This is a genomic window from Pseudomonadota bacterium (genome assembly GCA_023229365.1).
Lineage (GTDB): Bacteria > Myxococcota_A > Polyangia > JAAYKL01 > JAAYKL01 > JALNZK01.
In genome coordinates this window covers 54730-109102 of sequence record JALNZK010000003.1, presented here as the reverse complement: position 1 = coordinate 109102, position 54373 = coordinate 54730, and the positions used below count along the sequence as shown (strand labels likewise).

Annotated in this window: 82 protein-coding genes (2 of these 82 running past the window's edge); 63 read left to right on the top strand and 19 right to left on the bottom strand. The window is 36.1% G+C overall.

Annotation, left to right across the window (positions count from 1 at the left end; translation table 11 throughout):
• The 7 genes from M0R80_04245 to M0R80_04215 all read right to left on the bottom strand — a co-directional run.
• Positions 1 to 479, bottom strand: the 5' portion of a protein-coding gene (locus M0R80_04245) for a hypothetical protein (protein MCK9458827.1). The gene continues 124 nt to the left of window position 1, outside the view; the window shows 479 of its 603 coding nt (coding positions 1-479); it begins with the start codon at positions 477 to 479; its stop codon lies beyond the left edge, outside the window.
• 73 nt (positions 480 to 552) lie between these two features.
• A complete protein-coding gene (locus tag M0R80_04240; GenBank protein ID MCK9458826.1) occupies positions 553 to 993 on the bottom strand; it encodes a hypothetical protein in 441 nt (146 codons plus the stop codon).
• A 270-nt stretch (positions 994 to 1263) separates the two neighbouring features.
• Positions 1264 to 1869: a hypothetical protein gene (locus M0R80_04235; GenBank protein MCK9458825.1), complete on the bottom strand. Its 606-nt coding sequence runs from the start codon at positions 1867 to 1869 to the stop codon at positions 1264 to 1266.
• Positions 1866 to 2663 carry a glycosyltransferase gene (locus tag M0R80_04230; protein MCK9458824.1) on the bottom strand — a complete coding sequence of 266 codons (798 nt, stop codon included), beginning with the start codon at positions 2661 to 2663 and terminating at the stop codon, positions 1866 to 1868. Before M0R80_04230 ends, M0R80_04235 begins: the two co-directional genes overlap by 4 nt.
• Positions 2664 to 3461 carry a hypothetical protein gene (locus M0R80_04225; GenBank protein MCK9458823.1) on the bottom strand — a complete coding sequence of 266 codons (798 nt, stop codon included), beginning with the start codon at positions 3459 to 3461 and terminating at the stop codon, positions 2664 to 2666.
• A gap of 10 nt (positions 3462 to 3471) precedes the next feature.
• On the bottom strand, positions 3472 to 4713 hold the full coding sequence (locus M0R80_04220; GenBank protein ID MCK9458822.1) for a radical SAM protein: 1242 nt from the start codon (positions 4711 to 4713) through the stop codon (positions 3472 to 3474).
• 1086 nt (positions 4714 to 5799) lie between these two features.
• Positions 5800 to 6462 carry a TnsA endonuclease N-terminal domain-containing protein gene (locus tag M0R80_04215; GenBank protein ID MCK9458821.1) on the bottom strand — a complete coding sequence of 221 codons (663 nt, stop codon included), beginning with the start codon at positions 6460 to 6462 and terminating at the stop codon, positions 5800 to 5802.
• 4044 nt (positions 6463 to 10506) lie between these two features.
• Here M0R80_04215 and M0R80_04210 point away from each other — a divergent pair.
• The 21 genes from M0R80_04210 (at position 10507) to M0R80_04110 (ending at position 19175) form a co-directional block, all read left to right on the top strand.
• The gene (locus M0R80_04210) at positions 10507 to 10650 is read left to right on the top strand and encodes a hypothetical protein (GenBank protein MCK9458820.1); all 144 of its coding nucleotides are present in this window, start codon (positions 10507 to 10509) and stop codon (positions 10648 to 10650) included.
• A gap of 115 nt (positions 10651 to 10765) precedes the next feature.
• Complete coding sequence (locus M0R80_04205; protein MCK9458819.1) at positions 10766 to 10909, top strand: hypothetical protein; 144 nt, start codon at positions 10766 to 10768, stop codon at positions 10907 to 10909.
• Between the two features lie 790 nt (positions 10910 to 11699).
• Entirely contained in the window at positions 11700 to 11948 is a 249-nt protein-coding gene (locus M0R80_04200) for a hypothetical protein (protein MCK9458818.1), read from the top strand.
• A gap of 17 nt (positions 11949 to 11965) precedes the next feature.
• Positions 11966 to 12247 (top strand): hypothetical protein, encoded by a 282-nt coding sequence (locus tag M0R80_04195; protein ID MCK9458817.1) that lies wholly within the window; start codon positions 11966 to 11968, stop codon positions 12245 to 12247.
• A 96-nt stretch (positions 12248 to 12343) separates the two neighbouring features.
• Positions 12344 to 12988, top strand: coding sequence for a hypothetical protein (locus tag M0R80_04190; protein MCK9458816.1), 645 nt, complete (start codon positions 12344 to 12346; stop codon positions 12986 to 12988).
• Between the two features lie 670 nt (positions 12989 to 13658).
• Complete coding sequence (locus tag M0R80_04185; protein ID MCK9458815.1) at positions 13659 to 13925, top strand: hypothetical protein; 267 nt, start codon at positions 13659 to 13661, stop codon at positions 13923 to 13925.
• A gap of 25 nt (positions 13926 to 13950) precedes the next feature.
• The gene (locus tag M0R80_04180) at positions 13951 to 14205 is read left to right on the top strand and encodes a hypothetical protein (protein MCK9458814.1); all 255 of its coding nucleotides are present in this window, start codon (positions 13951 to 13953) and stop codon (positions 14203 to 14205) included.
• 11 nt (positions 14206 to 14216) lie between these two features.
• Positions 14217 to 14450, top strand: coding sequence for a hypothetical protein (locus M0R80_04175; protein ID MCK9458813.1), 234 nt, complete (start codon positions 14217 to 14219; stop codon positions 14448 to 14450).
• Positions 14443 to 14670, top strand: coding sequence for a hypothetical protein (locus M0R80_04170; protein ID MCK9458812.1), 228 nt, complete (start codon positions 14443 to 14445; stop codon positions 14668 to 14670). Before M0R80_04175 ends, M0R80_04170 begins: the two co-directional genes overlap by 8 nt.
• Positions 14671 to 14735: 65 nt before the next feature.
• Complete coding sequence (locus M0R80_04165; protein MCK9458811.1) at positions 14736 to 15086, top strand: hypothetical protein; 351 nt, start codon at positions 14736 to 14738, stop codon at positions 15084 to 15086.
• 2 nt (positions 15087 to 15088) lie between these two features.
• Positions 15089 to 15385, top strand: a complete 297-nt coding sequence (locus M0R80_04160) for a hypothetical protein (GenBank protein MCK9458810.1) — start codon at positions 15089 to 15091, stop codon at positions 15383 to 15385.
• On the top strand, positions 15382 to 15786 hold the full coding sequence (locus M0R80_04155) for a hypothetical protein (GenBank protein MCK9458809.1): 405 nt from the start codon (positions 15382 to 15384) through the stop codon (positions 15784 to 15786). The genes M0R80_04160 and M0R80_04155 overlap by 4 nt, the downstream gene beginning before the upstream one ends.
• Before the next feature lie 255 nt (positions 15787 to 16041).
• On the top strand, positions 16042 to 16284 hold the full coding sequence (locus tag M0R80_04150) for a hypothetical protein (protein ID MCK9458808.1): 243 nt from the start codon (positions 16042 to 16044) through the stop codon (positions 16282 to 16284).
• Between the two features lie 4 nt (positions 16285 to 16288).
• Complete coding sequence (locus tag M0R80_04145) at positions 16289 to 16630, top strand: hypothetical protein (GenBank protein ID MCK9458807.1); 342 nt, start codon at positions 16289 to 16291, stop codon at positions 16628 to 16630.
• Positions 16631 to 16664: 34 nt separating this feature from the next.
• Positions 16665 to 16901 carry a hypothetical protein gene (locus M0R80_04140; protein ID MCK9458806.1) on the top strand — a complete coding sequence of 79 codons (237 nt, stop codon included), beginning with the start codon at positions 16665 to 16667 and terminating at the stop codon, positions 16899 to 16901.
• Between the two features lie 70 nt (positions 16902 to 16971).
• On the top strand, positions 16972 to 17208 hold the full coding sequence (locus M0R80_04135; GenBank protein ID MCK9458805.1) for a hypothetical protein: 237 nt from the start codon (positions 16972 to 16974) through the stop codon (positions 17206 to 17208).
• Positions 17205 to 17462 (top strand): hypothetical protein, encoded by a 258-nt coding sequence (locus M0R80_04130; GenBank protein MCK9458804.1) that lies wholly within the window; start codon positions 17205 to 17207, stop codon positions 17460 to 17462. Before M0R80_04135 ends, M0R80_04130 begins: the two co-directional genes overlap by 4 nt.
• 3 nt (positions 17463 to 17465) lie before the next feature.
• Positions 17466 to 17711, top strand: coding sequence for a hypothetical protein (locus M0R80_04125; GenBank protein MCK9458803.1), 246 nt, complete (start codon positions 17466 to 17468; stop codon positions 17709 to 17711).
• Positions 17712 to 17715: 4 nt separating this feature from the next.
• Positions 17716 to 18465 (top strand): hypothetical protein, encoded by a 750-nt coding sequence (locus M0R80_04120; GenBank protein MCK9458802.1) that lies wholly within the window; start codon positions 17716 to 17718, stop codon positions 18463 to 18465.
• Positions 18466 to 18471: 6 nt separating this feature from the next.
• Positions 18472 to 18699 carry a hypothetical protein gene (locus M0R80_04115; protein ID MCK9458801.1) on the top strand — a complete coding sequence of 76 codons (228 nt, stop codon included), beginning with the start codon at positions 18472 to 18474 and terminating at the stop codon, positions 18697 to 18699.
• A 218-nt stretch (positions 18700 to 18917) separates the two neighbouring features.
• Positions 18918 to 19175: a hypothetical protein gene (locus M0R80_04110; protein ID MCK9458800.1), complete on the top strand. Its 258-nt coding sequence runs from the start codon at positions 18918 to 18920 to the stop codon at positions 19173 to 19175.
• A 1111-nt stretch (positions 19176 to 20286) separates the two neighbouring features.
• On the opposite strand, the gene M0R80_04105 is transcribed toward M0R80_04110, so the two are convergent.
• Positions 20287 to 20826 (bottom strand): 3'-5' exoribonuclease, encoded by a 540-nt coding sequence (locus M0R80_04105; protein ID MCK9458799.1) that lies wholly within the window; start codon positions 20824 to 20826, stop codon positions 20287 to 20289.
• 670 nt (positions 20827 to 21496) lie between these two features.
• Between M0R80_04105 and M0R80_04100 the strand changes: the two genes are divergently transcribed.
• The 3 genes from M0R80_04100 to M0R80_04090 are packed head-to-tail and all read left to right on the top strand — an operon-like array spanning position 21497 to position 23289.
• Positions 21497 to 21994, top strand: coding sequence for a hypothetical protein (locus tag M0R80_04100; protein MCK9458798.1), 498 nt, complete (start codon positions 21497 to 21499; stop codon positions 21992 to 21994).
• A 2-nt stretch (positions 21995 to 21996) separates the two neighbouring features.
• Positions 21997 to 22647, top strand: coding sequence for a hypothetical protein (locus tag M0R80_04095; GenBank protein ID MCK9458797.1), 651 nt, complete (start codon positions 21997 to 21999; stop codon positions 22645 to 22647).
• Entirely contained in the window at positions 22648 to 23289 is a 642-nt protein-coding gene (locus M0R80_04090) for a hypothetical protein (GenBank protein MCK9458796.1), read from the top strand.
• Positions 23290 to 24267: 978 nt separating this feature from the next.
• Here M0R80_04090 and M0R80_04085 read toward each other — a convergent pair.
• From M0R80_04085 to M0R80_04065, 5 genes are all read right to left on the bottom strand, one after another.
• Positions 24268 to 24819 (bottom strand): hypothetical protein, encoded by a 552-nt coding sequence (locus tag M0R80_04085; GenBank protein MCK9458795.1) that lies wholly within the window; start codon positions 24817 to 24819, stop codon positions 24268 to 24270.
• Between the two features lie 2 nt (positions 24820 to 24821).
• A complete protein-coding gene (locus M0R80_04080; GenBank protein ID MCK9458794.1) occupies positions 24822 to 25217 on the bottom strand; it encodes a hypothetical protein in 396 nt (131 codons plus the stop codon).
• Between the two features lie 226 nt (positions 25218 to 25443).
• Positions 25444 to 25941, bottom strand: coding sequence for a hypothetical protein (locus M0R80_04075; protein MCK9458793.1), 498 nt, complete (start codon positions 25939 to 25941; stop codon positions 25444 to 25446).
• Entirely contained in the window at positions 25942 to 26121 is a 180-nt protein-coding gene (locus M0R80_04070) for a hypothetical protein (GenBank protein ID MCK9458792.1), read from the bottom strand.
• Positions 26122 to 26124: 3 nt separating this feature from the next.
• Positions 26125 to 26379, bottom strand: a complete 255-nt coding sequence (locus tag M0R80_04065; GenBank protein MCK9458791.1) for a hypothetical protein — start codon at positions 26377 to 26379, stop codon at positions 26125 to 26127.
• A gap of 231 nt (positions 26380 to 26610) precedes the next feature.
• On the opposite strand from M0R80_04065, the gene M0R80_04060 reads away from it, so the two are divergent.
• The 17 genes from M0R80_04060 (at position 26611) to M0R80_03980 (ending at position 35672) form a co-directional block, all read left to right on the top strand.
• On the top strand, positions 26611 to 28671 hold the full coding sequence (locus M0R80_04060; protein ID MCK9458790.1) for a hypothetical protein: 2061 nt from the start codon (positions 26611 to 26613) through the stop codon (positions 28669 to 28671).
• Between the two features lie 2 nt (positions 28672 to 28673).
• Positions 28674 to 29057, top strand: a complete 384-nt coding sequence (locus tag M0R80_04055) for a hypothetical protein (GenBank protein ID MCK9458789.1) — start codon at positions 28674 to 28676, stop codon at positions 29055 to 29057.
• 83 nt (positions 29058 to 29140) lie between these two features.
• Complete coding sequence (locus tag M0R80_04050; GenBank protein MCK9458788.1) at positions 29141 to 29572, top strand: hypothetical protein; 432 nt, start codon at positions 29141 to 29143, stop codon at positions 29570 to 29572.
• A gap of 665 nt (positions 29573 to 30237) precedes the next feature.
• Positions 30238 to 30561, top strand: a complete 324-nt coding sequence (locus M0R80_04045) for a hypothetical protein (GenBank protein ID MCK9458787.1) — start codon at positions 30238 to 30240, stop codon at positions 30559 to 30561.
• Positions 30562 to 30606: 45 nt separating this feature from the next.
• Positions 30607 to 31893 (top strand): hypothetical protein, encoded by a 1287-nt coding sequence (locus M0R80_04040; GenBank protein ID MCK9458786.1) that lies wholly within the window; start codon positions 30607 to 30609, stop codon positions 31891 to 31893.
• A gap of 1 nt (position 31894) precedes the next feature.
• Complete coding sequence (locus M0R80_04035) at positions 31895 to 32122, top strand: hypothetical protein (protein ID MCK9458785.1); 228 nt, start codon at positions 31895 to 31897, stop codon at positions 32120 to 32122.
• Positions 32123 to 32587, top strand: coding sequence for a hypothetical protein (locus M0R80_04030; GenBank protein MCK9458784.1), 465 nt, complete (start codon positions 32123 to 32125; stop codon positions 32585 to 32587).
• Entirely contained in the window at positions 32584 to 33033 is a 450-nt protein-coding gene (locus tag M0R80_04025; protein ID MCK9458783.1) for a hypothetical protein, read from the top strand. Before M0R80_04030 ends, M0R80_04025 begins: the two co-directional genes overlap by 4 nt.
• Positions 33034 to 33111: 78 nt before the next feature.
• Positions 33112 to 33369: a hypothetical protein gene (locus M0R80_04020; GenBank protein MCK9458782.1), complete on the top strand. Its 258-nt coding sequence runs from the start codon at positions 33112 to 33114 to the stop codon at positions 33367 to 33369.
• A 177-nt stretch (positions 33370 to 33546) separates the two neighbouring features.
• Complete coding sequence (locus tag M0R80_04015) at positions 33547 to 33813, top strand: hypothetical protein (protein ID MCK9458781.1); 267 nt, start codon at positions 33547 to 33549, stop codon at positions 33811 to 33813.
• Positions 33810 to 34103, top strand: coding sequence for a hypothetical protein (locus tag M0R80_04010; GenBank protein ID MCK9458780.1), 294 nt, complete (start codon positions 33810 to 33812; stop codon positions 34101 to 34103). Before M0R80_04015 ends, M0R80_04010 begins: the two co-directional genes overlap by 4 nt.
• Before the next feature lie 2 nt (positions 34104 to 34105).
• On the top strand, positions 34106 to 34309 hold the full coding sequence (locus tag M0R80_04005) for a hypothetical protein (GenBank protein ID MCK9458779.1): 204 nt from the start codon (positions 34106 to 34108) through the stop codon (positions 34307 to 34309).
• Positions 34306 to 34608, top strand: coding sequence for a hypothetical protein (locus M0R80_04000; protein MCK9458778.1), 303 nt, complete (start codon positions 34306 to 34308; stop codon positions 34606 to 34608). Before M0R80_04005 ends, M0R80_04000 begins: the two co-directional genes overlap by 4 nt.
• Positions 34598 to 34867, top strand: a complete 270-nt coding sequence (locus tag M0R80_03995; protein ID MCK9458777.1) for a hypothetical protein — start codon at positions 34598 to 34600, stop codon at positions 34865 to 34867. Before M0R80_04000 ends, M0R80_03995 begins: the two co-directional genes overlap by 11 nt.
• Positions 34860 to 35066, top strand: a complete 207-nt coding sequence (locus tag M0R80_03990; protein ID MCK9458776.1) for a hypothetical protein — start codon at positions 34860 to 34862, stop codon at positions 35064 to 35066. Before M0R80_03995 ends, M0R80_03990 begins: the two co-directional genes overlap by 8 nt.
• Positions 35067 to 35070: 4 nt before the next feature.
• A complete protein-coding gene (locus tag M0R80_03985; GenBank protein MCK9458775.1) occupies positions 35071 to 35373 on the top strand; it encodes a hypothetical protein in 303 nt (100 codons plus the stop codon).
• Positions 35373 to 35672, top strand: a complete 300-nt coding sequence (locus M0R80_03980; GenBank protein ID MCK9458774.1) for a hypothetical protein — start codon at positions 35373 to 35375, stop codon at positions 35670 to 35672. The genes M0R80_03985 and M0R80_03980 overlap by 1 nt, the downstream gene beginning before the upstream one ends.
• Positions 35673 to 35792: 120 nt before the next feature.
• Here the strand turns inward: M0R80_03980 and M0R80_03975 are convergent, their stop codons facing one another.
• From M0R80_03975 to M0R80_03955, 5 genes are all read right to left on the bottom strand, one after another.
• Positions 35793 to 36245 (bottom strand): hypothetical protein, encoded by a 453-nt coding sequence (locus M0R80_03975; GenBank protein MCK9458773.1) that lies wholly within the window; start codon positions 36243 to 36245, stop codon positions 35793 to 35795.
• A gap of 370 nt (positions 36246 to 36615) precedes the next feature.
• Positions 36616 to 37773, bottom strand: a complete 1158-nt coding sequence (locus M0R80_03970) for a transposase (GenBank protein ID MCK9458772.1) — start codon at positions 37771 to 37773, stop codon at positions 36616 to 36618.
• Positions 37774 to 37930: 157 nt separating this feature from the next.
• Positions 37931 to 38176, bottom strand: coding sequence for a hypothetical protein (locus tag M0R80_03965; GenBank protein ID MCK9458771.1), 246 nt, complete (start codon positions 38174 to 38176; stop codon positions 37931 to 37933).
• A 160-nt stretch (positions 38177 to 38336) separates the two neighbouring features.
• Complete coding sequence (locus M0R80_03960) at positions 38337 to 38540, bottom strand: hypothetical protein (protein MCK9458770.1); 204 nt, start codon at positions 38538 to 38540, stop codon at positions 38337 to 38339.
• 406 nt (positions 38541 to 38946) lie between these two features.
• Positions 38947 to 41355, bottom strand: coding sequence for a bifunctional DNA primase/polymerase (locus tag M0R80_03955; protein ID MCK9458769.1), 2409 nt, complete (start codon positions 41353 to 41355; stop codon positions 38947 to 38949).
• A 124-nt stretch (positions 41356 to 41479) separates the two neighbouring features.
• On the opposite strand from M0R80_03955, the gene M0R80_03950 reads away from it, so the two are divergent.
• The 4 genes from M0R80_03950 to M0R80_03935 all read left to right on the top strand — a co-directional run bounded on the left by M0R80_03950 (position 41480) and on the right by M0R80_03935 (position 43728).
• Positions 41480 to 42040, top strand: a complete 561-nt coding sequence (locus tag M0R80_03950) for a hypothetical protein (GenBank protein ID MCK9458768.1) — start codon at positions 41480 to 41482, stop codon at positions 42038 to 42040.
• 172 nt (positions 42041 to 42212) lie between these two features.
• Positions 42213 to 42734, top strand: a complete 522-nt coding sequence (locus tag M0R80_03945) for a hypothetical protein (protein MCK9458767.1) — start codon at positions 42213 to 42215, stop codon at positions 42732 to 42734.
• Positions 42731 to 43018: a hypothetical protein gene (locus M0R80_03940; GenBank protein ID MCK9458766.1), complete on the top strand. Its 288-nt coding sequence runs from the start codon at positions 42731 to 42733 to the stop codon at positions 43016 to 43018. The genes M0R80_03945 and M0R80_03940 overlap by 4 nt, the downstream gene beginning before the upstream one ends.
• A 398-nt stretch (positions 43019 to 43416) precedes the next feature.
• Entirely contained in the window at positions 43417 to 43728 is a 312-nt protein-coding gene (locus tag M0R80_03935; protein ID MCK9458765.1) for a hypothetical protein, read from the top strand.
• On the opposite strand, the gene M0R80_03930 is transcribed toward M0R80_03935, so the two are convergent.
• A complete protein-coding gene (locus M0R80_03930; protein ID MCK9458764.1) occupies positions 43721 to 44329 on the bottom strand; it encodes a hypothetical protein in 609 nt (202 codons plus the stop codon). The two genes, M0R80_03935 and M0R80_03930, sit on opposite strands and share 8 nt — an antisense overlap.
• A gap of 45 nt (positions 44330 to 44374) precedes the next feature.
• Here M0R80_03930 and M0R80_03925 point away from each other — a divergent pair, with 45 nt between their 5' ends.
• From M0R80_03925 to M0R80_03840, 18 genes are all read left to right on the top strand, one after another.
• Entirely contained in the window at positions 44375 to 44635 is a 261-nt protein-coding gene (locus tag M0R80_03925; GenBank protein ID MCK9458763.1) for a hypothetical protein, read from the top strand.
• A 175-nt stretch (positions 44636 to 44810) separates the two neighbouring features.
• On the top strand, positions 44811 to 45020 hold the full coding sequence (locus M0R80_03920) for a hypothetical protein (protein MCK9458762.1): 210 nt from the start codon (positions 44811 to 44813) through the stop codon (positions 45018 to 45020).
• 945 nt (positions 45021 to 45965) lie between these two features.
• Positions 45966 to 46136 carry a hypothetical protein gene (locus tag M0R80_03915; GenBank protein ID MCK9458761.1) on the top strand — a complete coding sequence of 57 codons (171 nt, stop codon included), beginning with the start codon at positions 45966 to 45968 and terminating at the stop codon, positions 46134 to 46136.
• 1 nt (position 46137) lies between these two features.
• A complete protein-coding gene (locus M0R80_03910) occupies positions 46138 to 46707 on the top strand; it encodes a hypothetical protein (protein MCK9458760.1) in 570 nt (189 codons plus the stop codon).
• Between the two features lie 21 nt (positions 46708 to 46728).
• On the top strand, positions 46729 to 47376 hold the full coding sequence (locus M0R80_03905; protein ID MCK9458759.1) for a hypothetical protein: 648 nt from the start codon (positions 46729 to 46731) through the stop codon (positions 47374 to 47376).
• A complete protein-coding gene (locus M0R80_03900; GenBank protein MCK9458758.1) occupies positions 47373 to 48059 on the top strand; it encodes a hypothetical protein in 687 nt (228 codons plus the stop codon). Before M0R80_03905 ends, M0R80_03900 begins: the two co-directional genes overlap by 4 nt.
• A 164-nt stretch (positions 48060 to 48223) precedes the next feature.
• On the top strand, positions 48224 to 48586 hold the full coding sequence (locus M0R80_03895) for a hypothetical protein (protein MCK9458757.1): 363 nt from the start codon (positions 48224 to 48226) through the stop codon (positions 48584 to 48586).
• 269 nt (positions 48587 to 48855) lie between these two features.
• Positions 48856 to 49299 carry a hypothetical protein gene (locus M0R80_03890; protein MCK9458756.1) on the top strand — a complete coding sequence of 148 codons (444 nt, stop codon included), beginning with the start codon at positions 48856 to 48858 and terminating at the stop codon, positions 49297 to 49299.
• A complete protein-coding gene (locus M0R80_03885) occupies positions 49296 to 49643 on the top strand; it encodes a hypothetical protein (GenBank protein ID MCK9458755.1) in 348 nt (115 codons plus the stop codon). Before M0R80_03890 ends, M0R80_03885 begins: the two co-directional genes overlap by 4 nt.
• Positions 49631 to 50551 carry a hypothetical protein gene (locus M0R80_03880; protein MCK9458754.1) on the top strand — a complete coding sequence of 307 codons (921 nt, stop codon included), beginning with the start codon at positions 49631 to 49633 and terminating at the stop codon, positions 50549 to 50551. Before M0R80_03885 ends, M0R80_03880 begins: the two co-directional genes overlap by 13 nt.
• Positions 50542 to 50904 carry a hypothetical protein gene (locus M0R80_03875; GenBank protein ID MCK9458753.1) on the top strand — a complete coding sequence of 121 codons (363 nt, stop codon included), beginning with the start codon at positions 50542 to 50544 and terminating at the stop codon, positions 50902 to 50904. The genes M0R80_03880 and M0R80_03875 overlap by 10 nt, the downstream gene beginning before the upstream one ends.
• 2 nt (positions 50905 to 50906) lie before the next feature.
• Positions 50907 to 51362: a hypothetical protein gene (locus M0R80_03870; GenBank protein MCK9458752.1), complete on the top strand. Its 456-nt coding sequence runs from the start codon at positions 50907 to 50909 to the stop codon at positions 51360 to 51362.
• On the top strand, positions 51356 to 51550 hold the full coding sequence (locus tag M0R80_03865; GenBank protein MCK9458751.1) for a hypothetical protein: 195 nt from the start codon (positions 51356 to 51358) through the stop codon (positions 51548 to 51550). Before M0R80_03870 ends, M0R80_03865 begins: the two co-directional genes overlap by 7 nt.
• A 2-nt stretch (positions 51551 to 51552) precedes the next feature.
• The gene (locus M0R80_03860; protein ID MCK9458750.1) at positions 51553 to 51912 is read left to right on the top strand and encodes a RyR domain-containing protein; all 360 of its coding nucleotides are present in this window, start codon (positions 51553 to 51555) and stop codon (positions 51910 to 51912) included.
• On the top strand, positions 51909 to 52571 hold the full coding sequence (locus M0R80_03855; GenBank protein ID MCK9458749.1) for a hypothetical protein: 663 nt from the start codon (positions 51909 to 51911) through the stop codon (positions 52569 to 52571). Before M0R80_03860 ends, M0R80_03855 begins: the two co-directional genes overlap by 4 nt.
• Before the next feature lie 44 nt (positions 52572 to 52615).
• Entirely contained in the window at positions 52616 to 53539 is a 924-nt protein-coding gene (locus M0R80_03850) for an SPFH/Band 7/PHB domain protein (GenBank protein MCK9458748.1), read from the top strand.
• A 214-nt stretch (positions 53540 to 53753) separates the two neighbouring features.
• Positions 53754 to 54137 (top strand): hypothetical protein, encoded by a 384-nt coding sequence (locus M0R80_03845; GenBank protein ID MCK9458747.1) that lies wholly within the window; start codon positions 53754 to 53756, stop codon positions 54135 to 54137.
• A gap of 49 nt (positions 54138 to 54186) precedes the next feature.
• Positions 54187 to 54373: the 5' portion of a hypothetical protein gene (locus M0R80_03840; protein MCK9458746.1), read on the top strand. 779 nt of this gene lie beyond the right edge of the window; 187 of the gene's 966 nt are visible here — the first part of the coding sequence; the start codon lies at positions 54187 to 54189; the stop codon falls past the right edge of the window.

The window sequence follows — 54373 nt, the reverse complement described above, 5'->3', positions numbered from 1 at the left end:
ATCTCGTCGAGAATTTTTGCGCCACGACCAATAATATTGCTTGGGACAACCGATTGAGCGGGGACATACACAACGCTTATACCATCTTTCCTTGTGTGTAATTTTAAATCCCCTGAAGTTGTATTACTCCAAAGGTCGCCAGTATTATGCTTTTCCTCTCCTCCCCACTTCTCCTTCCTCAGCCAATACAATTGAAGTTGACAGTAGGAAATAATGTCATAAAATTGGTCGGTAATTTCTTTTTCTTTACTGACTATTTCTGAGTCAAAATAACTCTCCGACATAATTTTCAATCTATCAAATTTTCTATAAAGATCTCCAATCATACCCCTCATGCCAAATTCATTATAATATCGATAATAGGAATCCCGGTATTCAGGATATTTCTGTTTGCGGAGCGCGTATAGTTCATTATTAATCGTAGAAATTTCTTTCTCTTGGTTTGTGAAGAGAGACCAATCAAGTTTGGTGGTATCCATATTTTTCGCCATCCTTCTTCTTAAAATAGATTAATTTAGAATTGGATGGGATTGGATATAAAGGTTGCGGTATCTATCTTATTGAATTAATAACTATACCAAAAGTAAAAGACGCATTATCTGCCCCCGCGTCAGTTACGGTATACTTGACCCTAAGAGTATCAGGGAACGGCCCTTGGCCTACGGTGGAAGCGCTCATTGCCGCGTCGGTTGGAGTTATTAACTCACTTTCGGCGGCATATTCTCTATTGAGTACCATGACATATCTCTTAGAGTTCCCATTCCCAAGAATATCTGCGAACCTTCCTATATCATAAAAGTTCGTGCCATCTACGGTTCCTTGGAGCCATACGGCAAGAATATCTCCTACCTCTGTAGCTGCCGCGGTCACGTCTAGTTGGACAATAAGAGATTTTACGTGATCCAAAAGCGCAAATTCTTCAGATACTCCAGAAGATGTCACCGCAGCAGAGCTAATTATAGTTTTAACGCCGCCTTTAATTGGAATTGTCATAAATAATGATTTTTAATTTATTACATATTCTTTGTTTTAAAAAAGTGAATTAAATAAATTGTAATAACATTTATATATCTTAAAAACTAAACTATGTTTCTATGACATCTTGTAAATTTAGGTTCTTTGTGTGTAACAAAGAAAATACCTTTCCTAAAAGTGTAATATTCGCCTCGGATTGCCCTAACAAAATAAAGGAATTTTTAGAAAAAAACAAAGATAAAGACCTGGCGGTTTTTACTACTACTTGGGTCCCATTAAATGTATTTGTCACTCAATGAACTCTTCCCAATTTTTATCAAGCTTTCTTAACATATCGCACAAAATACTGGGTTCTATTTTACCTTCTTCAAATTTATCTATAACTTCCAAAATTTCATTATGTAAAATTTCTTTAGCAACAACTTTTGGATCGCTCAACTCATTTATCATATAATCATCCTTCTCTGTTTTTATAGTTTTTGATGAATTAAATTTTAATACCAATTTTTTAGTTCCATAAGAGGTTGTTCCTTGCCATTCTCCGTTTAATATATTATGTAAATATTCTATTGGTTTAACAATTTCAAATGTAATAGGCTTTACTGGATCATAACTTATGAATCGCCAGGAATCTAACTGGACAAAATCGTCTGGGTTTAATATATAAAGATATCCATATTTATTAAACTCTACAAACCCGTCAACGTTAAATGTTACGGCATGAGACGCGGCAACTTCTTTATACTGAGTGGCATACACTCCGAACAAATTACTTTTTATTTGCCCATTCCTGTCGCGTCCTTGGCGTGGATATACCAATTGTTCAGTATACTCCGTTCTACCGCAATATAAGCAATTTATTTCCGCTTCATAATCCCCTAATTCAATTATCATTTCAACAATTCTTCCCTTACATTGTAATATTGCGAGCCGCATAATCCTTGCATTAACAAAGGAAATTGACTTATATTTTTTGATTGTGTTTTATGAATATGAGAATTTTTTCTTGAATCATAAGCGCTTATTCTTTCTGGAGCAGTACACGCAAGATGTTCGGCATGTCTTTTCGCTTTAATTTTTGAATTTCCAGGGAATATATCACAAAAATGATATAAGTTTAAGTTTAGGGCGTCATATTCGGGTGGAACATTATGAAGAGTAAACCCTTTTCTTGGAAAAGGGTTATGATTTATAGTAAAATGATCGCCTCCCCAGTCAGAGGTAAGACCATCAATATTTCTTACTAATCTCATGGTTCCCATTTTATATGTAGGTTTATTTACATCTGTATCCCACGAAGTTAAATCTACACGAGAGCTACGAATTCCATTACATTTTGTATTGTTTATTATATTTTTTATTAAATTTACATCTTTTTCGTGAAACATTTCGTCGCCCTGGAGTTCAAATATCCAATCAGTATCAACCTTTTTAATTAATACATTCAAAACATCATCTATAGCTTGCCAGCGAACTTTCCCTACGTCTAGAATTTTATATATTTTAATTTGTGGATATAATTCTTTCAACTTAAAAAGGTATTGAAGGGTTCCATCATTTGAGCCTCCGTCGTTTACAAGAATAGAATCACAAAAAGAAAGTGCGGATAAAATAGACTCTACGAACGGATATCCAGCATCAACCGCGTTTCTTATTGTAAAAATTCCGGCAATGTTTGTTTTGGTCATTTATTCACCAGAAATTGTTATTCTCCTGGGCTCAATATAATAATCCTCTAGCGCATCGCACATTCCAATGAATAAATCAGATTTCCATAACATTTGACCGTTTACTAAACTAAATTCGCCTGGAGTTGATAGAATTTCCAGTAATTTTTCGGTAACGTCATGGTCTAATTCATACATTAAATCTATCCACTGTTTAGAATATTTCAAACTTTCTCCGCAGTAATATGAACATGGAACCCAAGGTATAACCCTAAAACCAAAATATCTGAGATGGATAGCATTTTCTCTTACAAGATTGTTTATTTTATAGCAAAAGTTCTTTGATGCTGGGTCCGAATTAGATGCCATCTTAAAAATAGGGTCTTTGTCATCTTTAAAATTCTCATCAAAAAAAGACGAACAACAAGAAGGATACCCCAAAAGATCTCCAATTTTTCTATGATCTGGACTAATTACGGAATCCTTGGTTTTATATAAATCTCTAAACTCTTTTGCGCACTCTAAATTGGTTGAAATCACCCCATAAACAACTGTATCTTTATATATTTTGTCTTCAATTTCTAAATTATGACTGAATCCTTCTACTCTTTTAGATCTAAAAATTGGAACAAAACATAATCCCCTGTTGGTTAATTGTTCCAGTTGCGTATCAAAGTTGGTCGGATCTAGATGAAGCGTTCCAACCTTTCTCTTCCCCGATGCAGTCATCTCAAATTCTGTTCTTGAAAAAAGAATTTGAGCCTTTTTAGAAAACTCGTATAACCAAGAATTCCATTTGGATGGTAAAATAGTTGACATATTATTCTCCCTACCTATTAATATGATTCATATGGTCCCCGTGAGGAGAATTCGCGTGTCCTTTATCATGGCATTCCCCAGACTGTTCACAAAGATGATGCTTGTCGGAGTCTTGAGGGCGTGGACTACTTCCACGAGTTCCACGTTGCATATTTCTTGACCAATTAAAGGGTTCATTTTTTTTATAATTTGGATCGTCTATTGAGAGTACTATATTTGGAAGTATACCCCGCAACTGTTTTTCTAAATACTCAAACACTCCATAAACAGCTTCACAATAGTAAGTTTTTCTTCTAAAATCCCCACCTATACCTTCAGAAGGACACCCTCCTCCACAAACATTAAAATATTTACACCCAGAACACTCGGTTTTTTCTAACATATCGCTTCTAGATGTACTTTTCTTTTCTTTAGATCTTAAATAAACTCCATCTTGTAAACATCGATCACATCTACTAATTTCCCCGTTTCCAAGAACTGTAACACATACCGTAGTAGCGTAGTCACACTTAGAAGACGTAGAACAAGATGCAGTACTGTATCCAAGCAGAGACTCAATATAATCTCTTGTGGGATCAATACTTGGAAGGTTTTCTTCTATTGAGACCCTAGATATTTCAATCCAAGCATTTTTTAATTCATCACAAGATAACATCCATTTTGACAAACGTAAATCAAAAGTAGGCACAAACATGGCATTAAATCTTGCTTCTATTTTATTTTCTCTTATCCAGTTCAATAAAACAGGAAGATTTTCTTTAGACGCATTAGCTTTCGAAAGAACACAAATTGTTCCCCATCTTAATCCTTCGTCTTTTAGTATTTTTAGGTTTTCAATTAATTCGTTTTGGTATTCTCGATTCCGCCCTTCGTTTCTTGGACCCCTCAAAATATTCAACTCTTTTGGGCCGTCTACCGAAACTCCAATCCTCACTTTATATTTTTTAAAAAGTCTCACGTGATCCCTTGTCATTCCCATTAATGATGTTTGAAGTCCACAGATTATGCCGATATCTTCTAGTTCTTTCAAAAAATATTCTAAATCAATTAAAGGAAGAAAACAAATTTCTCCTCCGTGCAAAACAACGGTTGGATCGTGGCCATTATTAGATATCCGATCTTTCCTGATTTCCTCTTTAATTACTACCATCATTTTTTCTTTATCATAATTTTGCTTTTCGTTCGGTTTAGAAAAACAATATTCGCATCCAACTTCGCAAGTTGTTTTTGGATAAATTAAAATTGTAGACATATATGTACATCCTCTCTAAATATAAGTATCTGTGTGATTACAAAAATCAGAAAATGGACTGTTCCCATAATTATTCCAATTATACCAAGGGTCATTATAAAATGGGGTATTCCCGAAAACACCATTATTAAATGGAGTATTTTGATAGTTACTCCAATTATACCAAGGATCGTCTCCGTGAGGATTGTTTGTATGAGGCCTCAAATCTGTATGGGGCGTTGAGTTGATATGAACGTAAGAATTTCCCGAGTTGTTGCTGTGGTTGGAGTGATTATACCAGTTTGTAGTAAAAACATAATTACTCCAACTTGGGGTATCTCCGTGAGGAGAGTTTGTGTAATTACTCCAATTAGAAAACGGAACATTGCCAAATATACCATTATTGAAATTTATATTGTCATGAGGTATATTTGCGTAATTAGAATAGTTGTGATGACTTATATTTTTATAACATCCAGAATTGTCAACAAAATATGATTCCCCACACTCATTAGTATTACTCCAAACATAACAAGTTGTGTTCTGATACGAAAACGGCGGGCGGTAATCTACATAATATCCGGAAACATCACAATGATCAGAATACCCTCCGCAAGCCATAGAAATATGTATTGTGTTTATTGTATATAAAGTTATCGTCAACAACTATTTAATCTAACTGTATTGTAGTTTAAAAATAAAAAATTTTTATCACCTATAAATATTACACTTCTCACAAAGAGAGCCTCGTCTCGTTCCTCCCGCGATTCCTTTGTTAAAAATGTTCCCACAAATATTCTCCCCGGCGAGGTCTCCGCAGCACGTAGTTATGTCTCCGTTCCACAATATTGCTAAATAATGGTTTAGTTCGTGGCAACATTTAGGTGGAGGAGAATAACTGGGCCTCACTAGATTCTCATCGTGGGCATCCGTTATAGTTAATTTATGAAAATTTATAAATGGAATATAACTTACGAAGAAAATATAAACTTGTGAAGAGGTATATGCGCCATATTAGATGGCGCTACGCGAACTCCATAGAGTGAGCGCAAAGCTACTATTTAATCTACTCGTATTGGGTTTAAATTTTGTAGTAAAAAATAGTGCTCATCCACAACCCTTATTTTTAAGGTCTAAATCTTTTTCAGTCCAGACTTCAAATTCAAGGTTGTTCTGTCCGCAATATTCTCTGGCGGCTGCGAACTTGGCGAGGTTTTTTGGATCTAATACTTGATATTCCGATTTTATTTCTATAATCTTTTTCTCGCCAGTCTCATATTCAGCAGAAATATCTGGAAAATAATTATGAACTTTATTCTTTTCGGGATCTGTGTAATTTATAAAAAATTTACAGTTACTATATGTTTTGATGTTTGTATCTGTATCCAAAATTTCCATAGCTCTTTTTTCGTAAGAAGAGGCATAAAATAATGAAGTATTCGTCTTTAAAGAATGATAGACCCCAACTCTTCCTCGCGAAGATCTCCTTTGAAAGTCTTCTACTATTTGATATTTATATTCCAAATAGTCACCCTCAAATTGCTTCTCCCATTGTTTATATTCATCTTTCCTTTGTTCTGCTATTGGACCCTTGCAATAGTGATTTTTAATATATTTAGGAATTCCATTTTGATTATGGCATTTGTTATATATTAGATGTCCTCCACAACCACATTGACATATTAACTCTTGATACATCCAAGATTTTGAACTTGGATTATACTTCAAGTCATATAAAACATTATTAATTTTAATTTTCTTTTCAAACATAAAAATTAACTCCTGTTTTTCTCCTGCTCAACCAAATACTCAAACGCATGACTCACTGAACTAAACTTTTTCGACTTGATTTGTTCCTCAACCCATTCCAGTGTTTCGCGAGATAGAGCAACACTTGTCTTAAATTTATTTATCGACATAATAAATATGAAATACACCTATTACTATATAAAGTTTTTGGTAGTTATAAGTAAATATAAGTAAATATTGTTATTACGGTAAGCGTAGGTAAGATACGGTATTGTCATTTTTGTATAGCTGTGCCCGTTAGTAGCCGCGCGAATTTTAATTTTATCCACCCCCTCCCATAAAATTAATAATATATAATTACTTTTATATTACTCGACTTATTAAATACATTTATTCTATATAAGATATAATAATTATTATATATTTCATATACTTTTAAATTAATTAATATAATTAATCTATTAAACATTATTAAGTATTATAACCATATCTATTTTAATATTTCTTTTCAATAATATGGATTAAATACCTTAATATTAAATATATACATTTATAAATCATAGTGATTTGTTATTATGTTAAGTCGGCAAATACCTACACTATAAGAATATGCTTTTTGCTCCGCGGATCTGCTTACTTATCAGCATAGAAAAGTACTTCAAAAAGCCTTATGGTTCTACTGTATGCTATTCGCTACATATCGATATATCAAGCCAATTGACTAGGTTTAATATGATTAACCATATTATAAACTTATACATCTATATTATCTTATCAATCAATTCATTACTTTTCAATCCTTATTATCTATCATATCTTTATATACTTAAACGCAAAGTATTTACAATATTATAATGTCTATATACATTTCACATTCATAAATACATTTTTAATATATAAAATGTATCACCACATATATAAATCTTATATATTTTATAAACATTAGCGTTTAATATCATAAATCGTTATTAAGCTGTTCAATCCCAGGATTTATATATAAATATTTCAAAGTTAAATTATATTATTAATTATTAAAAATTCTCAATGTACATATTAGTACATCGCGACGCAAGTTTAATTGATTTAAGATCATAAAACTCCATGTTTATAATGATTAATAGTTATGTATAAAACATTATTAATAAATGTAATAATATATTAATCAAATTATCTCCTCAGAAATCAGTCTTAAAAAGTGCGTCGATATCAGCGGACTTACATCACGAAAAGTATAAATATAAACCCAAATGAATAGTGATGAGGTATTTTTATATAAATGATCTTATGAACAAAAATACGAAAAAACACATACAGTAGACGTGTATTTACTTCAGTTGAATTTTATTAAGTTCATCATCATAAGATGATTTAAATATAAATAGCAGGAGAACCTTATGTTTTTACCTATGGTGTAAAGTGTAAAAATTATTAAAGAATTACCTAACACTTTGCGGAGCGATTAAAAAAGTGCTATATTTATAAAAATACGCAAATACTCCTTTTTTTTTTGATCACTATTCATTTATGTTTATAATAATAAAAAGAATTTTAATAATGATTAATCATGATAGATTTTTCCATCATTTGATCTGTCGCGGCACGTTAAAAGTTTTATTATTGTTGTGTCTTTTTTTTAATCTGCAAATTTTAGACAGTTCGAAGGCTCCTGTTATTTATATTAAATTCATCTTATGATGATGTATACTTCATTAAAAACTTAATCGTTATAAATGTCTTCCATCGCTGATTTTAGCCATAAAAACAAAAAGAGTGTTTAGAGTATCACTATTCTTTAAAGTTTATAATTATAACTTTAGTTATCAGTAGAATTATTATATACTTTACTTATACTATTTATATATACTTAAAGTAAAAAATAGGGTAATAGTATAATAATACATATATATAAATATAGGTAGAATAATAATAGAGAATATAAAGATAAGAGTAGGGGAAAAAAGGCCTTAAAAAAACACGATTATTTTGAGTTTTGGACAACTACTATTTAATCTAACGTTTATTTTATACATTAATTACCTATTAACCTTCATTTATCCAACAAATTGTAAAAATACGCCAAAATCGGGTATTTTTATTCAACCATTTTTATTTATGGGTAGGCAACATCTGCCGGCTTTCTACTATATAAACCCTTCGGTAAAAGTCATAATCATTACCAATCTCATAATTATAAACATATTATTATATTGTAATCTTCATATAGACCTTATTAATTTTTATACTTCTATATAACCATTTATATCTAAATCCACCAATTCTAATCACTCAAATATTTATATATAATTATCAGTAGATTTTTCTTACAATAAAAACATCAATATTTAAGGTTTTTACTGATATTTATATAAATCCTTAATAATTATTATAAACCTTCATTCTTTAATACCTTAAGTTTTATAATTATATTATTATAAAGGAACACTTCTATCGACCTGTATTTATATATATCGTTACAATATTTATATTAATATAGAAGAATCCTTATAAAAGAATTAAGTATATAAACTTTTCGGTTACTCTTCAAGTCTTACACTATGCTACTAAATCAATGTTTTGTACTACGTTTTACATACAAACCCATATTCTAAACAAAATCAGTATCAAGAGAGCCTTCGCACAATGGCCATATCTAATTTATAATAATCCTGGACTCACTCACATATCTCTTTATTATCTCGAAGTCTTATTTTAAACCTAGCGAATTAGTTTCATACATTATTATTAATCTGCCTACTAGGCAGTATATAAACTTATGTAAAGTCCTACTGATAATTATATATTAAACTTATAACCTTAATAAGATCAATTTAGATCAAAAGACAAAATCAATATGATAACCTTCTATAATCTTCCATACTTATCTAGAATGACCAAATTTAAGACTTTACCTTTAAATGCTACTAATTTATCACTATATTTTTAAGTAGGCTTAAAATCGATTCTACGTGGTCATAAACTGCGTATATTATATAAATATCAGTAAAGCCTTATCTTATACATTCCTTCGGAATATACTATTCGAATTAAATAATCATAATTCTATTTGTTGCTTAATTTATATATTTCCGGCGCATTATGCTATTTTGTTCGTATAAACTTCTCTTTTTGTTTAGGCTCGCTTCGGCTCAGAAATGAGCCTTGTGAATCCGATATTCAAACCTATTTTTCACTAAAAAGATCAAAGTAATATCTGAGCTCGCGCGAGATAAACCAATAATCCATTAGATCTACGTTTTGTTTTGCGGCGTGTCTTCTCATATCGATTTTGTATCTCAAAAAGGATAAATCAAACCTTTCGCGGCGTTATATGACTTTTAGAGCTCAAAAAGGATAAGTCTTATTTTGTTTATAGCTCTACTGATATTTATATTTCGCAAATTAGTTTATTTTGTATTTATAAGGTGTAGTCTTAACTAAAAAAGTATAAATACTACTAAAGCATAGTAGAGTATAGAGCAAACCTACAGAGAAGGGCTAATAACCGGTAATTGTGGCGAGGTTGCCACGAATTCCCTTATACTGAAATAAGAGAAAAAGATTAAGGGAAAACCCAACCTCGGATTACTAAAAAACGCGACGGTAAAGAGTTAAGTTTTTGCTCTATTGTCGCGAGAAACGAAAAACAGCAAACCGCCACGAACCTTTTTAAATCGCCGTGGGGAGCTAAGGATAAAGGGCTTAACATTTCCGGCTCTTTATACTGACAGCCGAGGAGTTTTTTAATCCGAGGTGCGGGAATACTACTTATCCCTTATGAATAGACTTGCGACCAAGAACAAAAATTATTTTCTCTAAATCTCGGGCCTTAATTAGATCGTTAAGAATTCCATTAAGAGATTTAGATAAAAAGTACTAAATTATTATGATATCTTTAAACAAAACCCAATAATAGCAGTAATAAATTAAGGAGCGATACAAAATGGACGAATTCGATATAGATGATATAATTGTTTTGTTAAAGATACTCGGAATTTTAGCGTATGTTACAATTTTTATTATCCTACTCTACTATGCATTAGGAGACATTTATTATTAGGAGGTATAATGTTCGAAGTTTTGTTAAATGCGGCAACCCTAGCGATGGGGATAATTTCGTTGGCTGAAGCAACTAAAAACGAAAACGAAATCGACTACATTATATTGGCGATTGGATTGCTTGATGTACTGGTTTATGTTATGCTTTCTTGATAGAAGGAGGTCTTAATATGGATAATCTAATAAAAAATTTGATTTTGTCTGCGGTGATTGGAGTGGAACTTTATATAATATATTTAATGGTTTCTTGATAGAAGGAGGTCTTAATATGGAAGAAGTTTTGTTAAATGCGGCAACCCTAGCGATGGGGATAATTTTGTTGGCTGAAGCAACTAAAAACGAAAACGAAATCGACTACATTACATTGGCGATTGGATTGCTTGATGTACTGGTTTATGTTATGCTTTCTTGATAGAAGGAGGTCTTAATATGGAAGATGATATAATTGTTTTGTTAAAGATCACAGCAATTTTTATATATCTTGTTACATATTTCGTGTATTTGGCATTAGGAGACATTTATTATTAAAAGGAGTGATAATATGGAAGATAGGAGATTTGTAATTTATTAATTCTTTTGTCTCTTATTTAAAGGAGTGATTTAAAAATGCAAAATTTAATCAAATACTATAAAAGCATTTCAATGCTTGAATTCGTATATTGCATAGCCGGAATAGCTCTATTAATTGTATATCCTACAATTTGTTTAATATATACTTTTGGAGGAATTGAATAAATGTCCGAAAATACTATTAAATCTGTAATCGTTATGATTTTTGTGATTATTTTATATTTTCAATTTGTAAAATTAGGATTGATTTAAAATGTCTCATGGCCAACAACGAAAATATAACCGTCGCGTCGCCGCGGCTAAAAGAGCAGTTGAAGAGAAACACGGGAATTTTAATGTATATGAAAAACCGACGCAAATAAAAAGAATCTTCTCTATATTTGTGCCACAAAAAGAAATAAACCATAATGTAAAGGTGATAACATTAAAACCAGTATATTTAGTTTAGAAAACAATCTAATTTATATTTTAACTTATATTTTTGGCATTATAATGATTATTTATTGCTAAGATAATTATATTGCTTATAATTATTTTGAACCATAAGATAAAATATCTTATGGAATAATAATTAGTTTAATATAAAAAGAAGTGATATTAAAATGGTTCTATCTGAAAAGTTTAAAACTGAAATGTTAGACAACGACGCAAAATTAATAGAATTTTATGAGAAGCTAGATATAGAAATGGAGGAATTAAAAGAAAAAGGACATTCAAGTATTTATAACAATATATTTACTTTTTATAATGAAATGTCCATTAAAATAGAAGATCACGATTTATGCTTATGTTATTTTTATTGGGCAGATTACAATAATTTAGAACAAATTCATATTTATGATCCTTGGACGTGCAAAAGTTTTCAACATGATTTAAATTAATTAGGAGTAATAGAAATATGTCTATAAATAAAAGAATTCTAAACAATATTGCCGATGTAATGCGATTTAGACAAAAAAGAGAAAAAGAGGAATTTTTAGAACAATATAAAAATACGATTATTTTCGATTCATTAGATATGAATAATTTAATTGATACTATATATCAGTCTTTATTATTAGATTTTTCTTTAGCTTCTAATGAAGAACTTGATAATATAATATCAATTCTATTAGATGATATGGATCAATTTGATATGACCGAATTAAATAGAATTCTATTAATTGATGAGGAGGAATGAAAACATATAATATCAATTCTATTAGATGATATGGATCAATTTGATATGACCGAATTAAATGGAATTCTATTAATTGATGAGGAGGAATGAAAACATATGATATCAAAAGATGAAATGCTGCAAGAAGAATTTTATTTAAATCTTCAAAATACATTAGACAAATTTGAGAAGATACTATTAAAAGATGGATATATAATCAAAGATGACGGTTTGTTTTATAGATCTTATAATTATATAAGTGACGATTATTCTTATAGATCTATAATTCAAGTTCAAATTATGAACTATTATCCTAATCGATCAGAGTTAAATAAAAATTGGCCATATTTAGACTTAACTCAAATAGAGTCCGATTTAGATAATGATGAAATATTTATATCGGATGGATATACTACAGATTATGATAATGAGAAAACCGTAAAAGAAATAGAGAAGGAATTAATAGAAATAGATAAATCTGCCGAAATTGAAATAGCTAAACATTTAGATCTACCAACTATTTATATTAGAAAAGGTTATAAATATGAGGATAAGGATTCAATCGGAGCCAAAAAGATAGAAACAGATATATTATATACAGATAAATTTAATGAAGCTGGCTTTCAATATGGACAACCTTCAAAAAGTTATGTGATAACTTCAATTCTTCATAGTAATATATCATTACATGAATTAATTAAAGAATTGAATACTGGTGATTTAATAAATCTGTATAAGAAAATGAATACTGAAGAGGATTGATTTAAATGTATAAATACCTAATAATTTTAATGCTCCTTTTAGGAGCAACAGCAACAGCAACAGCGAACCAAATATATGAAGATAGTATCTTATGGGTTTATAATTCCACCTGCATAGAAACAAGTAATTATCTTTATTTGTTTATTAATATAGGAGAATTAGACCTGGAATTATTCGATTCATACGACAATAGAAATATAACCGTAAAAGAGGTTAAGCAATTAGGACCTAAATCAGTACTAGCTAATATCTATTTGGAGCCTTTACCATCTAAATCTGTTTTGTGTTGTTGCTTCGATTAAACCTAGATATGAAAAGAAATATTTATATTTTTCTTTATAATAGAAAGTTTATAAGAAGGAGATTAAATAATATGTCCGACAGATTTAAAAAATATGTCATAGAACCAAGAAATAGCGACGGCACATTAAACGTAAAACATTATAATTCTAGAGAGCCACAAAGTTTTATAACTGGTATAACGGAAAACGAATTTTGTGATTATTACTTTAAAGAATCGGGAGATAAAAGTAAAAGTCAATCGATGGATATTATCTATAAATGGTTTAATGATAAAGGGCTCTATATCAGATTGAAAACATGGTGATTTAAAATGTATGAAAACAATTTAAAGAGTTTTATTAAATGGTGTCGCGATCATAAAACTTTTATGGACTCGGACATAAGAAAAACTGAGCGCATAGAAAATAAATTTTATTACCTAGAAATGAATAAAATCCAAATAAGAGAATTATCTAATATTCCCTTTTTCGGCCCTTCTTTAATGAGGTTTGACCAAAATAAAAAGGATTTTATTCATGTAAAAGAATGTGATAAGAATAGAATATTAAGGGAATATTTCTTAAATCAGATAATTGATTTTTGTGATAATAGCGGAATAACTGATAAAGATTTTGACTTTTTAAGAGGTGATTAATATTTCTAAAGAAATATATAATCCGATGTATGAAGCTTCTAAAAAGAGAAAAGAAAAAGTATTTGATTCAATGTATAAAAGATATGATGAAAATAAGGATATTTGGGAAATAAAAAGAAGTGAAATAAATAAAAATATAGGGGTTATCTGTCCTAATTGTGGAAAAACCTGGTTTATAAATCCATCAAATTATTCTAATCCTAAAGGAGAAACATTATTATATTATTGTTGGGATGTAATAAGGCAAGAGGGATGTAAGGCAGAAATTTATCCAATATAGGAGATATTAATATGTTTAATCCTCTTTATGAAATAAAAGAAATGCTTATAAATTTAGATGGATTAAAAGATGAGGAGATAAAGATAGAAATAGAAAAATTCCATAATATTATTATTGTTCCAAGAATAAAAACAGAAACATATTTGTATTTAAAAAATATTGGTCTTGGAATAACCGAAAATTTTGATATTTCAGGAAAAGCTATAAAATACTATATATTTGTAAGGTGGAATAAACTTGTTTGAACTATCAATTAAATTTAATGTCAATGAAATAAAAGACATTAATAAAGTCTTATACCAAATTAGAAAACAAATAAAAGAAGGAGAATTAGCATTTAATGATAAAGGAATTAAAATAAAAGATGGCTACTTAATGAATAAATACAATGGAATTAAAATCTTAGATAAAGAAGGTTATGCAATTGGACAGTTTAGAATACTTGAAGAGAAATATTTTCCTTAATTAACTCAATTTAAGATAGTTAAATCTATCTTTTTGAGCAATTAATTAAAGGAGATATGATAAACATGAATAAATCTAATTTAGCTAAAATTGCCGGTTTAAATACTGATAAAATAGATTTTGCGCTACCACAAGAATATTTTAACCTATTAAATAAAAATCATATTCCAACAAATTTTATTGTATGGAATTATGAAAATAAAAAGACTTTTGGCTCTCCTATGAATATTGCCGAGGAATTTATATATAATTCCCAGGATAAAATTAAAATAGACGTTGAAAAGCTTTTCACTTTCATGGAAAAGCAAAAGATTGAGATGGATAAGATAAAATTAAACGAACCTTTCTATATAACTCTAATGGAATTAATACAGTTATTGCATGAGGAAAAAGTATTAAGTTATGAGGAGAAATAAATATGTCACTCTCTTATAAAGAAATGCAAAAAGTCATAAAAGATAATGAGAGGTTATCTAAGGCTTTAAACTTAGATCCTTTAGATATAGGTCTAAGGATTGATACTATTTACGAATATGATAAAGAGAAATATAAAACGGTTAAAAAAGTATTAGAAGGACTGCCAAAAGAGTATCAATTAGGCTTTATTCAAGCCATTGAAAACAATATTAATATAGAACTTGAAGAGAAAAGAAAATACGAACAAATAGAATACAAAAAAGTAATAAATAAAAGCTTATGGAGTTATGCGCTATGATGAAAGGTTTATTATGTATTACCGACGGAAAAGACCTAATAGCGTTTTTCCAACGTGCAGATTCAGATAATTTAATTGATCTAATTAAACAAATAGCGACACATAACAGTTTTTTAAATCTTCATAGTTCTAAACTTTTAGATCTTCATAGTATAAATTTTGTAGGCTTTGCTGTAATAGCGCAAACCGTTATTAATCAAAACTATTATAGTGATATAAACCCTTTAATTCTTCCTCAGCCACATATTAACCTTGATAACCTCGGAGCGCATTTTAATAAATGTGATATTAATATTTCGTTGGATATATCCATAAACCATAAAGGAATATGGATACTTAAATATAATTATGGTGGAATAAATCCGATAGAATATGAGGAAATTATTAAATTGGAGGAATAAATTTATGAGAATAATTATAGGAGCAAACCAGAACGGAAATATAAAAATATGGGAAGATTATTTAGGTTCTATTTATGGACTTACATATTTATTCTCATATAATATTGTTACTCATAGATGTAAAGATTTTAATAAAATCCAGTCCGAAGAAAAGAAAAGAATACTTAGATCTAAATTAAATAGTATTAAATCATTGGCCGCCGAAGGATATAACGATTATTTAACGATAGATTAAATAAAATTGGAGGAATAAAAATGTTTGAAATAAGTATAATTGAGGAAAGTATAACTTTTGAAGGGTTAAACGGCGAAAAATTACAAACTGGCATATATTTATATACCGTTGTATGTCAAACAACAGGATCAACCGCCAAAATAAAAGAAGGAGAGGTATTAACATTTAGAGATGATAATAGGGAGATTAAGCACAAAAATATAGAAAATTGTACCGATAGAGAGATAATTATAGCATTAAGACAAGCGATTAAAGAGGAATAAAGAAATGCCTATATTAATGGATAGTCCAAATAAGAAGAGAAAAACAAACCAACAAATATTAAAAGAAATAATTCCAAATATAACGGATTACGATATGGAATTATTGATATTAACAGCTAAAGATCTTCATAGATTAAATACTAAATACTGTAATGAGGAATTAACGCAAAAAGATAAATCAGATATTAAAGTAATTGAAGAATTGATTAAAGATATATCTAAATCGTATAATATATCTATCACGATAAATTATGATCCTCGCGGATTACCTATAGGGATATTAAATGATAAATATAGAAATACTTTAGATTATGATGGCTACGCTATATTAATTAAGGAGAGATAAACTTATGGTATTTTACCCTTATAAAATTGAATTTATGAACGATTTAGATGATAGATATAGATTTTTTGGTATTAATGGGGTTGATTTTATAAATAATCCATCGGCTACAGATTTAAATCATATAGGCACAACTACCGAAGCTTTAAGGCTTATTAATCTGTATTTCCCAAAAGCAAAAATAGAAGATAAGGTATATCCTTATGATGAAAATAGCCAAAAGATAATTTATAACGGCGAGGTTATAGGTTATCTAGTAGGGAATATTTATTAACTTTTATAAACATACTTTTTAAAGTTAAATCTTTTTAAGATGGAATTTATAAAAGTTAAGAGGTTAATTTATGGATCAAAACATAACAGAAATAAGAAGGATAATTAAGGACATCCTTAAAAAGCATGAAATAGACGTAAAGGAAAACAAATTTAAAGTATTTTATTTGTCTTTTCAGGATTTAGCACGAGAAGGTAAATATTTTGTCGAATTTAAATCATTAAGAAATATTCCAATTGAAATAATTAAAGAGATTGAAACGACAGGAAAAGAGGAAGATTTTATATTACATGGTGAGATAAGATGAAATTTAAATTAATTCCATATATAAAACATCAACTATATCAATTAAAAGATTCAAAGAATAAAAATGTTTATCTTGAAATAAAATTAAATAGATCAAAATTTGGAAATATCCTTTATGTGGATTCATATAAAGAATATTATTCTAAAGGATTCTTTAATCAACAACAAATAAATGAAATATTAAAAATTGTCGAATTATTGGCCGACAATAAATATATTACTGAAATAGAATTAGAATTAAATAGGGGAGAGTAAAATATGAGAAAGTTTTATAAATCAATCATTGAAATAACGGTTTTATCTGAAGATAGACCGTGCGAATTTAATTCTTTAGGAGATTTAACCTATTTGATTAACGACGGCCCTTATTCCGGCGAAATAGTAATAAAAGAAGAAAAAGAAGTATCTTCTCAAGAAATGGCAAGGCTTTTGATGGATCAATCTTCAGATCCTGAGTTTTTCAATTTAGATGAGGATGGAAAAGATTTAGATGAGGAGAGTTAAAACTATGAAAACTACTTATTTTGTATCTCGGCAATTACCCTATTATCAACCCGATATAGGCTTAGTAGAAATAGCTTATCCTAATATAGATTATTCCGGCTCGGATATGCTAGTACCAAAATATGCTGGAGAGGGAGAGTCTTATAATGATCCCATTGAAGCTTTAGAATCCGCTATATCTATTATGGAAATGTGGCGCACCGAAGAACCAAATAAAGAAATAGGGATCTGTTATGGACATTTTGATATGGGAGAAGGAGAACCGGAAGATATAGAAGAATTAAGACAACAAATCTCAAAAGAATATGAACAATTACCAAAATGCGATTATTGCAACGAACTTATAGACGAAAACGAATATTATACTAATGATGACTCACAATTTAACGAGGAAAAATTTTGTTCTGAATTTTGCGCCGATGAGTCATATATAAAAAACCTTGATTTATGTTATATCTGCGAACATGAATTTAAACGGCAAGATATGAATTATTGGCACGACGGAATTTATATTTGTCCTAAATGTGAGGAGCTAGAAGAAAATTTTAGTACAATTGACATAGAGAAAATTAATGACAACCTTTACGTTGGCTACTCTTTAGAAGATCAACAAATTACTAGATATCTATTAAATAAAACATATCTTACAGAAAAAGACTTTAGTCTTCTTGAAGATATGCTAGAAAAATTAGTGATAGATATTTATGTGGTTGATGAAAACGGAAATACAAAAGAATTTATAGAAATGGGATGAATAAATATGAGAAGAGATGACGCTTTTAATATTTTTAATAGTATAAAAGATGATGTAAATAAAGTAATTAAATCAATGCCAGAAAATAAATTAACTAAAGAAGAATGTAATAGAATAATTAATATTACAATTAATAGAAAAAAATATAATAAGCTTCCATCTAAATATACGGATAATTTAAATATTTATATTGAAGCTAAAATAGAAAACATTATTAAAAAATCGGAGGATTGATTTAAATGGATTACAGATACAAAAATATTACTCAAGAAGAATTAAATTGGTTTAATAGTAGAACGAACGATAAAACCGGTTTTATAATAATCGGCCCGGATGAGAAGATAAATATAGGAGTTGATAAATATTAATAAATTTATAAGTAGGATTGGTTATTAATCTTAGAATATTTTGTATTATTTTTGGTTATTTGTTTTGCAGTGAGGTTGATTTAAATGTTTAAAATAAAAGTTTATGATAATGACGGAAAAACCTTTGACAGATATACAGTTATAATTAATTATGATGTATATTTTATGTCTCCTCATGCAGATAAAGCTAATCATGTATGTAGCTACGATTGTAATTTATTAGCTCTCGCAGATAGATTTGGATATATAAAAGAAATAGAAAAGAACAATATTAAATTAAACAAAATTCCAAAATCACTTAAATATCAGATTAGGAATATTATTAAAGGAGACCGAACCTAATTTTTTTGTTTATTTTTATGACTTTCTAAACTTAATAAATTGGTTATTTTATTTTTCTTATGTAACATTTTCTTATGTAACATTTTCTTATGTAACATTTTCTTATGTAACATTTTCTTATGTAACATTTTCTTATGTAACATTTTCTTAAAACCGATACCTGTAACCATATCTCTACAATCGTTTTAAACCATATCCACGTTTTAAATAAACCATTATCTCCTATTAATCACATAACTCTATTACTTATTAATTTTAGATGGCTTAAAAGGTTTGTCTCAATCCTTATTAAGACCTATAATTTAATCGGTTTAACCTATTATCTTGTTAGTTTAGTATCCTTCTTTTAATCGATTCTAAATCAATATATTATTTTATTTCTTTTATAATCAATTCTATCCTTTTTAAGTTTTATAAAATCGTTATCAGTATAATTTATACTAATTACCTAGATATAAATAGCTAGAAGTCCTATAAGGATATGTGGATTAAGGAGAAGGTGATAGATAGATCTAATATGAATTTAATATAAACCTAATATGAATAAAGTTCGGAAAATGGATCAAGGATATAAAAATTTAGAATGTTTAAAATGAAATCTGAGGATACATAAAATAATTAAAATAAATAATAGATTAATATAAATGACTAGATTCATATCACCCACAGTCTAAATATATTTCAAATATAATTAGTAACACGAATTCGCAAAATAGTAACACGAAGTAATATCATTACAGTATAAATATATTAATCCAGATTTACACAATTAATCATTATAGATCACAGTATAAATATAATATTCATGTTATCGATGACAAATCGCGACAGATTCATTAAAATTCCGTAAATCAGATAAAATCGAGAAGTGTCAAAATCTCAAATAAAGCCCTTATACGCGTCAAAAATATCCGCCGGGGATTTTCCGGCGGTGGAAAATTGAAAAATAAAAAAAAGATTAAAAATAAATGTATATCAATCTAGAAATAAAATTAATAGTGATAAACTCATTAAAATAATCTAAATCAGATATTAACGCCGGCGTACTTAAATCGTAAAATAACCCCTTATACGGAGCCAATTTATTCCCGCAGGATTTTGGAGGCGGAATTCAAACCGCCTTCATCAACCAGTCATATCTATATTTCGTTTCCCTAGCGTCATACAAAGCATGATGCTCAATTGAATTTGGCATATCCGGCATTTTTGGGTTGCCTTTCTCCGTGCATAGTTGTTTCAAGTCCATACAGAACATAGGCCATCCTTTCGGAATGTTGATCATCGCCCCAAACAATTGGCAGAAGACCACCCAATCGTAATCTGCGTAGTAGCCCCAGAACTCGGGCTTATCGTCGCCGATGAACGCCAAAATCTCCTCTCTGATCTGAGAAATTGGCATCCTTCTAGAGCCTTCCCATGCCATACGCGGAGATCCACCCGACGATACATTCATATCTTCTCCGCGAGGGAGACGGGACAGAACGTTTTCTCGTACCCATTTGCTCGCCCTTCGGTGGGCAAGGAACCCGTACCAGGCGCTATTGATCGCATAAAATTCACGGTTGTCTTCAGTTATAATGGCTATACTAATCAACTCAATTGGGTGTTTCGGGCCTCGCTCCGAGAATTCTGTATCAAGGAAGTATTTCATCTTAGTTGTCTCCATATACTGTGTATGTGGTATGTCTATATATAGCTATGTTTTGGGCCTGAAAATTAATTCCAGTTTCTTAGATTTTCAGTTTGAAAATTAATCCCAGTTTCTTAGATTTCCAGTTTGAAAATTAATCCCAGTTTCTTAGATTTTCAGTTTGAAAATTAATCCCAGTTTCTTAGATTTCCAGTTTGAAAATTAATCCCAGTTTCTTAGATTTCCAGTTTGAAAATTAATCCCAGTTTCTTAGATTTTCAGTTTGAAAATTAATCCCAGTTTCTTAGATTTCCAGTTTGAAAATTAATCCCAGTTTCTTAGATTTCCAGTTTGAAAATTAATCCCAGTTTCTTAGATTTCCAGTTTGAAAATTAATCCCAGTTTCTTAGATTTCCAGTCTGAAAATTAATCCCAGTTTCTTAGATTTCCAGTCTGAAAATTAATCTCAGTTTCTTAGATTTCCAGTCTGAAAATTAATCTCAGTTTCTTAGATTTTGGGTTTGAAAAATTAATCTCAGTTTCTTAGATTTTGGGTTTGAAAAATTAATCTCAGTTTCTTAGATTTTGGGTTTGAAAAATTAATCTCAGTTTCTTAGATTTTGGGTTTGAAAAATTAAGGTCAGCACATACCAACAACTATTTATTCTAGTAGCACCTCTATAGGTATTGGATGTGGGGCGGAAGTCCCATACCAAGAGGAAATACTATGAATGGAAATATTGAGATGACGGAAGTCGAAACAGGAATCGCTACAGAAACCGTACAGTACATAAACGAGCGAGCAGAAAACTTGGTCCGCTACAGCGATAAACTCAGTGCCGCTTTGAAATCAATCGACAGGTATTTTGAGATTATAGGCCCGAAGGCGGGGATCAAATTTATAGATCCAGAAATATTTTATACTGATAATCATGAATATTTCGGGAAAGTAAATTATAGGCTTTCCGTAAGAAAAGATTGGGGCCTCTACTCCGTTTCGGATACAATGGAAGTGGATAACGAAGTCATTACAGACTGCGGAAGGCCAATTAAGAAAGCCGCCATTAAGAGACTGCCAGAATTCTTGAGATTGTATGCTCTCGAACTTGAAAAATATGCGAAAGAATATGAAGAGATCTCAGAGAAGGCGGAAAAGATGGCGGCTATATTGAATGGGGAGGTGGCTTAAAAATGTCGTTTTTAACTATTCCAGTAGGAAGCGAAAATGGTACTGCAATTCTCGACTACAGTGAGACGGGAAAATTCTCTCTAAGAGGAACGTTTCCCGCAGTTCCAAAGAAGATCTCTAGAGAAGATGCCCTAGAAATGGTTCGACAGAATTACGGCGGATATGCGGCTTGGATCATGAGCGTTTGGGATGACGAGGGCTCGATTTATGTAACTCCTGACGGACTTATGAGTCATCACGAAATTATGAATTCTCCGAAATTCCACGTATCTATGTGGGCTCAGTTTCCGTATGAGCAGATAACCGCATGGTTCCCGTTCCTCACCGAAGGAGCCATAAAGGGACTAATCCTCCCAGGAACAAGGATTTGTATATCAGGAGACAAGGGACTGGCGAATCGGACTCTCCCCGCAGAATTCGCCCCTTACATGGATGAGGCCCTTTGGGCTCGTTCTAACGGGACGACCTATGTTTGGGTCCCGAAATTGAATCGGGGATTCTATATCTCCGACGCAGAATTTAATTCTGATCACGAAGCCCATTGCTGGCGAGGAGAGATTACCCCTGTGGAGGCGTTTAAGATGTTTTGGACCCCAGAACCACCTGTTGGTTATGGGTGGTATGTGGAATTCGGGCCTGATGGGGTGGCTTAAATGGCCCACGATATTACCCGGATCGTCCGGGAAGTCCGTGACAACGCCGCGTGGCCTTGGGAATTGGCTATTCAGGAAGGGTTTACTGGGATCGATGGTCCAAATGGGTTAGGGACGGCTCTCGCCAAGGAAGATCTAGTAGATCGCCACACTCCCAATTATCCTAGAATGTTTCCGGAATTTGAGGGCGGAAAATGGTATATCTGGCCGCTCACAAAGGAGGCGGCCCGGAAGTGGAATCTTCCAGACGATATCAATCTCTACCTTCCAACGGGTCTGTTGGTCAAGGAAAATTTCGGGTACAGAATGCCAGACGGTAGAATAATGGTATCTAACGGAAACCACGAGATCCATTGGAAAGACGGAAAATACGCAGTAGATCTTGGCGGCGTGGCCGCAATTGGCGAGCTGGTAGAGGGCTATATCCACGACGGGTATGGATGTCTTTCGTTCTGCCGAGGTGTGGTCGAAGAGCGGACCGTGCCGATAGTGGAGTACCGTGCCAAGCGTCGCGCTTTGGCTATGAGCGACGGAGAATATGAATTGGCTATTGGTGAGGGTATTCCGGAAGGAAGCCCGCTACTGGATACGAAGATGGCCAGAAATGCGAGGGCGAAGTTGGCAGGTGGGGAGGTAATCTAAATGCCAGCCAGATTTATTTTTGACCAACAACTCGAAGAATCGAATGAAAATGACGATGTAATCGGGTGCGTATCGCAAGACGAGAGGAGATGTATTTGCGTTGTCTGCGGAAAAGATTGTATGTATCGCGGATCAATGAGGGGCGAGGTGATCTAAATGGCCCTCCTCATCCCATCCCGTTTTAACGGCCTCATGGCTGGCGTAGCCACAATAATTGCAATCTACGGATTAGGTACGGGTGGCGCAATGTGGGCAGTTATCGTCTCTGGCGGGTGCGCGGTTACTCTTGGAGCGATATCAATTATATCGATGGATGAGGGGATTTAGATGACCTCTAAAATACAGATAATTTGGTATAACTTCGCGGGAGTTATTATAGGTAGAAGCCTGACAGATGACGATTATACCGCCGAGAATTTAGAGCAGTTGGGTCGAGAAATATCTGGCTCGGACGGTCACACAGGCAGCACCGAGGGTTTAAACGCTCCCGATGGATGGGACCAGTACGATACTGAGCCAGCGGAGGTATCCTAAATGCCTAATAATTTTTTAGTAAGCGTCGGCTGCGTGATGCAAGACCTAAAATTAAAAGATGATCTCGATGCAGCCTTGGCCCGCTATAATGACTTATTTATTCCGGGGAGTTCGAAGAGACTTAAGCTTGTTCCTGACGAGTAATCTAATACCCTTCGCGCCACGGATCGGCTACTAGAAGAGATTGAAAAGGAAGAATTGAAATAATATTTTTTTAAAAAAAAATAATTACATTATTTTACCTGTCCTCTTCCATAGTATATACCTCCCAAGTTTACCACATCTCCCCGCCCGCTTCACCAACCCTCTTTCTTCCAGAGATCTTAAGATGAAAGCAACCTTAACGCTTCCTTTGTCTGATTTTATATTGCGGGACATAAAAGGTTTATTAGGAAGAAGTTTCAAGATCTCTTCTTCCTCGGTACTAATTTGTTTCACCTGAGATTACTCCCATATAATTTTATAAATATAAGTTATCTGATTTTCAGACTCGCTTTCTGGTTCGTCCACTACCTCTTCCAGCCTATTAACCGCCGCCTGTTCTCTAAATAAATCTAGAGTTGTCTGTTCCCATTCCTCTATAATTTCCTGGACGGCCTCATAATATCTCCAATCCTCATCCAAGAAATTTTCCTCTACATCCTCAAATTCGAAATTATTCTCTAATGCCCATTCCCGCCTTGCATCGGAACGAACCTCTGAGAGGGTTTCACTCATTACGCCTGAATCGTGAAGCGCATCCTCATTAAAGAAATCCATTAGTCCGAACTGTGATATGTGGCCTGATCCAGGCGGATAGTAGTTCCCGTTCTGGTGCCAAGTTACTTTTGTAACCCAAGGGTAATCGAGAGTCCCATGTTCATATGCATCCAATACCGCAGGATGAATATGAATCCCGTGATAACCATTTTGTCCACCCACTTCATCGAATACTTCATCCGCGAGAGCGTTGATTACTTTGTCTTGATTAAGGACAATGTAGTAAGTTTTAGACATATTTATTCCTCCTCTATTAAATTACTATTCAACTTCCACGCTCTTTCTTGATCCGCCCAAGAAAGATTTTGATATATGAACTCTCTAATCATCTTAATTGCAGTTAAGACATCTTTATTCTCGATAGACGAATCTCCTTTGTTGACTATTATGTGCTTCAATATCTTATCTGAAGGAGCCCACCAAGGCAAATTAGTATTCCAATCTTCTTCTTTTTCAAATCCGATTCCAATTGTTGCCATTTTTGGAAAGCCAAGGACGGCCTGGTTATCGGACAATCTAACTCTGTAAGACCAATAATTCTCATTTAAGTCTGGAGTGGCAATAATAACTTGGTTCCCGCTCGATAGACTTAGCGTCCTATCCTCTTGATTTTTGATTTCTAGAATTAGGTCCATGTGATTTACATCTCCAGTATATACTATACATTTCTAACTTAAATAGTTGTCGATATTACAAACCCCACAAATCCCGCTGCTAGAATTATATCTAGGGCAAGAAACCAGGGACACATCTTATACATTCCAATAAAATCATCTAAATTATATCCTCTAATAAGTGCTATTGGAATTTGTGTCACCCATCGCCCGATAAAAATCATGGCTATAAAATATAGTATTAGATTCATTCCTCCACCTCTCTCACTGTCAAATTCAATCCCATCCTCGATGCGGCGGACACTGAATAATTCCCAGTACCCGTAAAAGTCGTATACCCCGCCGCCTCTGCGATTCTTTCTTCCCAAAGTTTTATTGCGCTATTAAGGGAGTCAAGGTCGCCCTCTATGATGTCATCGAAATTTCGAGCATAGACGGCGATATCCATCCCGTCGTCATCAATTGCGGACTCTTCCGACAAATACATATACCATTCCTCCGCAGTCCGCAAGAGAAGTTCCCAGTCCTCATGAGTTTCCGCCGCATTTCCATCTGATATAATCCATTTTCTTGCTACTAGATCTGGGCGGAGGTCTGGAACGATGGAGTGCAGAATTATTTTACCCAATTCGTTTGCCGCCTCTTCTGTAATCGGCTCTCCTTGTAGAGTATCAAATATTATTGAGGCTATTCTTTCCTCGATTTCTAATTGGGTTTCGGGGTCAAATTTATCGTTATATTCCATCTAAATCACCCCATGTACTTGAACCAATTTAATATCTCCCGATCTTGCCGGGGCCATTCCAGAAAAATCGTAGTCTCCCCTTATCATTCTCATCCAAGTAGTGTGAACTTCTTCCTCAGTCCCTTCTTCAATAACTCCCTCGTCATCAATTATTTGCCACGGAAATTCATTTTTAGACATAATTTAATCCTCCTCAGTAATAATCTTCCACCAGCCGCGGATTTCTTCATCGTTTCCGTCATGATCTACATAATAGCAGTTGAGTTCCCCGCTGCTACAGTCGTTGTTTATACGTTCTTTCGCTCTCTCCTCTCCGTGTTCGGTCAAGGATTCTTTTAAATCCTCAGTCAATTCTTGTTCGATGTCCCAGTATGCGATTTTTACATGGTGGCAGCACGTTTCTATTACTGTCGAGAACGATTCCTTCCTTGTCGGCATACCATATACTATACATCCCAAGCTTAAATACCTGTCGGTCTACCAAATAAACATTAAAAAAAGAGAATAACGAGAGGCCAGGGACCAAACGGCTGATCGTGGGAAGGGTATCCCTCTGCCCTAGCCTCTAATTCTAAGATATGGCGTTTGTTCTATTTATAGTCTTTGGACGTGTCGTAAACTATAAATACTAATCGTATGTATAGTACATATTAGTGAGGAGACATATATATGAAAGACAACTTTTCGACACTAGAATCCGCCATGAGGGAACACGTAAACCTCATGACGAAAGATGTAAAATCTCTGTTTGTAACATCGGCAGATAGAGATACTCTCTGGAACCTGTATCTAAGTAGTTTCCCGAAGGGAACTAACGAAATAGTAAAGACCAGAACAGAACATGACTGTTCTTCCTGCCGACACTTCGTAAAGCAATTCGGCAACGCAGTCTCGATTAAGAACGGAGTAATAACTACAATCTGGGACTTTGATCTACCACAGGATTCAAGATACGCACCCGTAGTTGAGGCCCTGGCAGAATATGTTAACAGTCAACCCGTTATAGACATTGCGACGATAGATTCTTCTCAAATTGGGGTGGAGAAGAACTTTGAGAAAACAGAGAATGGTGATATAATTACATGGGGGCATCTACACATTAAGATCCCCGCGAGGCTCGTAAACTGCTCCAGAGCTACGGCGGCAACAGTACGTGGTCGCGCAAGCGAGCTGAGAGGAGTCTTTAAAAGATCTTTGGACGAAATCACGGAAGATTCTGTACTATCCGTACTTGAGCTAATTTCCCAAAATTCTCTGTATAAGGGCGAGGAATGGAAAGGAGTTCTTACTGAATTCGGAAAACATCAAGCGAATTATGATCTCCTGTCGCCCGGAGGCAAAGAGATTTATACTTGGGAACAATCCGTTCTCGCCGGGCCTGTGGTAGGAAAAATTAGGAACCATTCTATAGGTGTCCTCTTGATTGATCTCTCCAAAGGTGTAGATCTCGACGAAGCCGTAAGAAAATATGAAGCCATAGTTGCCCCGACGAATTACAAGCGTCCCAAGGCAATAGTTACACCAAGAATGATCGAGTCTGCCGAGAAACAAATTACTGAACTTGGTTATCTTGATTCTTTGGGAAGAAGACACGCCACTCTAGGAGATATCAGTATAAACGATATCTTATTTGCAAATCGCGATGTAACGAAGAAATTAGGTGGAACTAACCCCTTCTCAGATCTAAAGAAAGAAGTTCCCGTAAAAGTTAAGAACTTTGATAGAGTAGAAGAGGTATCGATAGATACATTTGTGTCTGAAATCCTGCCAACTGCAAGTAATATTGAAATCCTGTTGGAAAACAAGCACGGAAGCAATCTTGTAAGTCTAATAGCTCCCATAAATAAGGATTCTCCTTCTATGTTTAAGTGGAACAATCCCTTTTCGTGGGCTTATAGAGGCAACATAGCGGACTCTATGAAGCAAAGAGTAAAAGCTTTGGGTGGTGATGTTACAGGGGTTCTTAGATTCTCTATCCAGTGGAACACCGAAGGCGATAACCAGAATGACTTTGATGCCCATTGCATAGAGCCAGGAAGAAACGAGATCTACTTTGCAAGAAAAAGAGGGCATCCTTCTAGTGGCGAACTGGACGTAGATATTATATCCCCGCGAACTCAGACCAAAGACGGAATAGCCGTAGAAAACATTACTTGGTCTAACAAATCCAAGATGCCAGAGGGAACATATATATTCTATGTCCACAACTATAGTCATAACGGAGGAAGATCCGGATTTACAGCGGAAATAGAATTTAATGGGCAAATTTATAGCTTTGCATACAATAAGGAACTTCGGCATGGAGAAAAAGTTCAAGTAGCAGAAGTTACTTACAGTAAAAAGACGGGACAGTTTACTCTCACAGAAAAAATCCCCTTTAGTTTCGCTTCAAGAAATCTGTGGGGCCTGGATACAAACCAATTCCAGCCAGTACAGGCAATAATGTACTCCCCCAATCATTGGAACAACCAAGAAGGCATAGGAAATAAGCATTATTTCTTCATGTTGAAGGGATGTAAAAACGAGGAACAACCCAACGGCTTCTTTAACGAGTATTTGAAAGAAGATCTATTGGTCCATAAAAGGGTATTTGAAGCCCTTGGATCTAAGATGAGAGTCGCCCCGTCCGAGGATCAGTTATCGGGCCTTGGATTCTCATCGACGCAAAGGAACGAATTAGTGGTCCACGTAGAAGGCCACGTAAACAGAGTAATTAAGGTGGTGTTTTAGAAATGGTAGAGATTAATATTTTTGAGCAGGCAACAAGAAACAGAATTAGATTCCCTTACAAGGGGATAGTATCGGTAGAGGATCTTTGGGACCTGTCGGTTCAGGAACTTGATAAGATCTTCAAGTTTTTGAATAAGAGCCTAAAGACTTCCGAGGGAGAAAGTTTACTTGGCACAAAGAATAAGGCTGATACGGACCTTGAACTTCAGATAGCTATAGTTAGGCATATTGTAGAAGTTAAGCTCGCTGAGATGACCGCTAGAGAACTAGAGAAGGAGAAGAAACAGAAGAGACAGAAGATCATGGGTATCCTTGTAGCAAAGCAGGACGAAGCCCTACAGAGCCTTTCAGAGGCAGACCTGAAGAAGATGCTAGATGAGTTGTAAACTCATCTCTATTTCATTTTTTTTTTAGGTCCCGTTAACTATAAATAGGATAGACTATACTATACATATTAGAGGCAAGTAATATGGCTACAGGAATAGAAGGTTATCTCCAGATTAAAATTCTGGACGGTCACAAAAAATTTATGGTTACAAGCGAATTCTGGGCGAAAGTTGCTCGCGACTTTAACGATTCGCGTTTTAGACCAGACAGAATAGAAACAGTAATCGGACCAGAAACTAAGGCGCTAGATACTGGGTGGCTAGACGGTGGTAATTATGAAACATATCAGGCATCTGAAGACGATGCGTCCGAATCGCCTTGCCCGCATTGTGCCTACTCTCATCGGGCAAACGAGAAATGCCCTACCAAGCGGCAAGTAGCGCCACTATTTCAAAACGAGCGAAAACGGATTTATGATTTAGAAACCGAATTAAATACATTACGAAAAAATAACGCGCCTAAATCAGAAATCAACGCGAAAATTAAAGAGATCGATCGGGTGATAAATGGATGAAATCAATTGATGTCGTTGTGTCCGATCTCTGCGAAGAGATTGACCGATTAAGGATAGAGAGGGACCAATGGAAGAGTAAATACGAGGACTGCGACCGAAGGCTTAGAGAATTTATCGATTTGTCTATTGCGAACGGAGAAGCTACTCATAATAATTGGGTTTTATATGCTCTAAAATTTCCTCCCCAAAAGAAATATAAAATAGCGTGGAGAAACGGTCGAGGTCATCTACAATTAGGATCTAAAGTTTTTGATTCTTGGACGGAGTGCCAAGTGGAATGTGAAAAGTGCGATGGTGTATTTCCCGGAGTTAGACATTGGCCGGAGGAGATCTAAATTATGGTAAATTTTTTACTCGATGGCGTTATTTACCGCGAAATGTATAATGATTTGGGAAAAGTAGAAGGATGTTGCCGTCCAGATGGGACCGATATCCAAGAATGTTATGAATGCAATTATAAAATACATTGTCCCGCGAAGGTGGCCCTGCCATGAGTGCCGTCCGCCTTCTAGATCCAGACAAGAAACATACCAATCGACAAGTATCGTTTTCTGGAGAATTCCATAGATTTTTGGACTCTTTGGAAAAGGGAAAAGTTTCTTCTTTCCTAGAGGAGACTTGTAGGAATACTGAGCAGTTTAGAAAATTTAAAGAGGAGAATAAACATGGACGCTGAAACATTAGAAGCCCTACAGGGCAGCATTAAAAAACATGAAAACATTTTGGCGGGAATTGGAAGGGATAAGGGACCCTCTAATTGCCCTCTGTGTCAACTGTTTTGGGACATAGAATGTGATGGGTGCCCGATTTCTAATAAAACAGGAGAAAGGTGTTGTGAAAACACTCCTTATAACGACTGGCAGGAACATATTACCGATGAACACGAAATGGATTATATAGATGGAGATGTTATTTATTGTCCAGAGTGTGAGAGGTTAGTTAAAATGGAAATTGAGTTTCTTAAAAGTCTACTACCAACAACTATTTAACCTAGCCATGTATAGTATATACTGAGCCTGAAAGGCGAGGGCGCGTTGGAGACTGAAGTTATGATACCCACCATTGAAGAAATCCTAGAGCAGAGAATTAAGTCCGATGAAGAGAAGAAAGCCATTGAATCTCAGTGGACTATTGATGAACTTGGATTTAATTCTAGGGCATCCCAACTCCAAGAGCAGAGATGGGCTATTCAGTCCCTAGAGGGAGAAAATCACCTCCAGAGGGATAAATCTTATAGGGCGAAGAACGAACAAATTGATGGAATTAGGAATTTTCTCTCAGATCAAGAGGATTTATTCAGGAAACAAATAACCCTCGCGAGTTTGAAACATTCCATTCCGACTATGGGTAATTTCCAGCGGGATAGCCATATTTCGTACCGTTGTAATTCTTCAGGATCAGCCAATGAAGAGGTATTGTATGAAACCCCCTTGGTGAAGGTTATTGCAACCTACTCACTAACCGACAAGCCCACCAACAAAATAGACTACGTAGTAGGTATCTACGCCCATTATAGATTTAAGGACATGATCAATAGAATGCTCGGGATCGCAACCCAATTTAATGAGCATTTTCCTGAACATGATGCTATTCTTAAATTTAAGAGTTTTAAAACTCTAGAGGATGCGAAGGTATACAACGACAGGAATAAAAACAAAATTATCCAAGAGTGGATTCCTCAAATTGAAAAATTTAATGATGAGGTCCAATCTGCGAGTGATGATCTAGAATCTGTATTTGACTTTAGACTGATAGGAGAGGATACTCTCAACGGGTACTACTCTAGATCACAAATTGAAAAATTTAATGACGAGGTTCAATCTGCAAGTGATGATTTAGAATCTGTGTTTGACTTCAGACTGATAAGAGAAGATACTCTCAACGGGTACTACTCTAGATCACAAAATTATAATATAGAATCCAAAGAAAAGAACAAGATGGTTTTGTTCTGGGACGATACAAAGTTCTGGGATGGTACAATACAGTATAAGGAAGAAAATAAGGGATCATTCATAGTAACCCTCTCAGGATGGCAATTATTTGTAAATCCGATGGGAGTAACCAGATCTCCCGATGCAATTCAATTGAGAGGAATATATGGTACTCTAATCTATAACGAGTTCAATCTTCCCCATTTGTCCGACTTTATGAGAGATATTTCGTCTCTCGCGGATGAACAGGAGAAGAAGGAAAAACATATAGAATGGATTGCAGAACTCGCGGGTGAGGCGGATCTTCTGGAAGACTATTTAACTCATGTTAACAATCCAGATGAAGTAAGGGCAGAAGTTGAAGAATATAAGAGGAGGATGGTGATTTAAGATGGAGAGAAGAATTAATAAATTTTTGGGAAATGGCGATGGGAATTTGTATCTTATAGTATTTTCCAAATCGAGAGAAGAGGCTTGGACCACCTTAACTAATTTGGGAGCTAAAGTAGATCGGTGTCAAATTAATATAGACAAAGAGTACGTAGTTGACGGTACTTTAACTGGCGCAGGATTAATCCAGATCGAACAACTGGAAAGAGGCGGGAGGAAGTGGGATTAAATGTCCGAAGAAGCAGGTTTACTACAGGCAATGATCCTTCAAGATCCTACAGGCAGAGCGGGATTTCTCACAAATCCAGATAAAAAGAGGTCGCATACGCTAGAAACCGAAGGCGCAGCCGGAGGCATAGAAAAATTAGTCTGTCTCGCCAAGGGCGGCGAATGCCGCCATTATGGAGAATTCTATACTGGATCTCTTAATAGTAAAGAGTCCTGGTTGACTCCCATAATCAGCGAGGGGTGTCCAAATACTTGCCCCTATAAGTATTTAGTCTGCGAAGGAGAGGCCCATAAAGGCCACGATTACACAGAATATTATCCCGAACATAATAAATATAGAGGAGAGTTCTACAGGTATTGCAAACATTTTGAGATAATCCATGAGAGGCCGAAGATTCGAGTGAATCGAACTTGTGAAAGCGCAATTGATGGAAATTGGTATATTGATATGGTGGCTGAAAAATGACAAGAACTAAGGAAGAACACGATTTCGAAACTAAAATGTTGCAGGAATCTCTAGGGCGGCAAATAGACGGAATAATGGCCGATCTGGAGGAATCTAAGAAGAGAATTCTAATCGGAATGGACCCATCTTGGAAAATTCCAAAGAATACTTTCGCGGATTTTACTCAGAGATGCGGGGAATTATCTGTAATGCTTAGACTATCTGGAACCTTCCAATTAATAGAGAAGGTTAGTGAGTCTCAACAGCAACCCATGACCCTCTATGTAAACCAAAAGGGTTATGCCCCTGGAGAAATTAAAGTTAATAGCGTAGAAGAGGCGGAACAAGTGTTTTCAACTCTGTTGGATGCCCAAAATATTCCAGGAGTTAACAACTTTAATATAGCCGTACTAAAAAACGGAAAAGGAGAAACCATTAACAAATGGGAGTTTGCGAATTATCTTTAAATTTTAGAATTTAGGAAAATGGTCCTTATACGGACCTAATTTATTCCCGCAGGAAAATTGAAAGAGGAGAGATAAAAAATGTACGGATCACTTAAAGCACAATCAACCTTAGATATGTCGGTAATAATTCCTGAATGCAATAAATATATACTCAATGAAGCCATAGCTAGTCTTCAAAAATATGAAGCAAAATTTGAAAAACTTCGAGGACTTAAAGAGGAAAAAGAAAGGGCGAGAAACGAGGATGACCGATGCGATGAAATGGCCGCAGGATATCAATTAATGAGAGATGTAGAAATAAACTTAATAGAAATGATCCTTAACAAGGAGTTTTGAATGTGACAATAGCGATTACAATAGAGAAGTTAGATCCAGATTTTAACCGTAACGCTTTCCGAGCCCATCTTAAAGAGAATCCGTTCGTTTACGGATCTGGAATAAACATCCTAGAAGCGGTTGGAGATCTCGTGTATCACAACAAAGATAGGTTTAACATTGAAGTGGAGGTTAATCATGTGTAAATATTCAAAACCAGTTCCGGGAGATTGTCACATCTCATGTGTAAGAAAGTTTGATGTGGATGAAATTAAAGCGAATCCAGATAAATATATGGAGTTTTCAATTTCCCTTCGGAGATTGCCATCTCACGCAGGAATATGGCCCTACCAATTTAATGAGGGTTTTGTTTGCTCCTCTTGTCCGTTTAAGGACGAAGAGTTTAAGGAAGAAAACGTCCAAGAATTAGACCCATTAGGAATGTTGATGGCGGTGTTGAGATGATGGTTCCCGTAGAAGCAAAAATTGACAGGGATGATCTAATTTATTCCCTAGTTCATAAATTCTCAGATAAAGAGATGATTGAATTCATTCTCGATATGGATGCTGAGATGAGCGATCGGGACTTCACACTAGATTTGCTACTTGAAATAGTAACTAGAATTTATGATGATGGAGGCGAATTTACCTGCCTTGATGAGCATTATCACGAAAAATCTAGGGAAGTGATTAGAATATTGAAAGAAATTACTTTAGCTCCCAAAGAAGATAAGACGATGGCGGAGAGTGATTAAAAATGGAACAATTATTAAACAAGATAAAAGAGGAAGGATTTTTTCCTTCTATTTCTATCATTGAGGATGCTAATGGTTCTCCAATCTGGAGATCCCAAATTAATTATGGCCCGACAATTTATGATTGTAGTTTAGGATATGATAGTATTAGTCCGTTGGTGGCTCTAGAAAAGGCATATAACGGATTATTGGAGTCCCAAAAATGACCAATTACCCCATAGGTTCTCCCATTTTTAGGGTCCCAATAAGATATTGGGAAGTCCAAGAGCCGGAACCTTATGTAATCTCTCAGGAATGTACTCCTGCTGATAGTGAAACATGGGTATTCGTAGATGAACCAAAAACTGGATGGTCTGGATATTTGAGAAGAGGGGATATTTATTTCACTAGAAAACATGCTTTAGAGGCCGCTTATTTAAAATGGAGGCTTCACGATCTCAGAAGAGATGATGATGTCAGTTTGATAATGGCAAAAATAAAAGGAGAAATAAAACATGAGTCTTAAGAATTTGCATATTTATGAGGAAATGATTGGTGTTATACGTGGTCTTGAAATAATTGAGATTAAACATATGTTAAATGAGGGACTAGGGGTTAAAAGAATTGTATCTCTAGGTTTAATAGGATTGGATACGGTAGCCTCTAAGGACCAAGAATTTCTTGATGCGGTTGTCGGATTAGATCTGGAGGGATTTTATGATAAAGACGGGAACAGACTAAAGAAACCTGATGATGCAAGGCTATATTCAATTGGAAGTGATTAAAATGAGTGATGAAAAATGGAGCCTTGTAGATTCTAGAGATTATTATCACCTCTTAAGAGATGGTGCAACCAGAATAACAACGGAAAGAATGAGACAAGATGGGACTCGAATATGGATTTATCGGGATATAATTGAAGTATACGAGCATCTTAGCTGGGGCGTTAAAGATATAAAATATGTTACAATAAAGGAGGACTAAACCTATGGCTCTTGAAATGGTAAAAGACGCAATATTTAGTGCCAAAGAGGAGTATGATAGCAATGTTCAATCTCACAAGAGGACAGCTATAAACATTTTAAAGGAATATTCCGTGGCATGTGTCAATAGAGCGGATTATGGTATTGAGATCTCAGAAGTCCTTAAAGATCCGACTTATAAGAAAAATGCACTTATAGATTATAATGCGGCCCTGAGTATTAATGAATTTCTACATGACACTCTTGGCGCTGCAAATTCGGCAGAGATAGAAATGATTGAAAAGAAGATTAAAGGGGAGAAGGAATAATGCAAATTAAAGATTCTTTTTTATTAGATCCAGTAGGTGAGCTACTTTACTTTGAAGAAGAATTTAGTGTCCCCAATAGGCATCCAAATGACAGGGTTCGTCTAATATCTCAATATAGTAGACTATTTATCGACCTACCCGAAGTCGCGAAGACTCTTCCTAGTCAGTACTTGCTTCACCTCTTAAACGGATTAGAAGCATCTATAAAGGACGATATTCTAAGGAGAAAAAAGGAATATTCTTTAGAAATAAAGAAGAGGAAGAATAAAAGTCTGGGAAATTATGAACAATCGTTATAAATAAACCATTTAAAAAAAACATACTATTTTAATTAAAATTTATAAATTTAAACAGCCCCTAATACGGACCCAAAAACATCCGCAGGAGATTTTCCGACCTCGCAGGATTTAAAAAAAATATTATTTTTCTATGTCTTCCAATTTCAGTCTAATTAGAATCTCTTCTGTTTTCAACTTTGCTGATTTTATGTCTTCTTTAGATGGAACGTTATCTAACCAATTGATGTTTTGTGTCCTATCTATGTAGTATATCTTTGTGTGGGCCTGCACTAGACATTTATTCAGGTTTTTAATTGCTTGTTTTAATCTCTTTTCTTCCCTTTCCTGTAGCGCGATCTGCTCTCTTAATTGTGAAATCTCTTCTTCTAGATATAGGCTGTTATCTCTAGTCCTCTCGGACTTTTGAGAAATCCACTCATGTTTCTTAGCCTGCATACCTTTCTTGGGAGGTGCCTGAGCCCCATATCTATTTTTAATATATTCCTCTATCTCTCTAGATGAGGTATACTCATCTACCAAAAAAGAAGGCTCTCTGTCTATTGATGTAATAGTGATCTTTATTTTATTTACCAATCAAATCTCCCCTTTTAAAAAAAGATTATTCCCCTTTTGGTATCCCGCTTCCGCAGTCTGTATCTTCCGGACATACAGAAATCTTCCATAAGGAACACCATATTTTTAAATTATAGAGCGGTCTATCTTCAGAGTACCCGCAGGATTCACAATAGATCAAATTAAACTCCCCTCTGATAAATGCTATCAACCCAATATTTTATTTTCTGAGAATATCCTATCAATCCGTTCCAATTACAGACGCATTTAAGTACTTGATCTGGAGTCATTTCTTCTATGATTTTAGAACTTTTGTCATCTCCTGGGTCGATTCCGAGATTGTTACATAGGTCGGAAATAATATCATCTGGTAATAAATCTGGGTTCGTGATCATTCCCCATCCTGAAAGATGGGGCTTCTACGGACTTCCGATCTAAGATCGGTTTTACCGACAGATTGTAATCCCAATCTGAGTATATTTATAGCAGCGTTTTTGTCTCGGTCCATTTCTAAGCCGCAGAATGGGCATTTATGGATTCGGTCCTTTAACTGCTTCGGAACCATCGCTCCGCAGAAAGAACACATCTGAGACGTATTTCGAGGATCTACAAAGATCGCTTTCGAACCGGCACTTTCAGCCTTGTAGGAAATTAATCGGAGTAGAAGATTCCAAGAAGCGTCTGAGATAGACTTAGACAGTCCGCGTGTTCCATCTCTGAGCATTGATTTTATATTAAGATCTTCTAAGCAAACTACAGAATATTTTGTTACTAATTTATGACTGAGTTGATGGGCAAAATTAGAACGTTTATTGGTTATTCTCTCATGAATTCTCTGGATAACCCTTGTTGTTTTCTTCCTTTCTACGGAGCCTTTAGGGAGTTTGTCTCTTCGACTCTGTTTCTTAGCCAATAAATGTTCTTCAGATCGGAAGAACCTTGGATTATCAACCTTGCTGCCATCTGAGAATGTTAAAAAGCTTTCTAACCCAAGATCAATTCCGATTACTGGACCGTTATCAGAAGGTATGAATATAGTTTCTTGTTCTACGGAGAACGTAACATACCATTTGTTCCGTATGGTTCTAAGGACGGTCAACCTTTTTATTTGGCCCTCAATTTCTCTATGAATCTTTATCTTGACATCTCCGATTTTGGAGAGGTAAAGAGTTTTGTTATCCTTTACAGAGAATCCGCTTTGAGGGTACGTAAACGAGTCATAGTTCCCCTTTCCTTTAAATCTAGGATATCCAGGATTTTCATGGTTTTTGACTCGTCTAAAGAAAGCCTTAAAAGCGAGGTCAATCCTTTCTTGGGCGTTTTGTAGAACCTGAGAAAATACGCCTTTCAACTCTGGCCTTTCAGCCTTCCATGTTGGAAGCAAAAGATGGGAATCGTACTTAGAAACGTTCTTTTTCTCTGATTCCCACATGTTCTTTCTGTAGGCCAAGGTTTGATTGTAGGTCCACCTACAAAGATCGAGAGTTTCTTCTAAGAGATGTTGTTGAGCCTTAGTTGGAAACACCCGAAATTTATAGGATTTCTTCATAGAAGTAGTTTGATTTATGCTGTAATAGTATTTAAAGGTTTCGCTTAATTATAGGCGCGAGATTATTTCAATTCATCTCCGACCTGCGATGACAAAATACGTGCCGCACACACCAAGCGCAACCCCCAACACCCATGATAATAGATCAAACATTTCTTCATACCTCCTCCAATACCTTCTTAGCCTTTAACACTAAACAAAACTCATAATGGTTCGGATAAACCTCTCCGCATATTTTACATTCCATCGGCCAGTCCGCCGAGAACCAACTTCTATTAACAATTTCTTCGGTAATAGATTTTAGCGTCGCATATTTCTCTGGCGGGACCATTACCATTTTGTAACTTCGGATTGGTGGGATTGGAGCCCAATCGTCTTCCCCTATAATAACATCTTCTTCCATCTAATATCCCTCCATTTTTGCTGCATCTCTCAAGCGCCTTAGAACTGCCATTGTTGGCTCAGGATCGCCTACGCTTTCGCCCACAACGTCCATCGCAAAGTCTAACTCGTCGGAATCCCCAGGTTCGAATATCATACCTCTAACCACTACTTAATCCTACTTAAGGATAACGCCTTTGTATTGCATAAAGGAATAACCTATTATATTTTTCGAGTAATTCTATCATCACGCTTTTGTGGAATCCCATAGTCGCCATTGCCGCCAGGAAACACGCCTCACTCATATCTGTAACATTTTCCCTTAAAAATTCTTCTGTAATTGGTGCCAAGGAGGCAACAATTTTTGTCTCTTCTTTAGTGATCATCTCTCCTCCGCGATTTCCTTCAAAACCTTTTTATTAAAAGCGTCGATTACTTCAGTAAAATCTAATCTTCTCGCAAACATTTCTTTCGCGTTTTTAATAATAATATGTGTATAGTAAGTATCTATGGGTCTTCCAGTTAATTTTGAGGATTGCTCTATGTGATTCTAAAGAAATTGAGTTACTGGACCATCCCATTGATTTATAAAAACAATTTTTGGTTCCTTATGTTTTATGGTAAGTTTTCCGTTTGCAACATTAACTCCTCCTTTAATCTTAAAAAACCAAAATTGAATTTGATGGCAGTTGTTACAAATAAAGACTCCGTAATCCGTTCCATCCTTAGTTGTTTTATTATGCGTATCTTGCTCGAAGTACGTATCCTCCGAGCCGCACCAAATACATTTATTTACCATCCCGCTTCCTCGTTACTATCTTTCTCGATAGATGTTTGTTTCTCCAAGATCTCTTCCTCTGCTCCCTCGTTAAGCATTTCAAGGTCCTTACAATACAACCTGTACCACTTCTTTCCTCTATGGACTCCTTGGGGCTCAATAACAATTGAGTAGATTCTCTTTAGATCAGGTTCTATTCTCTTTAATCTATTTAATAGAGAGCTTGATGTTGCAGGTAACTTTTTGTCCATGCCACCGCTATTGTTTTCTATCATCCATTGGTTGAAATATTTACCGAATAATACATCCGAAGAAATACCCCATCCTGAATTGTTGTTGAAGTCTACGCCTCCATATTTTCTTACGAAATCAACAAAGAATTCAGTAACGGGTTCTGCTTCCAATGAGGTCTGGCACATTCCAGCCTGGCTCAGTCTGTAAGCGACATCAAAGCTAGGTTTTAATCCTAGTACGTCTGAAATATAGCGCCCTACGGAAGCAAACGTAGTCAGTCTAAATTCGGATACCTCGCCCTTTCTGGGAATTCCTTTCTGTAGGTATCCGCGTATGAGTTCAAGGATCGCACCAAATATTTCGCTCCTATAGGTTTCAAATTCCTCATTTAGCCATTCTTCGGATAAATAATTTGATTCAGGTCTGGAAATTTCTATGCTTACGGTCCTTTCCGCGAGATCTCCTGCTCCGGTATCAAATATTTGAGAATTGATGGCTGTAATAATTAATTTTGAACGGATATCAATTAATATTTGATCATTGGTGGTATACAATTCCCTAGTAGAAATTACACCACCAGTAACCACGTTACATAGTACGTCACCCGTAGCTCTATCAATTCTGCTGATGTTATCTAAAACAGCAACGGCGTTATGCGAAAGTAATCCTATTAAATAATTTAAATCCTGCGGTTTGTTTACCAATAGCTCAGATGCGTTTCCTTCCACGGGATCTAGAGTTCTTTTAATTATACGTCCCATAAAAGATTTTCCCGAACCTCGAGTACCACACAACAGAAGAATGGGACTCTGAGCCCAGGGAAGTAACGAGTTGACTATCCACGTTAGAAGTAAAACTTTTTGTGCCTCGTCTTTTACGTTTATGATATTAAATAACTTAAAGATACTTTTAATATTTTTCTTTGTTGGAACATTCTGAGTCCCTTGATTGGTTTCTCTAATAAAAGTAACATCTGAGTAAGGATATACCCCAATCCCATCAGGTGTTATTTTTACAAAATTGTTATTTCCGAGATCATACCAGACCACCTTTCCAGCTAGATCCCCTCCCACTCGGCGGAATATTTTTGCTTTTTCTCCGGTAGCCATACATTTTCCATCATAATATTTTATTACATAGGATAAAACGCTTTCAGATGGGAGCTTATCTATAACTTTTTCTGCGGTGGTTGCAATCCAATATTTTGTGATCTTAGAAGTAATTGGTAATAGATTTATTCCTATTTCAGAATAGTCGTGAAGTTTGAAGTAGCTGTTATTGTTTTGATCCTTTACTAATGATACGTTGTTCCCCACGATTTCTATTACATTATCTGTTATTGTCTTCTTTTGCTTTTTAATCCCTGGAAAATCGGCATAGATCTCATCGTCGGTTTTATTACTGAAAGATTTAATGAGAGAAAACAACCCACCCGTTGCCCGGCAGCTGTGACAAAAATATCCATCTGCATATATACTCATTGATGGTTTTGTATCCTCATGGTGGGGGCACAAAACTTGGATATATCTTCCACCATCATAAGCAATTTGTAAATTATGTTCTCTTGCCCATGCCAGAGCAGTAGGAATTCCTTTTCCCGGTTTAACATCCGGCTTAATGAGAGGTAACACCGATTCAAGGTGTCTATAGATGTCTTCTATTTCTTCTGGCTCTTCAGAGTTAATCCAATGACGTATAAAATCTCTTTTGGTCCCTTCTTTTTCTTCTTTCTCTTCCAGATCTATTTCTTCTTGACTCAAGTCGCGAGACGGAAGAATGGCATACCCATCTATACCTTTAATATCTACGGCGACTCCATTTATACGGGCATGAAATTTAGGAACTACCGTACTCCTAATAAGAAAAGACATCCCGCCAGATGGGGTTCTCATTAAACACTTTTTAAAATCAGAAAGATAGAGATCATAAAGATTGGGGTCGTCTATGTCTACTAAAACAAGATTATCATAACCTGTTAGCACGGCCCAGTCTGCGCGATCAAATTGAGATAACCACTGAAGAATTTGGTCTTCATCAGGTTTATGCCCATTACTACTTTTATAGCCTCCCCAGGTGACAAAGGGTGCTTTTTCATCCGACTCCCCTGTTTTTTCATTTATATGTCCTTTGGGCCGAATGGGGATAATGCCCCAACCTTTGTCTATATATTGTTGAATAAGAGAGACCATTGTAAACCTAACCTACCTATAAAGAGGTGAACCTTGAGTTTTGTCCCAATGGTTTAAATAGGTTTCGCTAGGAATCTTGCCGTACCGAAACCTTAAAATACTATCACTGCGTTTATTCGAGATTATGTCGTCCAAGAAGAAAAGTTTCTCCGAGAGGATACTGGGTATAGTTCCTGACCCGCAGGTAGATCCGATTAAATTAGATGTGGAGTATCCTATAGATGTTTCACACAGAACAGAGGAAGTATCTCCTGCCACTCTTCTCGTTCAAGATATTATAAATAGTGTGATAGAGACTGGAAGACCTCCGTACTCAGATACGCTATTTGTGGACTCTGGATTCAGTTTTCAGGAACCTAAGAAGAAGGAAAGAACATTTGGTTCCTCTGGGTTAATGTTCCCCAAAAATTGCTACATAGGGATATTCCCCGCCGAGTATCAACTCTGCTCTCGCGAAGCTCTACTTATGTTCTTGGAGGGACTGGAAACGGTCGATCCCTATGAAATTAGAGATAAGGTAAAGGAAAAGTTTGCGGGGTGTCCCATAGGAGTAGCGGGAGGATATAAAGAAGGCGAACCCGGAGCGGCATACAATGTGTTTTGGCTGGACGAAAAGACAAGGGTGTATTACGATCCCTACAATAAAAAGATTGTAGATATTTTACCGCTGATCATAGTAATTTGAGGTCCTCATGAAAGAACAAGTTATCGAAAGTGAAGACGGGAAGGAATATAAAGTCTTGTGGACGAGACAACCTCCCGGTAAACAAGAACCAGTATTGGTAGAAATTCTCCCCAAACCTTAAATACATCTTAAACCATAATCTAGTTTTAGTCTCTGAGGAGATGCGAAACAAATGAAATATATATGCACGAAATGTAAGATGGAATCGGAAATACCCGATTGCGTCACTTGTGGCACTTGGAAGTGTCCTTGCGGAACCGTAAACGAGATTGGGAACACCGACAATATCCCCACCACCGAGTCTGGAGACGATTGGAATTCGTGTTTGGAATATTCTGGACCAGGAGCGAAAGACCCCACCGGAGGCAAGATGCCCCAAGGTTGGCATGTGGTAGATTTGGTTGCCGCCGTTAAAGTAAAGCGCGGGAAGAAGATTATTACCATAGAGTCCGATGAGGAAGGTAATCTTCCGGTCAAGAAGGGTGATATGGTTATTAAAGCCATTCTGGATGAAGATCTCATAGGAGAACTCTATGAGGGCGATTCTGACGCAATTCTTCTTTCTGATGCAAAAGGTCGGATGGAATGGACCCGACTATCTTGGTACAAGGATTTTGGTCGCGACGGGTTGAGAGTGTGGGCTACTGGAGAGATAAGGAGAAAGATAGCTGGTCCTGGGGTGGTTACGGGATGAAGTTCCTTCTAATCCTTTTTGCCCTGATAGGAATGGCCGGAGCAGTAAGTGGACCCGCGGGAGTAGTATTGCAGACGGGACCAGCGGATACCCCAACAATTTCCATTTCTGGAATAAATGGAAGCGTCTTTAACTCATCTGCATTTGATGTTGGACCTCTTGGGCCGTCTCATTATGTGTGGGACCCGAAGGTTGTCAGGCAGAATAATACTCCTTCAGATCCAGAGCTTCAAAATTGGTCCAATGAATGGACTCCGCTGCCGGATAGTTTTACGAGAAACTAAGTTTTTTGTTGGAAGGAGGTGATAAAAAAATGGAATGGAAAAAAAATAAATCTGATGATGTATCTGAGTATTGCACTGTAGGAAATGTTGTATACATACGGTCAATTACTGAAAATTAGGAGATGGCTTGAATTGGGAGAGACGTGTGACTGTGGACGGCACCATGATTTAATTCACTTTTTTAAAATCTCTCTTTTTAGTTCTTGATTATTTGATTCTCCATGCGAGCCTTTCTCCAGTGTAACTGGCATTTAAAGCCTCACGATGAGTTGATTTGCTCTATTTGTTTTTCGAAGAAAGTTAAATCTTGGACTACCAGAGAAGAGTGTTACAACAGAAACAACCGCAACCTATAAATAGAATAAATTCAAACTTAGAATTAACAAAAAGGTGTATAAATGATGATGAAGAAGATTTTGACTACGATGTTTATAATAGCCTCTATTATGGCTATGAGTATAGTTTCCGCCGAGGATTTCATTAAGACTAACGGTGGAATGCCAGTAGTGAAAGAACTTGGTAATCTTTCGTTGGAAGAAATTGATGCGATTTTTAGTGGTGGAGATGGATATTGGTTTATGAGCGGCGGCCTAATGTCTCAGTGGACTCCCTCTCAGAGAGCCTTTATGGAGAATGACGAAAGAGATGGAAAGCCTATGGGAAATGTGAGTCCAAAGAGAGCCTATGTAGGGAGTTCGGTTCCTACATAAATATTTCTTCGTCAACCACATATAAACTTTTTTTTCTTTTTAATTTTGGATAACTGATTATATCTTTCATTTTTAGTGATTTTTCGCCTGATTTCCAGAGGTTATAGACCTCACATAATGGGATAAAATAACAATCCCGCGATTTTCCTACGCCATTTCTTAATTCTAAAGCAAGAATTCCTTTTCTTCCCGTTAATTCGCAAAAAGCGTTTTCCCTTACAAGCTGAAACCCTTCTTTACTTTCATCAAAGCGCGATTTAAAGTTAAATGTTTTAACTCCTGTTGACGTATCCATTGATTTGGCTTCAATCATAGAGTAAAACCTTTTGTCTAAGCTGTCACAAAGAATGTCCGCAACTTGACCGAGGCCAAATTTAGCCTGGTACTGGCGGAAGGCAAAGGCTTTAATTTTTTGTTCTATAAAAAAAGAATTTAAAGACTTGACTAAATTTGCTTCCATTTGCGTCATAACAAGAAATGAATATGTACTAATAATATTTAAATGTTCCCACCGCCAACTATTTATTCTCTGCTGGTTCAGAGATATAACATGAAATGCGATGTCTTTACTACGGAGAAAATGAGAACCGCCTGCGCTCACATGATCCAAGATATCCAGAGATTGGATTACATTTCGGCTCATAATATGGAATCTGACAAGGTGTACAAAGATGTTTTAAAATCTATGGAAGAGTCCCTTTCCGCTATAGAGTTATCCGTGGGAGAAATGAGATCGGACCTGACCATAGAAGATAAAGATGCGATGTATAGAGACCTATTGGCAGAGAAGGATTATCAAAACGAGATGAGATTATTTCTGGCGGAGAGGATTTCTCATATTCAAACTGAATTGAAAGGTATATTTAATGAGACAAGCATGATTCCTAAAAGATTTCTGGAGGAGTAATTATGGGATATTGTTCCTCGTGTGGCCATTTCTTTTCTTCATCCAGAGATGAGTGTCCTAAATGTAGGGTTCCTTTAAGGGAAAAGAAGTTAATTTATCAAAAAGAGAAATATCCAACCCAGCAAATTAATGCGGGAAGAATATTCTTTAGAAGTGGCGCGGTGGTGTTTAGAGTATGAAGTCATTTACCTTAAAATGTAAGATAGAATATGATTTTGGTCTTGAAATGGACGTAGTTAATAATGAAATTTTGGAATTAAGCGTCGTGGTAAAAGGAACTCTTTGTGGATTTCCAATAAGATATAAATCTTTGATTTATGAAAAACCCTGGGAAAGTTATTTGAGTCCCGAGGAATTAAAAGAATTTATGGAGATGAAACTATGAGAAGAAGATATGCCATTATTCGGCAAAGTACTGATTCTAGGAGTCCCAATTCTAGAATAGAATTTACTATATCTAAGAAGGCTATCCTGGCTGCATTGGAAGAAAAAGCAAAATTATCTTATGCAGATCCCGCAGGAGCAAGAAATTGGCATCATGATATTGCATCCGTCTATGAATTGCCGATAGGCTGGCGGAAACCGTCTCAAAAGTATCTATCGGAGAAATCAATTTGTAGTGGTACTACTTATTACAGAAGCGAGACAGATATCTTAGCTGAGAAAATTATGTGTGACGGAGACCGAATAAGGGAGGATACGCATGGTAGATGTTAAATATCCAAAAGAGAACTGGACCGTGATAATTAAACTAAACAATGTCAGGTGTCCATTTATATACTATCCCGCGGAATACATAGGTTGTCTAATTCGGGAAGAAAATCGTCTAGAGAACAACGAATGTCAAAAAGAAAATTGTCCATTTAAGGTGGGTGAATGAGTACTCTTCAGACTTTTTATACCTTTGTTCTTGATTCTAGTCTTCAAGACGTATTTCGCTCCCTGGAAATCTCGCAAGAATCAATCAGTAGATTTAATTCTTTGTGGGCCGCGCATATAAAAACTGCCCCACCAGATAAAAATTATGTCCAAAATTTTATACAATTGAACGACTTCGACGACAAAGAAAAAGTAATGATAGGAATATTTTTGTTGCATACCAACATCGCGAGTAAAATAGCGATTTTTAAGGAGTGAGAATTATTGATTTTTGAGACCTTGTTCTCTGTCGCAAAACACCTAGAGGAAGTTCGCGAGGGTTTAATTTATAGTAATGTAGTTGAACCATGTTCTATTTGTGGATTTCCGACACACTTTGTCGAGATTAACTATCAAGGATATTTTTGTTCCAGTGAATGTGTAGATAAAATGGATCAGGAGAGTGATAAGTGTGAGTAGTAAAGAGAAGAAATTATTAGAGATCGCGATAGATGAACGATGTAAAGTTATCATATTAATTGAAAAAATTAAAGACTCCGGTTTTCCGAGTAAAACGTTTCAGGAATATAAGGAGCAAGCTACCGAAGAAATTGAAAAACTTCTTTTAGAAGAGGGTTTTTAAAATGACTTGTATTGTAGGTCTCATAGAAAACGGCGTAGTTTATATCGGCGGAGACTCCGCAGCGACAGATGATTCATCGATTCAAACTATTAAAGGCTCCAAGGTTTTTAAACTAGGAGAATTTATTTTTGGGGTCAGTGGAAACCCGCGGATGAGTGATGTATTGAGGTATAATTTCAATATTCCATTACCGACTTATGATGGCCAAGACGCGCTTGAATATATGCATCAATGTTTTATACCCGATCTAAAAGAATGCCTCGAGGAAAATGGAGTACTCATAAAACAGGATGAAATTACATCTAGTGATGCGTGGGTTTTAATTGGCTATCAAGGAAGGTTGTTTGTCTTGGAATCCTATTTTCATGTTTCGGAGAGCGCCCTAAACTATAATGCCGTGGGGTGTGGGATGGCTGTGGCCCTTGGATGTTTATATGGACTAGAGGATTCACCTGACCTAGAAATAAGTCCACAAGGCAAATTAATAAAAGCCCTACGTGCCTCCGCTCAATTTAATTGTCACGTAAGGAAGCCTTTTACCATAATTTCGACCAGCGATGAGATTAAATAGTATTAGTGCTGATAAGGTAGTATGGACGAATACGTTATTGAGGGAACGTCAAACCAGCTAAATCTCCTGTTGGAGGCGTATGACTTTGTTTACCGTATTGGAAACGGGAAAATTGAATTAATTGCAGAGATAATTCAACCTTTTAACGACTTAGATGGGTCTAAACTGGAGGGACTTAAATCTGATATTTCAAGGTTGAAGTTAAAATATTTTTCTACGCTGCCAATAGAAGGCAACAGAGAGGTGTTTACTATCGTAAATAACACCATAACCTGCAATGAGTCCCAACTAAGAACCCTATCTTGGTCCTGCGATCTTATTTCTCGAATCCAGATCTGCCAGTTTGATAGGATAGCCGACATAATAGAGCCATCTGGCCTCGATCCAGACTTTAAGAAACTTTGGGAATTTAGAGGCAATCTAAATAGACTAAAATCTTGGTGGGGAATGTCTTCAAATGCCAGTTATGGAATATTTTCTTTGGAAGTTCCGGATACAGCAAGAACATTGTGGGACATGCATCAAGTAATAAGAAATAGATTAGCGTATGATTCCAACCCTGGAATAACTCCGGAGAATAGATGGGCCAAAGGAAGGTTTACTGTAGACTTCGACGAGCCGTTTCATGCGGACAAAGGAACTCCGCTAATAAAGGTAGGTTTGATATGAGCGAGGATATTTTGCAGGAGGTCGAAGCGATGTGCATCGGCGTCTTTTCGATCAAGGAAAGACCTGATTTAGTGTCCGAGATCAAGCGGCTCCGAGAAAGAGAATCGCAACTAAAGAGCCTTGCTGCTAGCCATGCTGATACGGCAAATGCCGCATTCAACGATATACGACAAATGAAAGAGCAACTTGCCGCCAGGGATGTGCTCATAAGGACACTAGAATGCGATAAACTAGGACTGGAAGCAAGCTCGCGCGCCATCACCGACGTGATCGGATGCGATTGGAGCCAAACGCAGGCTATAGAGGCCGTCAGGAAAATGAAGGCCCGCATAGCCGAGCTGGAACAGGTCGCCATAGAGGAGCGAGCGAGAGGTAACTGGTATTTCGATAAAATTGAAAAATGTAAATTGGCATACACTCCGTGGAGCGTAAAAGCACAACCGGGGAACGGCACGCAGATTAATGACCGTTTTGTCCGAGATTTCAGAGCACGTGCCGCTAAAGAGCTTCAGCTAGAGGCGGCCAAAGAAGCCGGATATGTAGAGAGGTTGGAAGCTGCCTATTTGGTAGCCGAAAAGCGTCTAATTGCGTTCCATTATAGATGCAAACGAGGAGAGAACATGCAAGAAGTGATTGACCGAACGGCGCAAGCCGCCTTGGACAGGATTCGAGAGGGCAAGTAACATGAACAAAGATCTATTATGTGAGATAAATAAATGTTTATATGATATATATGCACTCGACCGGACGGCTCCAAGAAAATTGATGAAGATGATCAATTTGTATATTTGGAAGGCCCCGACGGATGTATTTCAGCATTTTTTAAAATAAAAGGATGTGATGATCTATGAAGGAATTGCTCGTCCGCTTGCAAAAATGCGATCCCGCCACATGGAATAAGATCAATGATAAGATCGGTATCCGTACCATATGTTGGGAAGATGTATGCAGTCTGGAAGGGTCGCCGCAAGATATCCACATGGGCGAATGCGTCTTGGACAGCTTACAGGGAGAATTGCAGAGAGCGATAAGCAGCCAAATCGATCCCAACACAGAAAAGACGACCGACACTTGGAGCTATTCAGTCGAGGCCTTCCGAGATGAGATCAGAGCGAATGTATATCGGCCATATGATATGTTTCGGGCGCATGGAGATACGCCCGCCCAGGCCCTTCTCATAGCCTACATTAATGCAAAAGAGGCCACATGACGCGATACATCGGCTCAGTCGGATTCGGATTAATATTGTTTTCTGCACTTATTGCAATTATGGAGATGATATACGCCGCTTATTTGGGAATTGTTGATTTTTATACCCCAAACTTTGTATATCCCATGCGAGATTTTACAAATATAGATCTTATGGGGCCAGTGATGATACTCATGGTGAGTATCGGCTTTTTGATGATCGGGATATCTAAGATCATACGTAAAGTATAAATAGTAGTACACCCACCTATATGATAGAGGAGAATTGTCATGTGCAACTATACCCCGAAAGAAGCCACAAAGGAAGAGAATACCGTGAAAATCGCGCTAGGAAATGGGAAGGTATTTAATGCAGGAATAGTTGATGTGATTGATAATGGAGAAAAGATTCATATCGTCAGACTCCATAAAGGGAGAATAGTTCGAAGGGAAGTACTCAAGATTGGATATGGGTTTGGAGATGCAAAAATTATTTCCAGATCAGGGTGTCGTTATATATTGAAAGGAACTAATGGCGACAATGTGCTGCCCGGAAGATCAAAACATTATAATTCACAGAGTAAAACCATTATGGAAACTAACGGAATTCTTGATAAGGTGGTTCCAAGTAGGGAATTTTTGGAATTTAAAAGAGAACAAGATCGATTTTTCAAGACGAGGGAAGTAGAGGGACAGAGACTGAATAGAGAGATTATGGTGGTGGATAGGAAATGAAGAAAGTGGTAACTATAACAGAAGAAAGAAATGTTTGTGATTATTGTGAAGATGAGAATAAGGAAACTTATGGAGAATGTCCTATATGTGGTGCTCACGCTTGTTATGAATGTAAGAAAGATCATTTTACGGAAAGGACTGCTGAATTACATATTTCCAGTAGTGGTAACCAATTCTGCAATAAATGCATTGCGAATCCACCAAAAGAATTTAAGAAGTTGATGTCGTTATACGATGAGATGGACGCTCTAAAAAACAGAGAAACTAACTTTTATGAGTCTGAGCGGAAAATCCAGAAAATTCTGGAAGATAAGATTAGAGAGGAGAAGAAATGTCTAACATAAAAGTATTCTACCACGGCAAAGACCTCGATGGTTGGGCCAGTGGTTCGATTGTAAAACATAAATTTCCAGAAGCGAAGATGTTTCCGATTAATTATGGAGATAAATTTCCGTGGGATGAGATAAAAACCGATGATGTAGTTTATATGGTGGATTTTAGTTTGTCCGTTGATGACATGGAAAAACTCGCAAGGTATTTGGGGTTAAAAGAGAATAAAGCGAGTCAAAACTTCTTCTGGATAGACCATCATAAGGGCATAATTGACGAAATGGAGAAGAAAGAGACTGCTCACAACGGAGTATGGATTAAAGGGTATCGGCAATCGGGAGTCGCAGCCTGTGAGTTGACGTGGTGGTATTTGTTTGGATCAAAAACCCCAATGTTTATTAGATTATTGAGTTGCTATGATGTATGGCGGCACGATGACAAAGAATTTGATTGGGCCTTTATCGAGGCGTTCCAGTACGGATTTAAAGCTCAATCAAGAGATCCTAAAGATGATATAATATTTTGGGCGAATTGGTTTAATACTAACAAATTTAATGAAAACGACCAGTTCTCCGTTGTCAAATCCATATCTAGTGACGGTAAAATAGTCCGGTCTTACGTCGAAGACCGCTTCAAATCCACCCTCACAGATAGATCCTATAAAATCGACTGGGAAGGCTATACCTGTCTCGTAGTTAATAGCGATCCGTATATTGCTAACTATATGACCCGAAGCAAAGAATTTGATGGTTGCGACATCGCTATTAATTACGCAAATATAAAAGGAGAATCTTGGGAGGTAAGCTTGAGGACCGTCAGAGATGACATAGACCTATCGGTTCTAGCGAAGAAATACAAGGGAAATGGACATCAGAAGGCCGCGGGATTTAATTGGAAATCTCCGAGATTACCGTGGGAGTGAGAGACGAAATGATGAGTGACTTTAAAAAATTTAATGATACCCTTTATATCTCGAAGGGTATAAATTTTATTGCTTCTCTAGAGTTAAAACCTGGACCCGAAGATATCTATTACGATCTCAAAGGTTGGGTTCTTATAGTCAGAGAAAGAGATTGTGTTCATGAAAAGGTTTTGGGCCATTTTCTTGTTTTAGAAGACCAGACCACACATGTACGGCTTGAAATTAATCACGAACCAAGGTCGCCTGAGATTAAAGCGGTCATAAACAAAAGCTTTGAAAGTCGTCTTTGGGACTCTATTGAATCGATAATTTTAAGATCTCGGGAGTTGCTAGAAGCGCTGGAGTATGAGTAAAGATGGGAACTAATTACTACACATTAGGAAGCCGCGCAAAGAGAAAACATCTTGGGAAGAAATCAGCTAGCGGGCTCTTTTGCTGGACATGTATGAAATCATTAAGAATTGGTGGAGAATCTCTTGTCAATAGTTCCAGAGCAAATCCATTTGATCAAGAAGCGCACAAAAGAGAGTGGTACGATAAATGTCCCATTTGTGGTGATCTTCCAAGAGAGGAAGACTTAAATAGTTCCGCGGTAGGAAGGGAATTGGGATTTAATAGTGAACCCTACGGAAAGAAGACGGGTGTCTCATCTTGTTCCTCGTTTTCTTGGGCGATCCCCGAATCTGAGTTGAAGAGAATAAAGGTTGTAAAAGATGAATATGGGAGGAGATTTACTATTGAGGAATTTAAGCAAATTCTTGAAGAGTGTCCCATAAGATTTTATAGTTCTATAGGAGTTGATTTTTGTTGACGAGAGATAATTTTGTAGTTTCGGAAGAAACTGAAGATATGGTTGGAATAGAAATTGTAGAGGATGGAGATAGCGTAATTATTCGCGATATCGACACTCTAGAGGGAACCGAAGCCGAGTATTACGTTCCTAAATCAGATATACCAAAGTTGATCGAGGGACTGAAATTGTTTATGGAGGTGGAGTAAAGATGAATCGCGAAAAGTTTATCGCGGCAGTTCGGCACATTGGGTGGGTTTATTATCAAATTGCGGCGGGACAACAATATAACGAGGTAGCCAACGGAGACCAAATTAAGAGCCTTTTGGATGGCATCAAGTATGCTGATGAACATTCAGACATGACACCAGAACAAAATCATGACAATTGGATGAAAATGAAAGCATCACAGGGATGGGTTTATGGCCCCGTAAAAGACTTCGAAAGGAAAACTCATCCCGACATGGTTCCGTTCTCGGATCTTCTAGATATTGAAAAGAGAAAGGATATAGCTGACCACGTAGGACACCGATTGGCCTCAAATTTATGGAATCAAATGGAGATGCTATGATTCTTAGTGGACAAGATATTAAAAAGTATAATCTTCTTCTAAATGCGGAAGAATCGAACATGCAAGCTCAGGGATGGGATGTGAGACTAGATAAGGTTTATAGATGTGTGAATAAGCCTTGGGGCCAAAAGATTAAGGAAGAGGATTATGTGGAGCCGGTTCGGTATTATGAGAAATCTTTTAGACAAACCTGTATAGCTCAGGTTTGGAATGACGCCGGAAATCTTCTCTATTACTGGATACCTCCAGAGTCCTCCGTTCTTTTCAAGTTGATGGAGACGGTAGATCTGTCGAAGAAGACCTATGACCCGTTACAGCGATTTAATGGTGCCGACTGTGACCCAGAACAAAAGCTCGTGGCGGATACTCTGAGTTTGTTCTTAGGGAAACAATCTTTAAAAGTCCCCACGATTAACGCCCTTGTCCTTCCCAAGTCTTCCCTCTCGCGCAGAGGTATTTCGGTCCACTCTGCATGGTGGGACGCGGGATATAAGGGATCTGGGGTTGTGTTCGTAAGAACTTCTGAGGTTCCCCTTCAAATTAAACCGGGAGATTCATTTGGACAGATGATATTCTTTGAAGGAACTCCGACTGATAGTGTTTATAACGGACAATACCAGGGTGAGGGTATTCCAAAAAAATACCTGCGGAAGGATTAAATAGTATTAAAGTGTAATGGGAATTTGTTTAGAGGAGATTCAACATGGAAATATTTGAAGTACTACTTTGGGTAGTCGTTCTCGTATTCCTTACAGGAATATTCGCGGCTATAATGTCTAGTAGTGTAAAGTTTGTGAGACCAACACATAGAGCGCTCATTGAGAGAGCAGGAAGGTTTAATAGATACGTTGATTCTGGTCTCGCTATCTGTATCCCGATAATTGAGAGAATCCGACTCGTAAATGTAACCGAGAAGATGGTTACTTGTCAGCGCCAGGAAGTAATCACTGGAGATAATCTTAATGCGGGTGTATCTGCACAGGTATATTACAGAATCAAGGGGGATGAACAGAGTGTTAAAAATTCTCAGTATAATGTAGACAACATCGCTGTTCAGATAGTTTCTCTAGCTCAGACAACTCTTAGAAATGTAGTAGGAGGACTAACTCTGAGGGACGCAAACAGTAAGAGGGCGGGACTTAATACAAGCCTTAAGGATACCATTGCATCAGAGACCTCTAGTTGGGGTATTGACGTGGTTCGTACCGAAATCGCTGAGATTGACGCACCCGCAGATGTTCAAAAGGCCATGAATGAGATTGTTAAGGCCGAGTCAGAGAAGAGGGCCGCGATTGATTTTGCTACCGCAGTTGAGACTCAGGCGGATGGTAAAAAGAGGGCCGCTATTAAAGAGGCAGAGGGATTGGCTAAGTCGGTTACGATTGCCGCAGAAGCTAATGCAAATGCTATTACGGTGAACGCTACGGCTAAAGCAGAAGCGATTCGAACCGTAAACGCCGCCGCAAATGAAACTTTTACGGGACCTTCAGTAACGTTAAAACAATTGGAAGTTGGAGAAGTGATCTTTAAGAGTAACTCCAAGATAATAGTCCCGCAGGGTACCAACGTAACCACCCTTGTATCGGATCTGACAGGATCGGAGAAGATAGTTCCTTTGGGTAGGTGAAAACCTACCCATCATTTTTTTATGTCCGACATCAAATGTGGTGTAACTATAATCCCCACGGGTCGTCCCTGTTGGGGCTGTATAGATCTTTTGACCGAGCGGGTCCCAATGGTTGGGGAAGATTTTTATTGTACGGATCATAATCCTCCCATTCTTATTGGGAGAATAAGAAAGATTATGGATGGGTGTATAGTTCCGCGAGAGATCACAAAAGATGGGTGCTACTGTGGACGAAAGTAACTATTTTATTTATACTCACGATGAAACTGGACTTGAAAAGGAATTTGAGATTACCAACATAGATAATTTCTTGGAATCTCAAGAAGATCTTCCTCAATTAGTGAAAGAGATAGAGTCTAAAGTCGCTTTTCAAAGGGATCTGAAGACAGGAATAGAAGATGGAATAATTTCCTGTAGTGACGAAGATACGGGTGAGGACTCTTCCGAGTCGGAAATTGAGTATCTTGAAAGGGCCGTTTTTAATAATATGAGAACCATTAAAAAGGCTAGGGAATTCCTTGGGTGGAGTCCAGAACCCGTAATCGGAGACTCAATTTTTAGGTGGGAATTTTTGAAGAGTAAGGCGCATTTAAACTAGGATAAGTATAAATAGTAGCAAGGTAGATATGTGAGTAGAGGAGACGAATATGGAACCATTGCAGCAACTAACTCCTGGAAAAGCTAGGGGTAAATTTAATGAGAAGATGTTAAAATCCAATTTATTTGTAGGAGAGGAAAAGCTCGACGGAGAAAGGTTCCTTTTACATTGCGGAATTGGTAAAAACAGGTTCACAAGTAGACATATTTCCGTGAAAAATAACCTTTTTGTGGAAA

Bases quoted from the DNA above. Each gene is read 5' to 3' on its own strand.
- M0R80_04240 (MCK9458826.1), bottom strand. From the start codon at position 993: ATGACAATTCCAATTAAAGGCGGCGTTAAAACTATAATTAGCTCTGCT.
- M0R80_04235 (MCK9458825.1), bottom strand. From the start codon at position 1,869: ATGATAATTGAATTAGGGGATTATGAAGCGGAAATAAATTGCTTATAT.
- M0R80_04230 (MCK9458824.1), bottom strand. From the start codon at position 2,663: ATGACCAAAACAAACATTGCCGGAATTTTTACAATAAGAAACGCGGTT.
- M0R80_04225 (MCK9458823.1), bottom strand. From the start codon at position 3,461: ATGTCAACTATTTTACCATCCAAATGGAATTCTTGGTTATACGAGTTT.
- M0R80_04220 (MCK9458822.1), bottom strand. From the start codon at position 4,713: ATGTCTACAATTTTAATTTATCCAAAAACAACTTGCGAAGTTGGATGC.
- M0R80_04215 (MCK9458821.1), bottom strand. From the start codon at position 6,462: ATGTTTGAAAAGAAAATTAAAATTAATAATGTTTTATATGACTTGAAG.
- M0R80_04210 (MCK9458820.1), top strand. From the start codon at position 10,507: ATGTTCGAAGTTTTGTTAAATGCGGCAACCCTAGCGATGGGGATAATT.
- M0R80_04205 (MCK9458819.1), top strand. From the start codon at position 10,766: ATGGAAGAAGTTTTGTTAAATGCGGCAACCCTAGCGATGGGGATAATT.
- M0R80_04200 (MCK9458818.1), top strand. From the start codon at position 11,700: ATGTTAGACAACGACGCAAAATTAATAGAATTTTATGAGAAGCTAGAT.
- M0R80_04195 (MCK9458817.1), top strand. From the start codon at position 11,966: ATGTCTATAAATAAAAGAATTCTAAACAATATTGCCGATGTAATGCGA.
- M0R80_04190 (MCK9458816.1), top strand. From the start codon at position 12,344: ATGATATCAAAAGATGAAATGCTGCAAGAAGAATTTTATTTAAATCTT.
- M0R80_04185 (MCK9458815.1), top strand. From the start codon at position 13,659: ATGGACTCGGACATAAGAAAAACTGAGCGCATAGAAAATAAATTTTAT.
- M0R80_04180 (MCK9458814.1), top strand. From the start codon at position 13,951: ATGTATGAAGCTTCTAAAAAGAGAAAAGAAAAAGTATTTGATTCAATG.
- M0R80_04175 (MCK9458813.1), top strand. From the start codon at position 14,217: ATGTTTAATCCTCTTTATGAAATAAAAGAAATGCTTATAAATTTAGAT.
- M0R80_04165 (MCK9458811.1), top strand. From the start codon at position 14,736: ATGAATAAATCTAATTTAGCTAAAATTGCCGGTTTAAATACTGATAAA.
- M0R80_04160 (MCK9458810.1), top strand. From the start codon at position 15,089: ATGTCACTCTCTTATAAAGAAATGCAAAAAGTCATAAAAGATAATGAG.
- M0R80_04155 (MCK9458809.1), top strand. From the start codon at position 15,382: ATGATGAAAGGTTTATTATGTATTACCGACGGAAAAGACCTAATAGCG.
- M0R80_04150 (MCK9458808.1), top strand. From the start codon at position 16,042: ATGTTTGAAATAAGTATAATTGAGGAAAGTATAACTTTTGAAGGGTTA.
- M0R80_04145 (MCK9458807.1), top strand. From the start codon at position 16,289: ATGCCTATATTAATGGATAGTCCAAATAAGAAGAGAAAAACAAACCAA.
- M0R80_04140 (MCK9458806.1), top strand. From the start codon at position 16,665: ATGAACGATTTAGATGATAGATATAGATTTTTTGGTATTAATGGGGTT.
- M0R80_04135 (MCK9458805.1), top strand. From the start codon at position 16,972: ATGGATCAAAACATAACAGAAATAAGAAGGATAATTAAGGACATCCTT.
- M0R80_04130 (MCK9458804.1), top strand. From the start codon at position 17,205: ATGAAATTTAAATTAATTCCATATATAAAACATCAACTATATCAATTA.
- M0R80_04125 (MCK9458803.1), top strand. From the start codon at position 17,466: ATGAGAAAGTTTTATAAATCAATCATTGAAATAACGGTTTTATCTGAA.
- M0R80_04120 (MCK9458802.1), top strand. From the start codon at position 17,716: ATGAAAACTACTTATTTTGTATCTCGGCAATTACCCTATTATCAACCC.
- M0R80_04115 (MCK9458801.1), top strand. From the start codon at position 18,472: ATGAGAAGAGATGACGCTTTTAATATTTTTAATAGTATAAAAGATGAT.
- M0R80_04110 (MCK9458800.1), top strand. From the start codon at position 18,918: ATGTTTAAAATAAAAGTTTATGATAATGACGGAAAAACCTTTGACAGA.
- M0R80_04105 (MCK9458799.1), bottom strand. From the start codon at position 20,826: ATGAAATACTTCCTTGATACAGAATTCTCGGAGCGAGGCCCGAAACAC.
- M0R80_04100 (MCK9458798.1), top strand. From the start codon at position 21,497: ATGTGGGGCGGAAGTCCCATACCAAGAGGAAATACTATGAATGGAAAT.
- M0R80_04095 (MCK9458797.1), top strand. From the start codon at position 21,997: ATGTCGTTTTTAACTATTCCAGTAGGAAGCGAAAATGGTACTGCAATT.
- M0R80_04090 (MCK9458796.1), top strand. From the start codon at position 22,648: ATGGCCCACGATATTACCCGGATCGTCCGGGAAGTCCGTGACAACGCC.
- M0R80_04085 (MCK9458795.1), bottom strand. From the start codon at position 24,819: ATGTCTAAAACTTACTACATTGTCCTTAATCAAGACAAAGTAATCAAC.
- M0R80_04080 (MCK9458794.1), bottom strand. From the start codon at position 25,217: ATGGACCTAATTCTAGAAATCAAAAATCAAGAGGATAGGACGCTAAGT.
- M0R80_04075 (MCK9458793.1), bottom strand. From the start codon at position 25,941: ATGGAATATAACGATAAATTTGACCCCGAAACCCAATTAGAAATCGAG.
- M0R80_04070 (MCK9458792.1), bottom strand. From the start codon at position 26,121: ATGTCTAAAAATGAATTTCCGTGGCAAATAATTGATGACGAGGGAGTT.
- M0R80_04065 (MCK9458791.1), bottom strand. From the start codon at position 26,379: ATGCCGACAAGGAAGGAATCGTTCTCGACAGTAATAGAAACGTGCTGC.
- M0R80_04060 (MCK9458790.1), top strand. From the start codon at position 26,611: ATGAAAGACAACTTTTCGACACTAGAATCCGCCATGAGGGAACACGTA.
- M0R80_04055 (MCK9458789.1), top strand. From the start codon at position 28,674: ATGGTAGAGATTAATATTTTTGAGCAGGCAACAAGAAACAGAATTAGA.
- M0R80_04050 (MCK9458788.1), top strand. From the start codon at position 29,141: ATGGCTACAGGAATAGAAGGTTATCTCCAGATTAAAATTCTGGACGGT.
- M0R80_04045 (MCK9458787.1), top strand. From the start codon at position 30,238: ATGGACGCTGAAACATTAGAAGCCCTACAGGGCAGCATTAAAAAACAT.
- M0R80_04035 (MCK9458785.1), top strand. From the start codon at position 31,895: ATGGAGAGAAGAATTAATAAATTTTTGGGAAATGGCGATGGGAATTTG.
- M0R80_04030 (MCK9458784.1), top strand. From the start codon at position 32,123: ATGTCCGAAGAAGCAGGTTTACTACAGGCAATGATCCTTCAAGATCCT.
- M0R80_04025 (MCK9458783.1), top strand. From the start codon at position 32,584: ATGACAAGAACTAAGGAAGAACACGATTTCGAAACTAAAATGTTGCAG.
- M0R80_04020 (MCK9458782.1), top strand. From the start codon at position 33,112: ATGTACGGATCACTTAAAGCACAATCAACCTTAGATATGTCGGTAATA.
- M0R80_04015 (MCK9458781.1), top strand. From the start codon at position 33,547: ATGTGTAAATATTCAAAACCAGTTCCGGGAGATTGTCACATCTCATGT.
- M0R80_04010 (MCK9458780.1), top strand. From the start codon at position 33,810: ATGATGGTTCCCGTAGAAGCAAAAATTGACAGGGATGATCTAATTTAT.
- M0R80_04005 (MCK9458779.1), top strand. From the start codon at position 34,106: ATGGAACAATTATTAAACAAGATAAAAGAGGAAGGATTTTTTCCTTCT.
- M0R80_04000 (MCK9458778.1), top strand. From the start codon at position 34,306: ATGACCAATTACCCCATAGGTTCTCCCATTTTTAGGGTCCCAATAAGA.
- M0R80_03995 (MCK9458777.1), top strand. From the start codon at position 34,598: ATGAGTCTTAAGAATTTGCATATTTATGAGGAAATGATTGGTGTTATA.
- M0R80_03985 (MCK9458775.1), top strand. From the start codon at position 35,071: ATGGCTCTTGAAATGGTAAAAGACGCAATATTTAGTGCCAAAGAGGAG.
- M0R80_03980 (MCK9458774.1), top strand. From the start codon at position 35,373: ATGCAAATTAAAGATTCTTTTTTATTAGATCCAGTAGGTGAGCTACTT.
- M0R80_03970 (MCK9458772.1), bottom strand. From the start codon at position 37,773: ATGAAGAAATCCTATAAATTTCGGGTGTTTCCAACTAAGGCTCAACAA.
- M0R80_03965 (MCK9458771.1), bottom strand. From the start codon at position 38,176: ATGGAAGAAGATGTTATTATAGGGGAAGACGATTGGGCTCCAATCCCA.
- M0R80_03960 (MCK9458770.1), bottom strand. From the start codon at position 38,540: ATGATCACTAAAGAAGAGACAAAAATTGTTGCCTCCTTGGCACCAATT.
- M0R80_03955 (MCK9458769.1), bottom strand. From the start codon at position 41,355: ATGGTCTCTCTTATTCAACAATATATAGACAAAGGTTGGGGCATTATC.
- M0R80_03950 (MCK9458768.1), top strand. From the start codon at position 41,480: ATGTCGTCCAAGAAGAAAAGTTTCTCCGAGAGGATACTGGGTATAGTT.
- M0R80_03945 (MCK9458767.1), top strand. From the start codon at position 42,213: ATGAAATATATATGCACGAAATGTAAGATGGAATCGGAAATACCCGAT.
- M0R80_03940 (MCK9458766.1), top strand. From the start codon at position 42,731: ATGAAGTTCCTTCTAATCCTTTTTGCCCTGATAGGAATGGCCGGAGCA.
- M0R80_03935 (MCK9458765.1), top strand. From the start codon at position 43,417: ATGATGATGAAGAAGATTTTGACTACGATGTTTATAATAGCCTCTATT.
- M0R80_03925 (MCK9458763.1), top strand. From the start codon at position 44,375: ATGGAATCTGACAAGGTGTACAAAGATGTTTTAAAATCTATGGAAGAG.
- M0R80_03920 (MCK9458762.1), top strand. From the start codon at position 44,811: ATGAAGTCATTTACCTTAAAATGTAAGATAGAATATGATTTTGGTCTT.
- M0R80_03910 (MCK9458760.1), top strand. From the start codon at position 46,138: ATGACTTGTATTGTAGGTCTCATAGAAAACGGCGTAGTTTATATCGGC.
- M0R80_03905 (MCK9458759.1), top strand. From the start codon at position 46,729: ATGGACGAATACGTTATTGAGGGAACGTCAAACCAGCTAAATCTCCTG.
- M0R80_03900 (MCK9458758.1), top strand. From the start codon at position 47,373: ATGAGCGAGGATATTTTGCAGGAGGTCGAAGCGATGTGCATCGGCGTC.
- M0R80_03895 (MCK9458757.1), top strand. From the start codon at position 48,224: ATGAAGGAATTGCTCGTCCGCTTGCAAAAATGCGATCCCGCCACATGG.
- M0R80_03890 (MCK9458756.1), top strand. From the start codon at position 48,856: ATGTGCAACTATACCCCGAAAGAAGCCACAAAGGAAGAGAATACCGTG.
- M0R80_03885 (MCK9458755.1), top strand. From the start codon at position 49,296: ATGAAGAAAGTGGTAACTATAACAGAAGAAAGAAATGTTTGTGATTAT.
- M0R80_03880 (MCK9458754.1), top strand. From the start codon at position 49,631: ATGTCTAACATAAAAGTATTCTACCACGGCAAAGACCTCGATGGTTGG.
- M0R80_03870 (MCK9458752.1), top strand. From the start codon at position 50,907: ATGGGAACTAATTACTACACATTAGGAAGCCGCGCAAAGAGAAAACAT.
- M0R80_03860 (MCK9458750.1), top strand. From the start codon at position 51,553: ATGAATCGCGAAAAGTTTATCGCGGCAGTTCGGCACATTGGGTGGGTT.
- M0R80_03855 (MCK9458749.1), top strand. From the start codon at position 51,909: ATGATTCTTAGTGGACAAGATATTAAAAAGTATAATCTTCTTCTAAAT.
- M0R80_03850 (MCK9458748.1), top strand. From the start codon at position 52,616: ATGGAAATATTTGAAGTACTACTTTGGGTAGTCGTTCTCGTATTCCTT.
- M0R80_03845 (MCK9458747.1), top strand. From the start codon at position 53,754: ATGGGTGCTACTGTGGACGAAAGTAACTATTTTATTTATACTCACGAT.